Source organism: Variovorax sp. GW821-FHT09D07 (genome assembly GCF_059416345.1).
On record NZ_JBWKOY010000011.1, the window covers coordinates 55,975 to 110,937 of the forward strand.

55 protein-coding genes and 1 tRNA gene (2 of these 56 cut by a window edge) are annotated in these 54,963 nt (G+C 67.9%); 29 read left to right on the forward strand and 27 right to left on the reverse strand.

The genetic code is table 11. The features are described from left to right. A protein-coding gene (gene rsmI / locus AC07OX_RS28105; RefSeq protein ID WP_495262900.1) for a 16S rRNA (cytidine(1402)-2'-O)-methyltransferase crosses the window boundary here: on the forward strand, nt 1–459 show its 3' end. It extends 498 nt beyond the left edge of the window; the window shows 459 of its 957 coding nt (coding positions 499–957); its start codon lies beyond the left edge, outside the window; the stop codon is at nt 457–459. A gap of 2 nt (nt 460–461) precedes the next feature. On the opposite strand, the gene AC07OX_RS28110 is transcribed toward rsmI, so the two are convergent. From AC07OX_RS28110 to AC07OX_RS28125, 4 genes are all read right to left on the reverse strand, one after another. Next, the gene (locus tag AC07OX_RS28110) at nt 462–1,190 is read right to left on the reverse strand and encodes a glutathione S-transferase (RefSeq protein WP_495262899.1); all 729 of its coding nucleotides are present in this window, start codon (nt 1,188–1,190) and stop codon (nt 462–464) included. 89 nt (nt 1,191–1,279) lie between these two features. Beyond that, nucleotides 1,280–1,507, reverse strand: coding sequence for a hypothetical protein (locus tag AC07OX_RS28115; protein WP_062481748.1), 228 nt, complete (start codon nt 1,505–1,507; stop codon nt 1,280–1,282). A gap of 161 nt (nt 1,508–1,668) precedes the next feature. Then, a tRNA-Arg gene (locus AC07OX_RS28120) sits at nt 1,669–1,743 on the reverse strand. Between the two features lie 42 nt (nt 1,744–1,785). Continuing rightward, complete coding sequence (locus AC07OX_RS28125) at nt 1,786–2,454, reverse strand: TetR family transcriptional regulator (RefSeq protein WP_062481751.1); 669 nt, start codon at nt 2,452–2,454, stop codon at nt 1,786–1,788. A 179-nt stretch (nt 2,455–2,633) separates the two neighbouring features. On the opposite strand from AC07OX_RS28125, the gene AC07OX_RS28130 reads away from it, so the two are divergent. The 4 genes from AC07OX_RS28130 to AC07OX_RS28145 all read left to right on the forward strand — a co-directional run bounded on the left by AC07OX_RS28130 (nt 2,634) and on the right by AC07OX_RS28145 (nt 9,277). Further along, nucleotides 2,634–3,929 carry an efflux RND transporter periplasmic adaptor subunit gene (locus AC07OX_RS28130; protein WP_062481754.1) on the forward strand — a complete coding sequence of 432 codons (1,296 nt, stop codon included), beginning with the start codon at nt 2,634–2,636 and terminating at the stop codon, nt 3,927–3,929. 15 nt (nt 3,930–3,944) lie between these two features. Continuing rightward, nucleotides 3,945–7,112, forward strand: a complete 3,168-nt coding sequence (locus AC07OX_RS28135) for an efflux RND transporter permease subunit (RefSeq protein ID WP_062481757.1) — start codon at nt 3,945–3,947, stop codon at nt 7,110–7,112. Continuing rightward, a complete protein-coding gene (locus AC07OX_RS28140) occupies nt 7,105–8,529 on the forward strand; it encodes an efflux transporter outer membrane subunit (RefSeq protein WP_495262898.1) in 1,425 nt (474 codons plus the stop codon). The genes AC07OX_RS28135 and AC07OX_RS28140 overlap by 8 nt, the downstream gene beginning before the upstream one ends. Nucleotides 8,530–8,644: 115 nt before the next feature. Further along, entirely contained in the window at nt 8,645–9,277 is a 633-nt protein-coding gene (locus AC07OX_RS28145) for a c-type cytochrome (protein WP_489062070.1), read from the forward strand. Nucleotides 9,278–9,378: 101 nt separating this feature from the next. Here the strand turns inward: AC07OX_RS28145 and AC07OX_RS28150 are convergent, their stop codons facing one another. From AC07OX_RS28150 to AC07OX_RS28165, 4 genes are all read right to left on the reverse strand, one after another. Next, the gene (locus tag AC07OX_RS28150; protein ID WP_495262897.1) at nt 9,379–9,927 is read right to left on the reverse strand and encodes a DUF2946 family protein; all 549 of its coding nucleotides are present in this window, start codon (nt 9,925–9,927) and stop codon (nt 9,379–9,381) included. Then, complete coding sequence (locus AC07OX_RS28155; RefSeq protein WP_495262896.1) at nt 9,920–10,936, reverse strand: YheT family hydrolase; 1,017 nt, start codon at nt 10,934–10,936, stop codon at nt 9,920–9,922. Before AC07OX_RS28155 ends, AC07OX_RS28150 begins: the two co-directional genes overlap by 8 nt. Nucleotides 10,937–11,018: 82 nt before the next feature. Then, the gene (locus tag AC07OX_RS28160; protein ID WP_099793396.1) at nt 11,019–11,471 is read right to left on the reverse strand and encodes a YybH family protein; all 453 of its coding nucleotides are present in this window, start codon (nt 11,469–11,471) and stop codon (nt 11,019–11,021) included. A gap of 52 nt (nt 11,472–11,523) precedes the next feature. After that, nucleotides 11,524–12,327 (reverse strand): Rossmann-fold NAD(P)-binding domain-containing protein, encoded by an 804-nt coding sequence (locus AC07OX_RS28165; protein ID WP_495262895.1) that lies wholly within the window; start codon nt 12,325–12,327, stop codon nt 11,524–11,526. Between the two features lie 47 nt (nt 12,328–12,374). Here AC07OX_RS28165 and AC07OX_RS28170 point away from each other — a divergent pair, with 47 nt between their 5' ends. From AC07OX_RS28170 to trxC, 4 genes are all read left to right on the forward strand, one after another. Further along, the gene (locus tag AC07OX_RS28170) at nt 12,375–12,974 is read left to right on the forward strand and encodes a LemA family protein (RefSeq protein WP_172438430.1); all 600 of its coding nucleotides are present in this window, start codon (nt 12,375–12,377) and stop codon (nt 12,972–12,974) included. A gap of 12 nt (nt 12,975–12,986) precedes the next feature. Then, a complete protein-coding gene (locus AC07OX_RS28175; RefSeq protein ID WP_495262894.1) occupies nt 12,987–13,916 on the forward strand; it encodes a TPM domain-containing protein in 930 nt (309 codons plus the stop codon). A 5-nt stretch (nt 13,917–13,921) separates the two neighbouring features. Continuing rightward, nucleotides 13,922–14,452 carry a TPM domain-containing protein gene (locus AC07OX_RS28180; RefSeq protein ID WP_070063861.1) on the forward strand — a complete coding sequence of 177 codons (531 nt, stop codon included), beginning with the start codon at nt 13,922–13,924 and terminating at the stop codon, nt 14,450–14,452. A gap of 61 nt (nt 14,453–14,513) precedes the next feature. Beyond that, on the forward strand, nt 14,514–14,963 hold the full coding sequence (gene trxC, locus AC07OX_RS28185; protein WP_070063801.1) for a thioredoxin TrxC: 450 nt from the start codon (nt 14,514–14,516) through the stop codon (nt 14,961–14,963). Between the two features lie 18 nt (nt 14,964–14,981). On the opposite strand, the gene AC07OX_RS28190 is transcribed toward trxC, so the two are convergent. The 16 genes from AC07OX_RS28190 to AC07OX_RS28265 form a co-directional block, all read right to left on the reverse strand. Beyond that, nucleotides 14,982–15,506 (reverse strand): DUF3617 domain-containing protein, encoded by a 525-nt coding sequence (locus AC07OX_RS28190; RefSeq protein ID WP_495262893.1) that lies wholly within the window; start codon nt 15,504–15,506, stop codon nt 14,982–14,984. A gap of 69 nt (nt 15,507–15,575) precedes the next feature. Then, nucleotides 15,576–16,280, reverse strand: a complete 705-nt coding sequence (locus AC07OX_RS28195) for a phosphatase PAP2 family protein (RefSeq protein ID WP_495262892.1) — start codon at nt 16,278–16,280, stop codon at nt 15,576–15,578. A gap of 52 nt (nt 16,281–16,332) precedes the next feature. Beyond that, entirely contained in the window at nt 16,333–17,463 is a 1,131-nt protein-coding gene (locus tag AC07OX_RS28200; RefSeq protein WP_495262925.1) for a Gfo/Idh/MocA family protein, read from the reverse strand. Between the two features lie 37 nt (nt 17,464–17,500). Continuing rightward, complete coding sequence (locus tag AC07OX_RS28205; protein WP_062480193.1) at nt 17,501–18,466, reverse strand: substrate-binding domain-containing protein; 966 nt, start codon at nt 18,464–18,466, stop codon at nt 17,501–17,503. A 51-nt stretch (nt 18,467–18,517) separates the two neighbouring features. After that, entirely contained in the window at nt 18,518–19,522 is a 1,005-nt protein-coding gene (locus tag AC07OX_RS28210) for an ABC transporter permease (RefSeq protein WP_369630433.1), read from the reverse strand. Further along, the gene (locus tag AC07OX_RS28215; protein ID WP_495262891.1) at nt 19,512–21,047 is read right to left on the reverse strand and encodes a sugar ABC transporter ATP-binding protein; all 1,536 of its coding nucleotides are present in this window, start codon (nt 21,045–21,047) and stop codon (nt 19,512–19,514) included. Before AC07OX_RS28215 ends, AC07OX_RS28210 begins: the two co-directional genes overlap by 11 nt. Continuing rightward, on the reverse strand, nt 21,044–22,213 hold the full coding sequence (locus AC07OX_RS28220) for an ROK family protein (protein WP_139705568.1): 1,170 nt from the start codon (nt 22,211–22,213) through the stop codon (nt 21,044–21,046). The genes AC07OX_RS28215 and AC07OX_RS28220 overlap by 4 nt, the downstream gene beginning before the upstream one ends. A gap of 249 nt (nt 22,214–22,462) precedes the next feature. After that, on the reverse strand, nt 22,463–22,882 hold the full coding sequence (locus AC07OX_RS28225; protein WP_062480186.1) for a F0F1 ATP synthase subunit epsilon: 420 nt from the start codon (nt 22,880–22,882) through the stop codon (nt 22,463–22,465). 18 nt (nt 22,883–22,900) lie between these two features. Further along, on the reverse strand, nt 22,901–24,316 hold the full coding sequence (gene atpD / locus AC07OX_RS28230) for a F0F1 ATP synthase subunit beta (protein WP_492699628.1): 1,416 nt from the start codon (nt 24,314–24,316) through the stop codon (nt 22,901–22,903). A gap of 43 nt (nt 24,317–24,359) precedes the next feature. Further along, nucleotides 24,360–25,235, reverse strand: a complete 876-nt coding sequence (atpG, locus tag AC07OX_RS28235; RefSeq protein ID WP_062480182.1) for a F0F1 ATP synthase subunit gamma — start codon at nt 25,233–25,235, stop codon at nt 24,360–24,362. 33 nt (nt 25,236–25,268) lie between these two features. After that, nucleotides 25,269–26,882, reverse strand: coding sequence for a F0F1 ATP synthase subunit alpha (gene atpA / locus AC07OX_RS28240; protein ID WP_062480180.1), 1,614 nt, complete (start codon nt 26,880–26,882; stop codon nt 25,269–25,271). Nucleotides 26,883–26,929: 47 nt separating this feature from the next. Next, nucleotides 26,930–27,460 (reverse strand): F0F1 ATP synthase subunit delta, encoded by a 531-nt coding sequence (locus tag AC07OX_RS28245; RefSeq protein WP_062480178.1) that lies wholly within the window; start codon nt 27,458–27,460, stop codon nt 26,930–26,932. Between the two features lie 7 nt (nt 27,461–27,467). Further along, nucleotides 27,468–27,938, reverse strand: a complete 471-nt coding sequence (locus AC07OX_RS28250; protein ID WP_062480176.1) for a F0F1 ATP synthase subunit B — start codon at nt 27,936–27,938, stop codon at nt 27,468–27,470. Nucleotides 27,939–27,971: 33 nt separating this feature from the next. After that, nucleotides 27,972–28,241, reverse strand: coding sequence for a F0F1 ATP synthase subunit C (gene atpE / locus AC07OX_RS28255; protein ID WP_056576471.1), 270 nt, complete (start codon nt 28,239–28,241; stop codon nt 27,972–27,974). 49 nt (nt 28,242–28,290) lie between these two features. Continuing rightward, nucleotides 28,291–29,169: a F0F1 ATP synthase subunit A gene (gene atpB, locus AC07OX_RS28260; RefSeq protein ID WP_095747009.1), complete on the reverse strand. Its 879-nt coding sequence runs from the start codon at nt 29,167–29,169 to the stop codon at nt 28,291–28,293. 26 nt (nt 29,170–29,195) lie between these two features. Then, the gene (locus AC07OX_RS28265; RefSeq protein WP_056576477.1) at nt 29,196–29,666 is read right to left on the reverse strand and encodes an ATP synthase subunit I; all 471 of its coding nucleotides are present in this window, start codon (nt 29,664–29,666) and stop codon (nt 29,196–29,198) included. Nucleotides 29,667–29,803: 137 nt separating this feature from the next. Between AC07OX_RS28265 and AC07OX_RS28270 the strand changes: the two genes are divergently transcribed. The 20 genes from AC07OX_RS28270 to ispC all read left to right on the forward strand — a co-directional run bounded on the left by AC07OX_RS28270 (nt 29,804) and on the right by ispC (nt 50,899). Then, on the forward strand, nt 29,804–30,697 hold the full coding sequence (locus AC07OX_RS28270; RefSeq protein ID WP_495262890.1) for a D-amino acid aminotransferase: 894 nt from the start codon (nt 29,804–29,806) through the stop codon (nt 30,695–30,697). Continuing rightward, nucleotides 30,694–31,002, forward strand: coding sequence for a YbeD family protein (locus AC07OX_RS28275; protein WP_159279646.1), 309 nt, complete (start codon nt 30,694–30,696; stop codon nt 31,000–31,002). Before AC07OX_RS28270 ends, AC07OX_RS28275 begins: the two co-directional genes overlap by 4 nt. Continuing rightward, entirely contained in the window at nt 30,999–31,676 is a 678-nt protein-coding gene (gene lipB, locus AC07OX_RS28280; RefSeq protein ID WP_062480168.1) for a lipoyl(octanoyl) transferase LipB, read from the forward strand. The genes AC07OX_RS28275 and lipB overlap by 4 nt, the downstream gene beginning before the upstream one ends. 7 nt (nt 31,677–31,683) lie before the next feature. Beyond that, nucleotides 31,684–32,667 (forward strand): lipoyl synthase, encoded by a 984-nt coding sequence (gene lipA, locus AC07OX_RS28285; RefSeq protein ID WP_062480166.1) that lies wholly within the window; start codon nt 31,684–31,686, stop codon nt 32,665–32,667. Nucleotides 32,668–33,079: 412 nt separating this feature from the next. Then, nucleotides 33,080–34,975 (forward strand): 1-deoxy-D-xylulose-5-phosphate synthase, encoded by a 1,896-nt coding sequence (dxs, locus tag AC07OX_RS28290; RefSeq protein ID WP_495262889.1) that lies wholly within the window; start codon nt 33,080–33,082, stop codon nt 34,973–34,975. Nucleotides 34,976–35,009: 34 nt separating this feature from the next. Then, complete coding sequence (locus AC07OX_RS28295; protein WP_369630436.1) at nt 35,010–35,951, forward strand: SAM-dependent methyltransferase; 942 nt, start codon at nt 35,010–35,012, stop codon at nt 35,949–35,951. A gap of 27 nt (nt 35,952–35,978) precedes the next feature. Continuing rightward, nucleotides 35,979–36,902: an SAM-dependent methyltransferase gene (locus AC07OX_RS28300; protein ID WP_495262888.1), complete on the forward strand. Its 924-nt coding sequence runs from the start codon at nt 35,979–35,981 to the stop codon at nt 36,900–36,902. 2 nt (nt 36,903–36,904) lie between these two features. Then, entirely contained in the window at nt 36,905–37,987 is a 1,083-nt protein-coding gene (locus AC07OX_RS28305; RefSeq protein WP_495262887.1) for a terpene synthase family protein, read from the forward strand. Nucleotides 37,988–38,043: 56 nt separating this feature from the next. Continuing rightward, nucleotides 38,044–39,111, forward strand: coding sequence for a terpene synthase family protein (locus tag AC07OX_RS28310; protein ID WP_495262886.1), 1,068 nt, complete (start codon nt 38,044–38,046; stop codon nt 39,109–39,111). Between the two features lie 10 nt (nt 39,112–39,121). Continuing rightward, nucleotides 39,122–40,243, forward strand: coding sequence for a terpene synthase family protein (locus AC07OX_RS28315; protein ID WP_495262885.1), 1,122 nt, complete (start codon nt 39,122–39,124; stop codon nt 40,241–40,243). After that, a complete protein-coding gene (locus tag AC07OX_RS28320; protein WP_495262884.1) occupies nt 40,240–41,364 on the forward strand; it encodes a Rieske 2Fe-2S domain-containing protein in 1,125 nt (374 codons plus the stop codon). Before AC07OX_RS28315 ends, AC07OX_RS28320 begins: the two co-directional genes overlap by 4 nt. A gap of 73 nt (nt 41,365–41,437) precedes the next feature. Further along, nucleotides 41,438–42,310: a polyprenyl synthetase family protein gene (locus AC07OX_RS28325; protein ID WP_495262924.1), complete on the forward strand. Its 873-nt coding sequence runs from the start codon at nt 41,438–41,440 to the stop codon at nt 42,308–42,310. 38 nt (nt 42,311–42,348) lie between these two features. Further along, nucleotides 42,349–43,473, forward strand: a complete 1,125-nt coding sequence (locus AC07OX_RS28330) for a Rieske 2Fe-2S domain-containing protein (RefSeq protein WP_495263365.1) — start codon at nt 42,349–42,351, stop codon at nt 43,471–43,473. Nucleotides 43,474–43,705: 232 nt separating this feature from the next. Then, a complete protein-coding gene (locus AC07OX_RS28335; protein ID WP_447747597.1) occupies nt 43,706–44,812 on the forward strand; it encodes a terpene synthase family protein in 1,107 nt (368 codons plus the stop codon). A gap of 60 nt (nt 44,813–44,872) precedes the next feature. Beyond that, nucleotides 44,873–45,991: a Rieske 2Fe-2S domain-containing protein gene (locus AC07OX_RS28340; protein WP_390348231.1), complete on the forward strand. Its 1,119-nt coding sequence runs from the start codon at nt 44,873–44,875 to the stop codon at nt 45,989–45,991. After that, a complete protein-coding gene (locus tag AC07OX_RS28345) occupies nt 45,991–46,128 on the forward strand; it encodes a hypothetical protein (RefSeq protein WP_447747601.1) in 138 nt (45 codons plus the stop codon). Before AC07OX_RS28340 ends, AC07OX_RS28345 begins: the two co-directional genes overlap by 1 nt. A gap of 120 nt (nt 46,129–46,248) precedes the next feature. After that, complete coding sequence (locus AC07OX_RS28350) at nt 46,249–47,373, forward strand: Rieske 2Fe-2S domain-containing protein (RefSeq protein ID WP_495262882.1); 1,125 nt, start codon at nt 46,249–46,251, stop codon at nt 47,371–47,373. A gap of 25 nt (nt 47,374–47,398) precedes the next feature. Continuing rightward, nucleotides 47,399–48,346, forward strand: a complete 948-nt coding sequence (ispH, locus tag AC07OX_RS28355; protein WP_495262881.1) for a 4-hydroxy-3-methylbut-2-enyl diphosphate reductase — start codon at nt 47,399–47,401, stop codon at nt 48,344–48,346. Continuing rightward, on the forward strand, nt 48,343–49,641 hold the full coding sequence (gene ispG, locus AC07OX_RS28360) for a flavodoxin-dependent (E)-4-hydroxy-3-methylbut-2-enyl-diphosphate synthase (RefSeq protein ID WP_495262880.1): 1,299 nt from the start codon (nt 48,343–48,345) through the stop codon (nt 49,639–49,641). Before ispH ends, ispG begins: the two co-directional genes overlap by 4 nt. Nucleotides 49,642–49,651: 10 nt before the next feature. Beyond that, on the forward strand, nt 49,652–50,899 hold the full coding sequence (gene ispC / locus AC07OX_RS28365) for a 1-deoxy-D-xylulose-5-phosphate reductoisomerase (protein WP_495262879.1): 1,248 nt from the start codon (nt 49,652–49,654) through the stop codon (nt 50,897–50,899). Nucleotides 50,900–50,993: 94 nt separating this feature from the next. On the opposite strand, the gene phnY is transcribed toward ispC, so the two are convergent. The 3 genes in view from phnY to AC07OX_RS28380 are tightly spaced (at most 44 nt apart) and all read right to left on the reverse strand, a layout consistent with a single transcriptional unit that may run on beyond the window. Beyond that, nucleotides 50,994–52,451 carry a phosphonoacetaldehyde dehydrogenase gene (gene phnY / locus AC07OX_RS28370; RefSeq protein ID WP_495262878.1) on the reverse strand — a complete coding sequence of 486 codons (1,458 nt, stop codon included), beginning with the start codon at nt 52,449–52,451 and terminating at the stop codon, nt 50,994–50,996. Between the two features lie 21 nt (nt 52,452–52,472). After that, nucleotides 52,473–53,720: a phosphonoacetate hydrolase gene (phnA, locus tag AC07OX_RS28375; protein WP_095950119.1), complete on the reverse strand. Its 1,248-nt coding sequence runs from the start codon at nt 53,718–53,720 to the stop codon at nt 52,473–52,475. Between the two features lie 44 nt (nt 53,721–53,764). Next, a protein-coding gene (locus tag AC07OX_RS28380; RefSeq protein ID WP_062480079.1) for an MFS transporter crosses the window boundary here: on the reverse strand, nt 53,765–54,963 show its 3' portion. 118 nt of this gene lie beyond the right edge of the window; 1,199 of the gene's 1,317 nt are visible here — the last part of the coding sequence; its start codon lies beyond the right edge, outside the window; the stop codon is at nt 53,765–53,767.

Below are 54,963 nucleotides of genomic sequence, written 5' to 3' on the forward strand. Positions count from 1 at the left end.
AGCGCCTTCGTGTTCGCGGGCTTCCTGCCGAGCAAGGCCGGCGAGCGCGACACCGCCGTGCAGGCCCTCGCGCAGGAGCCGCGCGCCGTGGTGCTGCTGGAAGCGCCGCACCGCATCGACAGCCTGGCCCGCGCGCTGGCCGTGCTGGGCGAGCGCCGCATCACCGTCGGCCGCGAGCTCACCAAGCAGTTCGAAGAAATCGCCACCGTGGCCGCCAGCGCGCTGCCCGACTGGTTCGGCGCCGACCGCGACCGCACGCGCGGCGAGTTCGCATTGGTGCTGCACCCCGTGGCGGTGAGCGGCGACGGCGGCGCGGAAGGCGAGCGCGTGCTGCGCCTGCTGCTGGCGGAACTGCCGGTGAAGACGGCCGTGAAGCTGGCCGCCGAGATCAGCGGTGCGCCGCGCAACACGCTGTACGAGCTGGCGCTGCGCATCCGCAACGAAGCTGGCGACGACTAGCCTCAGCCGTCCAGTTCGGCATAGCGCCGAAAGATCCCGTCCTCGTTGAACGCAATGCGGCGCGGACTGCGCAGGTAGTCGTGCACGCGCTGGCGTCGCCGGATGTTGGCGTGCAGCTTCACGACCGCAGGCGTGGCGGCGAGCGCCCGCGCGGCAGCCTTGGGAAAGGCGTACTGCAGCCCCTCCACCAGCTGGAACAGCGACAGGTCGGCATAGGTCAGCACGTCGCCGACCAGGTGCAGGTCGCCCGAAGGGTTGCGCTGCAGCACCTGCTCGAACCAGTTCAGGAACTTCGGAATGCGCGCCTCGCGGAAGGCCCGCGCACGCTGCAGGGCCGCGTCGCGCTGGTCTTCGTAGTAGTCGCCGGTCGAGATCGGGTGGTGGGTGTCGTGCGCCTCGGCCACCGCGTCGGCGATGGTGAGCTGCAGCTGATGCGTCCACAGCCCGTCGGATTCGCCGATGCCGGCCAGCCCGAGCTTGGGGCCGAGGTACAGCAGGATCGCTGCGGTCTGGCCGACCACGATGTCGCCGTCGACGAGGAACGGCGGTGCGAACGCGGCGCGCGGGTTGCCGGGATCGCCGAGCCGTCGGCCCAGCGCGGACTCGCCGCCGCCTTGCGAGGCGGGCAGCCGCGCGACATCGACGTAGTCCGCGCCCGCTGCTTCGAGTGCGAGCCGCACGAATTCGCCGCGGCCCTGGATCGTGGGCCAGTAATGAAGTTGGTATGCCATGCGGCCATGGTGTCAGGGCCGGCGGGGCGCTGCAACCGATGACCGGCTGCGAGGGATGTCAGATCAGGCGACGAAGGCGCGCGGCCGGCTCACCAGAACTTCCACCACGGGCGCGGCGGCTGGCGCAGGGCCAGGGGGCGGGTGTCCAGGTCGGCGCTCTGGCTCGGCGGAATCGAATCGCCGAAGCGGCGGCGCATCTCGGCCTCCAAGGCATGTGCGATGCCGCGGGCCTGTTTCTCGCCGCGCAGCGCGCGCCGACGCCATTCGGCGGCGTGTGCTGCGAGGCTGGTTTCGTCCAGTTCGGAGAGCTCCATCATGCGGGGAATTTTTACATGCGTGCGTCCGGGTGACAGGGTGCAACGGCGTGTCACGGCCCGGTCGCGCGGATCTCCGGATCGGCCTTGTCGCGCAAGGCCGGGCCGGTTCGGGGAAGAAGTGAAAAAACCGGAAGCCCTTGCGGAATTTCCGGTCTTGAAGGTGGTCCCGCCGCCAGGAATCGAACCTGGATCTCAGCCTTCGGAGGGCCGAATTCTATCCGTTGAAATACAGCGAGAGGGGTGCTCCGGAATGCACCGGAGCCACACATTATGGCCTATCAGGCCGCGGCAGTTTCCGCGTCGTGCGCCGTCGGGACGCCACCGGCCGGCGTGCGCGGAAAACCGAGCCCGGCCAGGTAGACGCGGAAGGTGCGCCGGCCGGTCGACACGAGGTCGAAGGCCGTGGGGTCGAGCAGCCAGTTCTGGATCAGCCCGCCCATCAGGGCGTGCATGCCCTGCGCCGCGACCGCACCCGGCAACGGCAGCCGGATGCGGGCGCGCCGCGCGGCCAGCCGCAGGGCCTTTTCGAAATCGACCACGCAGGCGTTGCGCGCGTCCAAGTGGCGCTGCTGCACCGAGGCCATGTCGTGCGTGTACTCGACCTTGTGGGTCGCGATGTCGAACACGCGCCGCACCTGCGGGTCGGCGACCATGAGCGTCAGCGCATGGATCAGGCCTTCCTCGATCTCGACCAGCGGGTCATCGCCGGGGATGTCGCTCTTTGGCGGCGTCTCCAGCGGCAGGATCACGCGCTCCATCATGGCGTTGAACAGATCGGCCTTGTCCTTGAAGTGCCAGTAGATGGCGCCCCGGGTCGCGCCGGCCTGCTGCGCGATCTGCTGCAGCGTGGTCTGCGAAACACCTTGCGCCTGAAACAGCAGTTCCGCGGCATCGAGCAATCGATTCCGCGTCGCCAGTGCTTCTTCCTTCGTACGACGTGCCACCAAGTCTCCTGATTTGTAAAGCGAACGCCCTTTGCGTATCGTGGGGCCATTGCATGGCTGTCACTATACATCCATGAATGTATGTAAACTAGCGCGCTTCTCGGATGGCCCACCTGCCCGTGCTGGTTTACGGATCTCTCCCGCAAACGCGCCATCTCCCGTCTTCGCATCAAAGGAATCACATGCCTCTTCTGCATGTCTCGCGTCAACCGTCCTTGTCGTTTTCGCCGCGTCTCGCGACCGTGGCCCTCGTCTCCCTCCTGTTCCTGGCCGCCTGCGGCAAGGGCGAGGCCCCGGCCGGACCGGGCGGCGGTGGCGGTGGCGCCCGTCCGGCGCCTGAAGTCGGCGTGGTGACGGTCAAGCCCACCGACGTGGGCCTCGTGACCGAGCTGCCCGGCCGCCTCGAAGCCTCGCGCATCGCCCAGGTGCGCGCCCGCACGCCGGGCATCCTGCTCAAGCGCGAGTTCCGCGAAGGCAGCGACGTGAAGGCCGGCCAGTTGCTGTTCCGCATCGACCCCGCACCGCTGGTGGCCGCCACGCAGAACGCCCAGGCCGCCCTGGCCCGCGCCGAAGCCAACGCCGTGCAGGCCAAGGCTCTGGCCGACCGCTACAAGCCGCTGGTCGAAGCCAACGCCGTGAGCAAGCAGGAATACGCGACGGCCGTGGCCTCCGCCAAGACGGCCGACGCCGACGTGGCCGCCAACCGCGCGCTGCTGCAGACCGCCAAGATCAACCAGGGCTACGCCGATGTCACCTCGCCCATCGCAGGCCGCATCGGCCGCGCGCTGGTCACCGAAGGCGCACTGGTCGGCCAGGGCGACGCCACCGAGCTGGCCGTGGTGCAGCAGATCAACCCGCTGTACGTGAACTTCACGCAGTCGGCCTCCGACGTGCTCAAGCTGCGCCGCGCCGTGGCCGCCGGCCAGTACAAGCGTGCCAGCGGCGAAGAAGCCGCGAGCATCCGCGTGGTGCTCGAAGACGGCACCGACTACGGGCAGGACGGCAAGCTGCTGTTCTCCGACCTCACGGTCGACCCGACCACGGGCCAGGTCACGCTGCGCGCCGAGATCCCGAACCCCAAGGGCGAGCTGCTGCCCGGCCTGTACGTGCGCGTGAAGCTCGAGCAGGCCCAGGTGACGAACGCGATCACGGTGCCGCAACAGGCCGTCACGCGCACCCAGCAGGGCGACCACGTGACGGTGGTCAGCGCCGACGGCAAGCTGAGCCAGCGCACCGTGAAGATCAGCGCCGCCAAGGACAACCAGTGGGTGGTGCTCGACGGCCTGAAGGCCGGCGAACAGGTGATGGTCGACGGCTTCCAGCGCCTGCAGATGATGCCGCCCGGCACGCCCGTGAAGGCGGTGCCGTGGCAGAAGCCGACGCCCAACGGCGCGGCTGCACCCGCGGCACCGGCAGCGTCTGCTGCCGCAGCGGCACCCGCCGCCAGCCCGGCTTCGGCCCCGGCTGACAAGAAGTAATCAGGAGCGCCTCGCATGGCCAAATTCTTTATCGACCGACCTATCTTCGCGTGGGTGATCGCACTGTTCATCATCGTGGTGGGCGGCGTCGCCATCACGCAGTTGCCGATCTCGCAGTACCCGCCGGTGGCCCCGCCGGCCATCGTGATCAACGTCGCGTACCCCGGTGCCTCCGCGCAGACCCTCGAGGACAGCGTGCTGTCCGTGATCGAGCGCGAGATGAACGGCTCGCCCGGCCTGATCTACATGGAATCGGTGGCCCAGGCCGACGGCACCGGCGCCATCACCATCAGCTTCGAGGCCGGCACCAACGAAGACCTCGCGCAGGTGGACGTGCAGAACCGGCTCTCGCGCGCCACGCCGCGGCTGCCCTCGGCCGTGACGCAGCAGGGCGTGCGCGTGGACAAGTCGCGCAACAACTTCCTGCTGTTCGCGATGCTGTCCTCGGACAACCCCGACTTCGACCCGGTGGCGCTCGGTGACTACGCCGCGCGCAACATCGTGCCGGAACTGCAGCGGATCGACGGCGTGGGCCAGGCCCAGCTGTTCGGCTCCGAGAACGCGATGCGCATCTGGATTGACCCGGCGAAGCTGCAAGGCTTCAACCTGTCGGCCAACGACGTCAATGCCGCAATCCGCGCGCAGAACGCCCAGGTGGCCTCGGGCACGCTCGGCGACCTGCCGAACATCCCCGGCCAGGCGATCTCCGCCACCGTCACGGTGAACGGCCAGCTCAACAGCGTCGAGCAGTTCCAGAACATCGTGCTGCGCGCCAACACCGACGGCTCGACCGTGCGCCTGAAGGACGTGGCGCGCGTCGAACTCGGCGGCCAGAACTACGCCACCTCCGCACGCCTGAACGGCGTGCCCGCGGTCGGTATCGGCGTGCAGCCCACGCCCACCGGCAACGCGCTGAAGTCGGCCAAGGCCGTGCGCGCCAAGATGGCCGAGCTGGAGCGCTACTTCCCCAAGGGCGTGAAGTGGGACATTCCTTATGACAGCTCGCGCTTCGTGCAGATCTCGATCTCCGAAGTGGTGAAGACGCTGTTCGAAGCCATCGCGCTGGTGTTCCTGGTGATGTTCCTGTTCCTGCAGAACTGGCGCTACACGATCATCCCGACGATCGTGGTGCCCATTGCACTGCTGGGCACCTTCGCCACGCTGCTCGCATTGGGCTTCTCGATCAACGTGCTCACCATGTTCGGCATGGTGCTGGTGATCGGTATCGTGGTGGACGACGCCATCGTGGTGGTGGAGAACGTCGAGCGCATCATGAGCGAAGAGGGGCTGTCGCCGCTCGACGCCACGCGCAAGGCAATGCAGCAGATCTCGGGCGCCATCATCGGCGTGACCGTGGTGCTGATCTCGGTGTTCGTGCCGCTGGCTTTCTTCGCGGGTTCGACCGGCAACATCTACCGCCAGTTCTCGGCGGTGATGGTGGCCTCGATCGGCTTCTCGGCCTTCATGGCGCTGTCGCTCACGCCGGCGCTGTGCGCCACGCTGCTCAAGCCGGTGGAAGCCGGCCACCACCATGAGAAGCGCGGCTTCTTCGGCTGGTTCAACCGCGGCTTCTCGCGCACGGCCAAGGGCTACGAAGGCGTGGTCGCGCGCATCCTGCGCCGCGCCGCACGCTACCTCGTGATCTACGCCGCGATCATCGGCGCCGTCGCGTACTTCTACACGCACCTGCCGAGCTCGTTCCTGCCCGAGGAAGACCAGGGCAACATCATCGTGAACGTGCAGCTGCCCCCGGGCGCGACGCAGGAGCGCTCGCTGTCGGTGATGCAACAGGTCGAAGGCTTCATCCTGAAGCAGCCTGAAGTGCAGAGCATCGTGAGCGTGATGGGCTTCAGCTTCTCCGGCCAGGGCCAGAACGCAGGCCTCGCCTTCGTGACGCTGAAGGACTGGGAAGAACGCAAGGACCCGGCCAACTCGGCCAGTGCGCTGGCCGGCCGTGCCTTCGGTGCGCTGTCGGGCATCCGCGACGCCTTCATCTACCCGCTGAGCCCGCCGCCGATTCCCGAGCTGGGCAACGCCAGCGGCTTCAGCTTCCGCTTGCAAGACCGCGCGGGCGCGGGCCACGAGGCGCTGATCAACGCGCGCAACCAGCTGCTGGGCATGGCCTCGCAGAGCAAGATCCTCGCGCAGGTGCGCCCTGACGGCCTGGAAGACGCGCCGCAGCTGGAGATCGACATCGACCGCGACAAGGCCAACGCCCTGGGCGTGAGCTTCGACGCGATCAACAGTGCGCTGTCGACCTCGCTGGGTTCGAGCTACATCAACGACTTCCCGAACCGCGGCCGCCTGCAGCGCGTGGTGGTGCAGGCCGATGCGCCGGCACGGATGCAGCCGGACGACCTGCTGCGCCTGAACGCCGTCAACACCAAGGGCCAGCCGGTGCCGCTGTCGGCTTTCGCGACCACCAAGTGGGTCTCGGGCGCCACGCAGACCGTGCGCTACAACGGCTACCCCGCCATCCGCATCAGCGGTGACGCGGCGCCGGGCCAGAGCACGGGCGCGGCCATGGCCGAGATGGAAAAGCTCGCCGGCCAGCTGCCGCAAGGCTTCGGCTTCGAGTGGACCGGCCAGTCGCGTGAAGAAAAGCTCGCCGGCTCGCAGGCCATGATCCTGTACGGCTTCGCGATCCTGGCGGTGTTCCTCTGCCTGGCCGCGCTGTACGAGAGCTGGTCGATCCCGCTGTCGGTGATCCTGGTGGTGCCGCTGGGCGTGCTGGGTGTGCTGGTGGCGACGATGCTGCGCGCCTATTCCAACGACGTGTACTTCCAGGTGGGCCTGATCACCATCATCGGCTTGTCCGCGAAGAACGCGATTCTGATCATCGAGTTCGCGAAAGACCTGCAGGCGCAGGGCCGCGGCGTGGTCGAGGCCGCGCTCGAGGCCGCGCACCTGCGGTTCCGTCCCATCATCATGACCTCGCTGGCCTTCGGCCTGGGCGTGCTGCCGCTGGTCCTGGCTTCGGGCGCAGGCTCGGCGAGCCAGCGTGCCATCGGCACCGGCGTGCTCGGCGGCATGGTGACCGGCACGGTCCTGGCCGTGATCTTCGTGCCGGTGTTCTTCGTGGTGGTGCGCACGCTGTTCAAGGGCAGCGCGCGCCAGCACGAGGCCGACAAGCGGCATGCGGCAGCTGCCGGCATCACGGGAGACACCACACACCATGACTAAGAAACCTCTGATCCCCACCGTGCTGGCCGCCGCGATGCTGCTGGCAGGCTGCTCGCTGATCCCGACCTACGAGCGCCCCGCGGCGCCGGTGCCGACGACCTACCCGGGCGACCCGGCGCAGCCGTCGGGCCCCGCCGCAGCCGCCCTGCCGTGGCAGGACTTCTTCACCGACCCGCGGCTGGCGGGCCTGATCCAGACGGCGCTGGCAAACAACCGCGACCTGCGCGTGTCGGTGCTCAACATCGAGCAGGCGCGCGCGCAGTTCCAGATCGAACGCTCGGCGCTGTTCCCGGCACTCGGTCTCACGGGCACGGGCTCGCGCTCGAGCCCCAACGCCTACCAGGCGATCGATCCCAGCCAGGGCAGCGTGGCCTCGCAGTACGCGGTCAACTTCGGCTTCACCGCGTGGGAGCTCGACTTCTTCGGCCGCATCCGCGCGCTGAAGGACCAGGCGCTGTCGCAGTACCTCGCCACCGAAGAGTCGCGCAAGGCCGCGCAGATCAGCCTGATCGCGGCCGTGGCCAGCGGCTGGCTCACGCTGCTGGCCGACGACGAGCTGCTCGAGATCACGCGCCAGACGATGGTCACGCGCGACGAGTCGGTGCGCCTGACCAAGCTGCGCTTCGACAACGGCGTGTCGTCCGAGATCGACTTCCAGGCCGCGAACTCGCAGGCCGAGACCGCACGCGCCGCCTATGCGCAGCAGCAGCGCGCCCGCCTGCAGGATGAGAACGCACTCGCCCTGCTGCTCGGCGCGCCGGTGCCGGCCGAAGCCACCGCCGGTGGCGCCAAGGGACTCGCGGGCATCCGCCCGATGCCCGACGTGCCGGCCGGCCTGCCCTCCGACCTGCTGACCGAGCGGCCCGACATCCGTGCGGCCGAGCAGCAGCTGATCGCAGCCAACGCCAACATCGGCGCTGCGCGCGCGAACTTCTTCCCGCGCGTGTCGCTCACGAGCTCGATCGGCACCGCGAGCAGCGAGTTCTCGGGCCTGTTCGACCGCGGCACCAAGGCCTGGAGCTTCGCGCCCACGGTCACGCTGCCGATCTTCGATGCGGGCCGCAACATCGCGGGGCTCAACTCGGCCAAGGCCGGGCGCGAGATCGCGGTGGCGCAGTACGAGAAGTCGGTGCAGACCGCCTTCCGCGAAGTGGCCGATGCGCTCGCGGGCCGCGCCACGCTGGGCGAGCAGGCACGCGCGCAGACCGCTCAGGCCGACGCCGAGGCGGTGCGCTACAAGCTCTCCGACCTGCGCTATCGCAACGGCATCGCCAGTGCGCTCGACCTGCTCGACGCACAGCGTTCGCTGTTCACGGCGCAGCAATCGGCCGTGGCCACGCGCCTGCTGCAATTGCAGAACCAGGTCACGCTGTACAAGACGCTGGGTGGCGGCTGGACCACACGCAACAACGGTTGAGACACCTGCGCGTCCGATATGGAGAGGTCAATTGCCCGCGCGGGCAAAGGGCCTCTCTATAATCGCCGGTTGGTTAGAAAAAGCCCCCGACGAGCCCCCCGTTATTGAGGACGCCATGAGCGCAGACCCGCACAACCAGGCCACAGAAGAAGCCCATACCGGCCCGATCAAGAACCCGAAGCAACTGCTGCTCGCGGTATTTTTCTCTTTCATCATTCCGATCCTGATCATCGTGGGCCTCGTGTCCTATGTGGTCTCGGGCACCAAGCCCGCCGGTACCGCGGAGGGCGACAACATGGCGCTCTACGGCGTGACCAAGGAATCGCGCGACCGTGAAGTGGCCGAGCGCCTGAAGAAGGTCGGCTCCATCGAGATCCGTGACGCGAACCGGCCGCTGGCCCTCGGCGAAGCCGTGTTCAAGGCCCAGTGCGTGGCCTGCCACGGCGCACCCGGCATCCCCGGCGCCCCGCACCTGAACGACGCCGCAGCCTGGGGCCCGCGCATCGGCCAAGGCTACGCAACGCTGCTCGAGCACGCGCTCAAGGGCAAGGGCGCGATGCCCGCCCAGGGCGGCGGCGACTTCGAAGACATCGAAATCGGCCGTGCCGTGGTGTACCTGGCCAACGCCGGCGGCGCCAAGTTCCCGGTGCCGGACCGTCCGGCAGCGGCTGCCGCGCCGGCCGAAGGTGCTTCGGCTGCGGCCAGTGCACCTGCTGCTGCTGAAGCAGCCAGCGCGCCGGCCAAGTAAGCAATTTATTGATCGACGGCGCCTCGCGCGCCCACAAAAAAACCGGCCTCGAGGCCGGTTTTTTTATGCCCGGATGGCCCGGATTGCTATCTTTTCAATAGCTATACAGCCGCAGTGGCATGGCGTTCTGCCGGACTCAGCACATGCCCGAAGCGCCCCGGCAGGTCGGCCGCCTGCACCGCCTCCGGCGTCCAGATGCCTTGCTCGATCGCTTCGGCGGCGATGCCCACGTCCTGCGTGTGCACCAGCCCGAGCCCTGCCGGCGCAACCAGATAGAGCCGGCCCTGCTCATCGAGCAGGCAGCCCGTCACCTCGGCCGGCGCGCCCGTGTGGGCCGTGACCGTGAACGTCTTCGCGCCCTGCTGCGCCACGCGCCACACCAGCGGCGCCGCCTCCAGCTCGACATACACGCGCTGCGGCCCGTTCTGGAAGAACCACTGGCCGTCGGCGTCGTGCTCGTAGTTGCGGTGGATGAAGTCGATCAGCTTGTCGTGCCGCAGCATCGAGCCCTTGGCGCTGCGGAACGGCCCCTGCGCCTGCGTGCGGTCGTCGCGCATGTACCAGTTGCCGCGCGCGTCCAGGCCCAGCCAGCCGTAGCAGTGCGGCACGTTCGGCCACTTGGCCAATGCCTGTTTGACGATGTCATCCATGGACCGTATTTTGCGCCCGCGTCGACGAGAGATGGTGGGCCAGCCACCCGCCCACGCGCTCGGGCATTCCGCCCACATGCCCCGGCGGCAGGCCGAGCGGAAAGCCCACGTGGCCACCACCCGCGGGCTGCCACAGCGTGACGTGCGACCCGACCTCGCTGGGCCCGGGCAGGCTGCGGGCCGGAATGAAGGGATCGTTGCGCGCGTTCACCACGAGCGCGGGCACGCGGATCGCGCCCAGCAGCGGCTTGGACGAGCCGCGCGCCCAGTAGTCGTCGGTGTTGCGAAAGCCGTGCAGCGGTGCCGTGAAGACGTCGTCGAAGTCGTAGAGATCGCGCGCCGCCATCAGCCGGTCGCGGTCGAACAGGCCCGGGAACTGCGCCAGCTTGGCCAGCGCCTTGGGCTTCATGGTCGCGAGGAACATGCGCGTGTAGACCAGCCGGTTGAAGCCGCGCCCGATCGCCTCGCCGCCCGCCGCCAGGTCGAGCGGCGCGCACACCGATGCCACCGCGTCGACCGAGGCGCGCGCGGTCTCGCCGGCCTCGCAGGCCCAGCGCAGCAGCGCATTGCCCCCCAGCGACACGCCGGCCGCCAGCACCGGCCCGCCGCCGCCCTGCACCACGTGCTGCGCGTGCATGCGCCGCAGGATCCAGTCGATCTCCTCGTGGTCGCCCGAGTGGTAGGCGCGCGGTGCGAGGTTCAGCTCGCCGCTGCAGCCGCGAAAGTGCGGCACCGCGAAGGCCATGCCACGCGACGCGGCAAAGGCCGCGAAGGCCTCGGCGTAGTGGCTGCGCGAGGAGCCTTCGAGCCCGTGGAACAGCACCAGCAGCGGCCGGGGGCCGGGCTGCGGCGCGTCGGCGAAGTCGACGTCGATGAAGTCGCCGTCCGGCGCGGTCCAGCGCTCGCGGCGGTACACCGGCGCCGCCCCGTCGAAGCGGCGCGCGCACAGCGCGGCCCAGATGGTCTGCAGGTTGCCGCCGGGCAGCCAGCGCGGGGCGTCGTAGCCCATCGCGTCGTATGCAACGGGCGACGCGGAATCCGGAGAGAAAGAGGAAGAAGGAAAGGGAGAGGCCATCGCTCGGGGGCAGGACTCAGTGAAGAACCTGCGGCGTATCGTTCGCATCGTCCGGCTCGCGCGCGCTGCCCGGGCTCGCGTGGTGCGCCACCAGGCGCCAACCCTGCGCGGTCTTGTGATACACGTTGGTGGCCAGCACGAAGGCATGGCGCGGCCCCTCGGCCGTGAGCACCTCGATGCGCTCCAGCACGTTGTGCACGGCGCTCGCCAGCGACTCGATCTTGCGCACGCGCGCCGGCGTCGCATGGATCGCACCGTTGCCGAACATCTGCTCGAAGGCCGCGCGGATCGCCACCGCGCCCACCAGCCGTGGGCCGCCCGGGTGGACGCAGAACACCTCGTCCTCGTCGGCCCAGCAGGCCATCAGCGCATCGACATCGCCGCGTTGCAGCGCTTCATAGAAGGCGGCCTCGACATCGTCGGCAGTGCCGCCGATGGCCGCGGCGGCGCGGAAAGGGGTCTTGGGCATGGCGGTGAAGGGCGAGAGCGAAGGGGGTGTGGCGGATTTTGCCCTGCCCGTGTCACGGCCATGTGGCAGCAGGTGACTGGGCCGCGGGGGCTTCGGGGACGGACGCGGGAATCAGCCACGCGCGCGCCGCCGCCTCGGTGGCGCCCTGCGCGGCCTGCCACACCATCTCGGGCGCCGCCACGTGCACGCCCGGCGGCGCCACGCGCAGCGCGAGGTCGACCAGCTCGGCCATCTTGGGCGCGCGCACCGGCTGTTCGTTGGCCGGCACCATGAACCGCATGATCGACAGCATCCAGGCCGCCAGCCGCTCGCCCATGTTGGCCAGGCGCACGGCGGTGGGCTTGCGCGCCGAGCGCAGCAGGATCACGCGCTCGAAGCCGCAGGCGACCACGGCCTGCTCGTCGAGGCTGGCCAGCCCGCGCTTGAGCGCCTCGGGCAGCCGGCCGCGGTCGTGCGGCTGCACGATGGCCAGCGTGCGCACGCCGCTGGCACGCAGCCAGCGCGCCAGCTCGGGCAGGTCGGCAGGTTCGGGGTGCCACAGCGCTCGCTCGCGGCCGTGGTACAGGCGCGGCGGGTCGAAGGCGATCACCGCCACATCGGCCGCGACGGGCGGCCATTGCGCGATCGGCAGCGCCGGGCACTGAACCGTCTCGACGCCGGGCAGCCCGTCGTGCATGGGCTCGCGCGCCAGCACGCGCGTGCGCTGGAAGCGGTGGCGGCCCGCGAGCCGGTGCAGCAGTTCCTGGCCGAGCGCGCCGGTCGCACCCGCGATCAGCAGCGTGCCGGCGGGCGGCGCGGCCACCGGCGGGACCGCGCGGTTCGCGGCCTGCAGGGCGTGGAGGGGATCGAGGGCCATGACCCCATCTATGCTAACTTCGGCCTCCTTCTGCGGAGGTAATGCAAATGATGATGAAGCGCTGGTTCCTGATTCTCGCGGCCGTCCTGTCCCTCAGCGGATGCGGCTACAACCAGTTCCAGTCCCTCGACGAGGCCAGCAAGTCGGCCTGGAGCGAGGTCCTCAACCAGTACCAGCGGCGTGCCGACCTCGTGCCGAACATCGTCGCCACCGTGAAGGGCGAAGCCAGCTTCGAGCAGGACACGCTCACCAAGGTGATCGAGGCACGCGCCAAGGCCACCTCGATCCAGGTGACGCCCGAGACGCTCAACAACCCCGAGGCCTTCAACAAGTTCCAGCAGGCGCAGGGCGAGCTGTCGTCGGCGCTGTCGCGGCTCATGGTGGTGGCCGAGCGCTACCCCGACCTCAAGGCCAACCAGGCCTTCCGCGACCTGCGCGTGACGCTCGAGGGCACCGAGAACCGCATCACCGTGGCGCGCAACCGCTACATCGAGAGCGTGCAGGAGTACAACGTGCTCGCGCGCAGCTTCCCGACCAACCTCACGGCCATGGTCTTCAGCTACAAGCCGAAGGCGAATTTCTCGGTGCAGAACGAAGCCCAGATCTCGACGCCGCCCACGGTCGATTTCAGCACCCCCAAGAAGTAAGAAGCGGCGCCGATGGCCGCAGCCCTGATCCGCCGCGCACTGGCAGCGATCTTCATCGCGGCCCTCGCATGGGCCGGCCTGCCCGCGCTCGCGCAGGGCCTGCTGCCGATCCCCACGCTCACGGCGCGCGTGATCGACCAGACCGGCACGCTCGACGCCGCACAGCGCTCGGGCCTCGAAACCAAGCTCGCGGCCTTCGAACAGCGCAAGGGCTCGCAGATCGTGGTGCTGATGGTGCCGACCACGGCGCCCGAAGACATCGCGAGCTACGCGCAGCGCGTGGGCGACACCTGGAAGATCGGCCGCAAGGGCGTGGGCGACGGCCTCCTGGTCATCGTTGCCAAGGACGATCGCAAGATGCGCATCGCCACCGCCAAGACGCTCGAAGGCGCGGTGCCCGACCTCGCGGCGGTGCGCATCATCGACGAAGAGATGAAGCCGCGCTTTCGCAACAACGACTTCGCGGGCGGCCTGAACGCGGCGGTGGACCGGCTCATCGGCCTGGTCGACGGCGAGCCGCTGCCCGAGCCTTCGCGCAACAGCAGTAGCGGCAGCAGCAACGATGGCTTCGACTGGGAGAACCTCGCGATCTTCCTGTTCGTCGGCGTCTTCGTCGGCGCACCGATCGCGCGCGCCATCCTGGGCAAGACGATGGGCTCGGTCGCCATGGGCGGCGGCATCGGCGTGGTCGCGTTCTTCCTCACGACCAGCACGGTCATCGCGGTGATCGCCGGGCTGATCGCGCTCATGGTCTCGCTGTTCTCGGGCCTTGCCGGCTTCGGCCCCGGTCGTGGCGGCCGAGGCGGTGGCGGCGGGGGTGGCTGGAGCAGCGGTGGAGGTGGCGGCGGCTGGAGCAGCGGCGGCGGCGGAGGTGGTGGCGGCGGATTCAGCTCCGGCGGCGGTGGCAATTTTGGCGGCGGCGGCGCGTCGGGAGACTGGTGAACCTCATGGCAACTGCAGACCCCACGCTCTTCTCGAAGCTCGGCCGCATCTGGCGGCATCGCTGGACCGACGAAGCCGCGGTGCGCCGCGTGCTGCCGGCCGATGCGATGCAGCGCCTGGCCGGCCGCGTGGCCGCGAGCGAGCGGCGCCACAGCGGCGAGATCCGCATCTGCGTCGAGGCCGGCCTGCCGATGTCCTACCTGTGGCGCCACGCACCACCCCGGGAACGCGCCGTCACGCTGTTCGGCAAGCTGCGCGTGTGGGACACCGCGCACAACAACGGCGTGCTGATCTACCTGCTGCTGGCCGAGCACGCGATCGAGATCGTGGCCGACCGCGGCATCGACGCCCATGTGGGCAGTGCCGAATGGGCCGCCATGACGCAGCGCATGGCCGTGGCCTTCCGCGAAGGCCGCTTCGAGGACGGCATCACGCTGGCGCTGGAAGAGGTGTCGGCGCTGCTGATGGCCCACTTCCCGCTGGCCGACGACCAGCCCGACACCAACGAGCTGCCCGACGCGCCCGTGGTGCTCTGAGGCCCGGCGCCCTCGGTGCCCGCGCCTTGCAATCCGCGCACACGGCCCCTATTTTTCGGACATGACCGAATCCGAATCGCTGCACATCGTCTGCCCGCACTGCCACACGACCAACCGCGTGCGCACGGCGCAACTGGGCAGCGCGCCCGACTGCGGCAGCTGCCACCGCCCGCTGTTCACCGGCCACTCCACGGCACTGCCCGACGTGGCCACCTTCGATCGCCACATCGCGCGCAACGAGATCCCGGTGCTGGTCGATTTCTGGGCGCCCTGGTGCGGCCCGTGCCGCCAGATGGCGCCGGCCTACGAGCAGGCGGCGGCCCAGCTCGAACCGCAGGTGCGGCTGGCCAAGGTCGACACCGAGGCGGTGCAGGCGCTGGGCGCGCGCTTCAACATCCGCAGCATCCCGACGCTGGCGCTGTTCAAGGGCGGGCGCGAGGTCGCGCGGCAGGCCGGCGCGATGGGCGCGGCCGACATCGTGCGCTGGGTCAAGGCGAACGGCGCGGGCTGATCCAGCAACCGGCCGCGCTCACTTGCGCGGCGGCATCTTCGCCATCGCGTCGAGCATGTTCATCTTCATGCCGTTGCCCATGACCATGTCGCCCGGCTTCTGGCCCGGCTTGCAGGGGCCGACCCACTTGGCGTCGACAACGCTCGTGCCTTCGGTGCGGCCCATCAGCGGCGGGCTGTAGGTCGACTTGCTTTCGACGCGGTAGGCGCTGCTGAAGTCGCCGGTCATCACGGCGCGCGAGGTCGCGGTGGTGGGACCGATCTTGCAGACCGAGTCGATGACCAGCTTCACGCCTTCGAGGCGCAGGTCCTGCTTGGAACACATGTCCTTGCCCATGCCCTGGCCCATCTCGCGCATCGCCTTGTCGGTGGCCGCGTCGATGCATTGCTGGATCGTCTGGCCCGGCGCCTTGGCAGCTGCCGCACCGCCCTCGCCGGTCTGGATTTCCCACAGGCCCGGCTTGCGCGCCGGGTAGTCGATGGCCAGCGCGGGGCCGGCGAGAAGACAGGCGGCGGCAGCGAGGGAGAACGGGCGAAAGGTCATGGCGGGCTCGGTGGACGGCGATGCCGCTTTGTACCGTCGGCGCCCGCGCGGCGGAATACCGCGATCGGTCTACGCCGCCCGCGCCGCGACCGGTGCCAGGGCGGCCGAGGGCCGCTCACGCAATGCGAAGCCCATCGCCAGGCCGAGCCCGAGGCCGCCCAGCACATCGATCAGCACATGCTGGCGCACGGCCATCGTCGAGTACACGATGGCCACCGCCCACGCGAGGTTGAGCAGCCGCAGCCAGCCCGGCGCGCCGGCCTCGCGCAGCTGCCGCGCCAGCACCATGCAGGCGAACACCGAGAACGACACATGCAGCGATGGAAAGGCGTTGCCCGCCGCATCGAAGGTCTTGAGGAAGTGCAGCGACGAACCCGGCGCGGCATCGATCGCGAAGTTCGGGATCGCCGTGGGCATCCACCAGAACACGGCCAGCGCGATCGACGTCATCACCGCGCAGCCGATGGCGATGGTGTTCAGCTCGCGCCGGTCCCTGGCCAGCAGCACCGGCAATGCGATGTAGGCCCACAGCGTGAGGTACACGGGCAGCATCGCCGGCCAGAACGCGATCAGCCGGTCGACGGCCGTGAGCGGCAGCACCCACGCCGGCCCGGCGTGGTGCATGACCCAGAAGTACAGCGGAAAGAAGCCCAGCGTGGCGACGGTGTTGCCGGCGAGCTTGAGCAGCCACAGCGTCCGGCAGCGCTGCCAGAGGGCGCGCGGCCATGAAGGTAGCGGCGAAGGGGCGTCGAAAGATGAGGAGGAGTGCGTCATGGCGGCCGCTGGTGCCGCAGCCTCGCCTCGTTTCAACGAGGCCCGTGCGCGGCTACCAGGGCGTCCACTTTAATTCGCTTCCAGCCGACGCCACCGTGCGCTCGATGAAGCGCACGCCGCGCGCCCCGTCTTCCACGCGCGGATAGTCGGCCGCCAGCGGATCGGCCACCTGCCCCGCGAGCCGCGCGCGGATGTCCGCCGCCACGCCCGCATAGACGTTCGCGAACGCCTCGATGAAGCCTTCGGGATGGCCGGCCGGCAGGCGGCTCGCGCGCCGCGCCGACTCGCACAGCCAGGGCGCGCCGCGCGTGAGCACGCGCCGGGGCCCGTCGTGCGGCAGGTGCACGAGCTGGCTCGGCTGCTCCTGGCGCCATTCGAGCGTGCCCAGCGTGCCGGAGACGCGCAGGCGCAGGTCGTTCTCCAGCCCGGTGTTGATCTGCGAGGCCACCAGCACGCCGCGCGCGCCGCCCTGGAAGCGCAGCAGCAGGCTGCCGTCGTCGTCGAGCAGGCGGCCCGGCACCAGCGCGCCGAGGTCGGCGCACAGGCTCTCGATCTCCAGGCCGGTGACGGTGGCCACGAGGTTCTCGGCGTGCGAGCCGATGTCGCCGATGGCGCCCGCCGCGCCGCTGCGCGCGGGGTCGGTGCGCCAGTCGGCCTGCTTGTTGCCGCCCGCGGCTTCCACGTGGCTGGCGAGCCAGCCCTGGTTGTATTCGACGACGACCTTGCGGACTTCACCGATCTGGCCCATGCGCACCATCTCGCGCGCCTGCCGCACCATCGGGTAGCCGGTGTAGTTGTAGGTCACGCCGAACACCGTGCCCTGCTTGGCCACGGTGGCGACCAGCGCGTCGGCCTGCGCGCGCGTGTGCACCAGCGGCTTGTCGCACACCACATGGAAGCCCGCCTCCGCGAAGGCCTGCGCCACCGGGTAGTGCACGTGGTTGGGCGTGACGATCGAGACGAAATCGATGCGCTCATCGGCCGGGCGCTTCAACTCGTCGGCCAGCAGCGCCTGCCAGTCGCCGTGGTTGCGGTCGTCGGCCAGGCCGAGGTCGCAGCCCGAGGCGCGCGCCTTGTCCGGGCTCGACGACAGCGCGCCGGCGACCAGCGCGATCTGGCCGTCGAGCGCCATGGCCTTGCGGTGCACGGCGCCGATGAAGGCGTCGCGACCGCCGCCGACCATGGCGCAGCGCAGGGGACGTGAAGCGATCTCGGTCACCTTAGAACGGCGAATTGGGATGGTAGAAGTCCTTGGCGTTTTCCTTGGTGATCAGCACCGACGGAATGATCGTGGTCGCCGGCAGCTTCTCGCCCTTCAGGCGTGCCTCGGCCGTGAGCTTGATCGCGTCGTAGATGAACTTGGGCGAGTAGCTCACGTCGGCCGTGATGCGCTTGTCCTTGCCGTCCATGATGGTCTTGACCATGTCCTTGGCGCCGGCGCCGCCGAACACGATCTTGATGTCGTCGCGCTTGGCCTGCGAGATGGCCTTGAGCACGCCCACGGCCATGTCGTCGTCGGCGGCCCAGATGGCGTCGATCTGCTTGAAGCGCGTCAGGTAGTCCTGCGTGACCTTGAAGGCGTCGTCGCGGTTCCAGTTGGCGTACTTGGCGTCGAGCAGCTTGATGTCGGGGCTGCCCTTGAGCACCGCGTTGAAGGCGTCCATGCGCTCGTTGTCGAGCGTGGTCGCGATGCCGCGCAGCGCCACCACATTGCCCTTGCCGCCGAGCTGCTTGACGATGTACTCGGCCGGGATCTTGCCGAAGGCCGTGTTGTCGCCGGCCACGTACGCGTCCTGCGCGCTGGTGTCGGTCAGGCCGCGGTCGACCACGGTGACGTACGCGCCCTTGGCCTTGACCTGCGCGACCGGCTTGGTGAGCGCGGCCGATTCGAACGGGAACACGACGAGCGCGTTGATCTTGGTGACCGTCGACAGGTCCTGCAGCTGGTTGGCCTGCTCGGGCGCATTGGCGGCGGTCTTGATCGTGATCTTCAGGTCCTTGTGCTGCTTCTCGAGGTCCTTCTTCGCCTGGTTGGCCCAGTAGTTGATGCCGCCCATGAAGCTGTGCGTGGCCGCGGGAATCGACACGCCGAGGTTGACCTTGTCCGCGGCAAGCGCGGGCAGGCTGGCGGCGAACGCTGCGGTGGCAACCGCCGTGAGCGCGAGGCGTCGGGTGAAAGTCGTCATGCTGGATGTCTCCTTTTTGGTGGTGGAACGGAACGAACGAACAACGAAAAACTAGCGGCGTCCGCGCTGCAGGAACGCGACGACGATGATCACGAAGCCCTGGACGGCTGCGTTGAGGTACACGCTGATGATGCTGGTGAGGTTCAGGATGTTGCTGATGACCGAGAGCAGGATCGCGCCCACCACCGTGCCGGTGATGCTGCCCGCGCCGCCCTTCAATGCGGTGCCGCCGACGATCACCGCGGCAATGGCTTCGAGCTCCCACAGCAGGCCCGTGGTCGGCGAGGCCGAGCCCAGGCGCGGCACGTACAGCAGCGTGGCAATGCCCACGCACACGCCGAGCAGCACGTAGGTGAGGATCTTCACGCGGTCGACGTCCACGGCCGCGTAGCGCGCCACCTGCTCGTTGGAACCGATGGCCTGCACGTAGCGTCCGTAGGCCGTGCGGTTCAGGATGACGCCGCCGATGACCGCGACGATCACGAACACCCACACCGGCACCGGGATGCCCGCGAGGCTCGCGTAGTACACGGGCGCGTAGAGATCGGACAACTCATTGTCGAGCGTGAGCGCGCCGCCGTCGGCAAAGTACGTGAGGTACGCGCGGAAGATGCCCAGCGTGCCCAGCGTCACGATGAAGGGCTCGATGCGGCCCTTGGTGATGAGCAGGCCGTGCGCCAGGCCGAACAGCGCGCCGAGCACCACGGCGAGCACCGCGCCCATCATCACCGCCATCAGCGGCGAGCCCGAGGCGGGACCGGCCCAGTTGATGAACATGATCACGCTGCCCGCGATGAGCGCGGCCATCGAGCCCACCGACAGGTCGATGCCGCCCGAGATGATCACGAAGCACATGCCGACCGCGATGATGCCGATGAAGGCGGTGCGCGTGAGCACGTTCATCGCGTTGTCGACGGTGGCGAAGTCGCCGTTGAGCAGCGTGCCCGCGATGCACAGCAGCACGAGGCCGATGACCGGGCCGAGGCCGTGCAGGCGCTCGGTCCAGCGCGGCTTGCCTTCGCTGCGGTGTGGCTGCTGAGCGGCGTCAGGCTGCATGGGTGTCTGCGGTTCCGGTGGCATGAGCGATGAGCTCCTCTTCAGTCAGGTGGGTCGCGTCGAGCGTGGCAACGAGCCGGCCCGCGCGCATCACCGCGACGCGGTGGCACAGGCCGATCAGTTCCATCAGCTCGGACGAGACGACGATCACCGCGAGGCCTTCGCGGGCGAGTCGCTGGATCAGGAAATAGATGTCGCGCTTGGCGCCGATGTCCACGCCGCGCGTGGGCTCGTCGAGCACCACCACCTTGGGCTGCGGCTGCAGCACCTTGGCGAGCGCGAGCTTCTGCTGGTTGCCGCCCGACAGCGACGAGGCCCGCACGTCGAGCGAGCCGGTGCGAATGCCGTAGTCCTTCACCGCCTCGCCGAGTGCCGCGCGTTCCGCGTCGGGCTTGAGCCAGGGCTGCGCGTAGCGCTCGAGTGCCATCAGCGTGAGGTTCTGGCGCAGGCCGAAGTGCACGTGCAGGCCCTTGCCCTTGCGGTCTTCGCTGAGGTAGGTGAGGCCGTGCTTGGCGGCATCGCGCGGGTTGCGCCAGCCCTTGCCGTGCGGCACGGGCTCGCCGCGCATCTCGACGGTGCCGCTGGCGGGGCGCAGCCCGAGCAGGCCTTCGAACAGCTCGGTGCGGCCCGCACCGACGAGGCCCGCGAAGCCGAGGATTTCGCCGGGGCGCACCTCGAAGCTCGCGTCCTGCGCCCAGCCGGGCACGCTGAAATTGCGCACGCGCAGGGCGGGCTTGTCGGCGGCCACGACGAGGTCGCGCGGCGGGTACAGGTCGGCGAGCTCGCGGCCCACCATGAGGTTGGCCATCTGCTGGCGCGAAACCTCGGGCGTGGGTGCGCGCGCCACGAAGCGGCCGTCGCGCATCACGATCACCTCGTCGGTGACCTGCTCCACTTCGTCGAGCTTGTGCGAGATATAGACGATGGTCACGCCGTCGGCGCGCAGCTGCGCGATGAGCTTGAACAGGCGCTCGGTTTCGCCGGGCGTGAGCGTGGCGGTGGGCTCGTCCATGACGAGCAGGCGCGCGCGGCGGGCGATGGCTTTCGCGATCTCGACGAGTTGCTTCTCGGCGACGATGAGGCGACGCACCTTGGTGCGCGGGTCGATGGCCAGGCCCACGGCGGCGAGCGCGGCGGCGGCATCGCGCTCCATCGCGGCGTCGTCGAGCAGCCAGCCCTTCTTCTTTTCGTGGCCCAGGAAAATGTTCTGCGCCACGCTGAGGTCTTCGGCGAGGTTGAACTCCTGGTGGATCAGCACGATGCCCAGCGCTTCGGCATCGCGCGAGCTCGTGAAGCTTTGCGGCTGGCCGTTGATGCGCAAGGTGCCGCTGGTCAGCGACTCGTAGCCCGACAGGATCTTCATCAGCGTGGACTTGCCCGCGCCGTTCTCGCCCAGCAGCCCGTACACGCGGCCCGGCGCGAGCGCAAAGCTCACGCCGTGCAGCACCTGCACGGGGCCGAAGGCCTTCACCACGCCGTCGAACTCGACGGCCACGCTGCCCTTGGTTGCCACGGCGTTCGTCATGGCGCTACCCCGCGGGCCTTGAGCGTTTCCTGCATCGCCAGCACGCCCGCGCCGACGAGGCCGCCCTGCGTGCCCAGCGGCGTGTACTGGATCTCGAGGTGCCGCGTCGACAGCGCGAGCGAGCGCTGGTAGACGCTCTGGCGCACGGCCGCGAGAAACAGCGGCCCGATGCGCGTGATGCCGCCGCCGATGAACACGTGCGAGGGATTGAAGAAGTTGACGACCGACGCGAGCATCTGCCCGATCAGGCTGCCCGCGCGCTGGATGATGGCGTTGGCCGCCGGGTCGCCGCCGCGGCTGGCCTGCCCCACGTCGAAGGCATCGATGCGCCCACGCGTGCGCAGGCATTCGGCGAGCGTCGCGCTTTCGCCGGCTTCGGCGGCCTGCATCGCCATGCGCGTGATCGCGGGGCCGGCCGCCATCGCCTCGACACAACCCAGGTTGCCGCAATGGCAGCGCGGGCCTTCCTGGTCGACGCAGATGTGGCCCACGTCGCCGGCCGAGCCGGCCGCGCCGCGGTACACCTCGCCGTGGCAGACGATGCCGCAGCCGATGCCCGTGCCGATCTTGATGACGAGGAAATTGGAGAGCGAGCGCCGCAGCCGCCACAGCTCGCCGAGCGCCATCAGGTTCACGTCGTTGTCCACGAACACGGGCGCCGCATAGTCCTCGCGCAGGTAGTCGCGGATCGAGAAGCTGTCCCAGGCCGGCATGAGCGGCGGGTTCACGAGCTGGCCGATCTCGAAGTTGACGGGGCCGGGCACGCCGATGCCGATGCCCAGGACGTTCCGTGGGCCCTGCCCGCAGCGGGCCAGCAGTTCGCGCATGAGCACGCGCACGCGCGCCAGCACCACGGCCGGGCCTTCGCGCACATCGGCGGCTTCTTCGTGCTGGGCCAGCACCGTGAGGTCGGGACGCAGCACCGCGACGTCCAGGCTGGTGGCGCCGATGTCGATGCCGACGAGCACGCCGAGTTCGGCATTGAGCTGGAGGTTTTCGGCGCGGCGTCCGCCCGAGGAGCGCTGCAGGCCGGCCTCGGCCAGCAGGCCCTGGTCGACCAGGCCGGCGATGAGCGCGTTGGCCTTGCTCTTGGAGAAGCCCAGCTGCTCGGCCATGGCATGGCGAGAGCCGCCGGCCGACCAGAAGGTCGATTCCAGCAACCGCATTTCGTCGGTCGTGATGCCACTCCAGGGTGCCACGCGTGTTGTCTCCGCTCTTCTTGTGGGAAAGGCGCCGGTCAAGAAAGCACCGGTCGCCGGGCGAAGGCGAATACTAGGAGGGCATCTTCAGCCGGGCAAGGCTGAACTTCGACCTATTTCAGATCGAACACATCTTCATCCCGGCTGGGACGGACGAAAAAAAGCCGCCCGGAGGCGGCTTTTTCTTGGCTTCTGCCCGAGGGCAGCGGCTCTGGTTTACTTCTTCTGGCGGTACTTGCGCAGCGCAGCGATCTGCGCAGCCATCACGGCCAGTTCCGACTGCGCCATCGCGATGTCGATGTCGCTCTTCGCGTTCTTCAGCGCTTCCTCGGCGGCCGCCTTGGCCTTGTTGGCCTTCTCGTCGTCGAGGTCCTTGCCGCGGATCGCGGTGTCGGACAGCACGGTGACGGCGTCGGGCTGCACTTCGAGGATGCCACCGGCCACGAAGACGAACTCTTCGCCGCCGTCGGCCGTCTCGATGCGCACGGCGCCGGGACGGATGCGCGTGATCAGCGGCGTGTGACGCGGATAGATGCCGAGCTCACCGGCTTCACCGGGCAGCGCGACGAACTTGGCTTCGCCCGAGAAGATCGACTCTTCCGCGCTGACCACGTCGACGTGAATGGTGTTTGCCATCTGAGTTCCCATGCCGCCTTAGGCGACCTTCTTGGCTTTTTCGAACGCTTCGTCGATGGTGCCGACCATGTAGAACGCTTGTTCCGGCAGGTGGTCGGCTTCGCCGTTCACGATCATCTTGAAGCCGCGGATGGTTTCCGACAGCGGCACGTACTTGCCCGGCGAACCCGTGAACACTTCGGCCACGTGGAACGGCTGCGACAGGAAACGCTGAATCTTGCGGGCGCGGGCCACGGCGAGCTTGTCGTCGGGAGCCAGTTCGTCCATGCCCAGAATCGCGATGATGTCGCGCAGTTCCTTGTAGCGCTGCAGCGTGCCTTGCACGGCGCGGGCCACGTTGTAGTGCTCTTCGCCGACCACGTTCGGGTCGAGCTGGCGCGAGGTCGAGTCCAGCGGGTCCACGGCGGGGTAGATACCCAGCGAAGCGATGTCACGCGACAGCACCACGGTCGAGTCCAAGTGGGCGAAGGTGGTGGCGGGCGACGGGTCGGTCAAGTCGTCGGCAGGGACGTACACGGCCTGGATCGAGGTGATCGAGCCGACCTTGGTCGACGTGATGCGCTCTTGCAGGCGGCCCATTTCCTCGGCCAGCGTCGGCTGGTAGCCCACGGCGGAAGGCATGCGGCCCAGCAGTGCCGACACTTCGGTACCGGCCAGCGTGTAGCGGTAGATGTTGTCCACGAAGAACAGCACGTCACGGCCTTCGTCGCGGAACGACTCGGCGATGGTCAGGCCGGTCAGGGCCACGCGCAGACGGTTGCCCGGGGGCTCGTTCATCTGGCCGTAGACCATGGCGACCTTGGAGTCTTCGAGCTTCTCGAGGTTCACGACGCCGGAGTCGGCCATCTCGTGATAGAAGTCGTTGCCTTCACGGGTACGTTCACCCACACCGGCGAACACCGACAGACCCGAGTGAGCCTTGGCGATGTTGTTGATGAGTTCCATCATGTTCACGGTCTTGCCCACGCCGGCACCACCGAACAGGCCCACCTTGCCGCCCTTGGCGAACGGGCACACCAGGTCGATCACCTTGATGCCGGTTTCCAGCAGGTCTTGCGACGGCGACAGTTCGTCGTACGCGGGAGCCTTGCGGTGGATGGAGGCCGTGACTTCCTGGCCCACATCGCCGCGCTCGTCGATCGGGCGACCCAGCACGTCCATGATGCGGCCCAGCGTGGCCTTGCCGACCGGCACGGTGATCGGAGCGCCGGTGTTGGTGACGATCAGACCGCGGCGCAGGCCGTCGGACGAGCCCAGGGCAATCGTGCGGACCACGCCGTCGCCGAGCTGCTGCTGAACTTCCAGGGTCAGGCCACCGCCTTCGAACTTCAAGGCGTCGTACACCTTGGGCATCTTGTCGCGCGGAAATTCCACGTCGACCACAGCGCCAATACACTGAACGATCTTGCCTTGAACTGCTTCTGCTTGAGCCATGTCTGCTCCGATAAAAATTTAAATCTGTTGAGGTCCGAAGGGCTCAGACACCGGCGGCCGCCGCAGCGCCCGAAACGATTTCCGAGAGCTCCTTGGTGATGCCGGCCTGGCGGGTCTTGTTGTAGACCAGCTTCAGCTCGCTGATCACATTGCCTGCGTTGTCGGTGGCAGCCTTCATGGCCACCATCCGCGCCGAATGCTCGGACGCCATGTTTTCTGCCACGCCCTGGTAGACCAGCGACTCGACATAGCGGACCAGCAGCTCGTCGATCACGCTTTGCGCATCGGGCTCGTAGATGTAGTCCCACGAGTGCTGACCTTCCTCGACTTGCAGCGAGTCCGCGGCCAGCGGCAGCAGCTGCTCGACGAGCGGCTCCTGCTTGATCGTGTTGATGAACTTCGTGTAGCACAGGTACACGGCCGAGAGCTTGCCTTCCGCGTAAGCGTCCAGCAGCGTCTTGACCGGGCCGATGAGCTTGTCCAGATGCGGCGTGTCACCCAGGTGGGTGACGTGCGCCACCACGCGGGCACCGATGCGGTTCAGGAAGCCCAGGCCCTTGCTGCCGATGGCGACCGACTCGATCGCCACGCCGGCCGACTGCGCTTCGCGCAGCTTGGCCGTCACGGCACGCAGCAGGTTGGTGTTCAAGCCACCGCACAGGCCCTTGTCGCTCGTCACGATGATGAAGCCGATCGCCTTGGCGTCGTTCTTCTTCATGAAGGCGTGCGTGTACTCGGGATTCGCCTTGCCAAGGTTCGCCGCGATGTTGCGGATCTTCTCGCTGTAGGGGCGTGCGGCACGCATGCGCTCTTGCGCCTTGCGCATCTTGGAAACCGAGACCATTTCCATGGCCTTGGTGATCTTCTTGGTGTTCTCCACCGATTTGATCTTGCCGCGGATTTCCTTACCAGCTGCCATATGAGCTCCTTCTTGCGTCGGTCAAAAGGTCGCTCAGGCGAACGACTTCTTGAACGAGGTGGCTGCTGCCAGCAGTTCGGCTTCGGCGTCCTGGCACACCTTCTTGAAGGCCTGCTTTTCCGCGCTGTCGTCCGGCTTGGCCGGCTTGACGTCCCACTTGGCACCATGCTTTTCCATGGTTTCGAGCAGGGCGGCGTGGCTCGTCTTCAGCAGCTGGTGGAAGCCGTGTTCGAACGGGAGCACCTTCTTGACGTCGATGTCGTCCATGAAGCCCTTGTTCACTGCGAACAGCGTGGCATTCATCAGCGAGATCGGCAGCGGGCTGTACTGGGTCTGCTTGAGCAGTTCCGTCACGCGCGCACCGCGGTCGAGTTGCTTGCGGGTCGCTTCGTCGAGGTCGGAAGCGAACTGCGCGAACGCGGCCAGTTCACGGTACTGGGCCAGGTCGGTACGGATACCGCCCGACTGGTTCTTGATCAGGTTGGTCTGCGCCGACGAGCCCACACGCGACACCGAGATACCGGCGTTGATGGCGGGACGGATGCCGGCGTTGAACAGGCTGGTTTCCAGGAAGATCTGGCCGTCGGTGATCGAGATCACGTTGGTCGGAACGAAGGCGGACACGTCGCCGGCTTGCGTTTCGATGATCGGCAGGGCCGTCAGCGAACCGGTCTTGCCCTTGACTTCACCCTTGGTGAAGGCTTCGACGTAGTCGGCGTTCACGCGGGCTGCGCGCTCGAGCAGACGGCTGTGGAGATAGAACACGTCGCCGGGGTAGGCTTCGCGGCCTGGCGGGCGGCGCAGCAGCAGCGACACCTGGCGATAGGCCACGGCTTGCTTGGACAGGTCGTCATAGACGATCAGGGCGTCCTGGCCACGGTCGCGGAAGTACTCGCCCATCGTGCAGCCCGAGTAGGCCGACACGTACTGCATGGCAGCCGATTCGGAAGCCGATGCGGCCACCACGATGGTGTAGTCCATCGCGCCGGCTTGTTCCAGCGAGCGCACCACGTTCTTGATCGACGAAGCCTTCTGGCCGATCGCAACGTAGACGCAGGTCATGTTCTGACCCTTCTGGTTGATGATCGCGTCGATGGCCACGGCGGTCTTGCCGGTCTGGCGGTCACCGATGATCAGCTCGCGCTGGCCACGGCCGACGGGCACCATCGAGTCGATGGACTTCAGGCCGGTCTGCATCGGCTGGTCCACGGACTTCCGTGCGATCACGCCCGGAGCGACCTTTTCGATCACGTCGGTCATCTTGGCGTTGATCGGACCCTTGCCGTCGATCGGCTGGCCCAGTGCGTTCACCACGCGGCCGATGAGCTCGGGGCCCACGGGCACTTCCAGGATGCGGCCCGTGCACTTGACGGTGTCGCCTTCGGAGATGTGCTCGTACTCGCCCAGAATCACGGCGCCGACCGAGTCGCGCTCGAGGTTCAGCGCCAGGCCGAACGACGGCGTGCCGTCAGCCGTGGGCGGGAATTCCAGCATTTCGCCTTGCATCGCGTCCGACAGGCCGTGCACGCGCACGATGCCGTCGGTCACCGAGACCACGGTGCCCTGGTTGCGGATGTCGGCGCTGACGCCAAGGCCTTCGATACGGCTCTTGATCAGTTCGGAAATTTCTGCGGGATTGAGTTGCATGACTCTTTCCTTCTTTCAATAAATAGGGCCAACCGCGGCTCGCCGCCTCAGGCGGTGAGCGCTGCTTTCATTTGTTCGAGACGCGCCTTGACGGAGGTGTCGAGGACTTCGTCCCCCACCACCACACGGATGCCGCCGATCAGCGAAGGATCGGATTCCACACGCGTGTTCAGCGGGCGACCGAAACGGCGCTGCAGTGCCACGGCGACCTCGGCGAGACTCGCCGCGTCGATCGGGAAGGCGCTGTAGATCACCGCGTCGGCCGTGCCGCCCTTGGCGTTCTTGAGCTCGCGGTACTGGGCCGCGACTTCAGGCAATGCAGCAAGCCGGCCGTTGTCGATCACCGTGCGCAGGAAGTTCTTGCCGGTGTCCGGCAAGGCTTGCGGCAGCAGACCGGAGATCAGATCGAAGATCTGTTCCGGCGACACCTTCGGGTCGGCAGCGAACTGCAGGAGCTGCGGATCGGCAGTGATGGCGGCCAGCTGGCCGATCCATCCGGCCGTGCCTTCGAGGTCGCTCGAAGTAGCCCCGAAGAGCGCGTCCGCGTAGGGGCGGGCAATGGTCGCAAGTTCGGCCATATCGTCCTCAGAGCTCGGTCTTCAGGCGCTGGAGCAGGTCGGCGTGGACACCGGCATTGACTTCCTTGCGGAGAATCTGCTCGGCACCCTTGACGGCCAGCGCAGCAACCTGCTCACGCAGGGCTTCACGGGCACGCACGGACTGCTGTTCGGCTTCGGCGTGCGCGTCGGCCACGATCTTGTTGGCCTCCACCGTTGCACGGCCCTTGGCCTCTTCGATGATCTGCTGGGCGCGGCGCTCGGCATCGGCCAGGCGGCTGGTGGTCTCGTTGCGAGACTGAACCAGTTCCTGCTCGACGCGCTGGTTGGCGGAAGCGAGTTCAGCCTTGGCCTTCTCGGCGGCCGCCAGGCCCGCAGCGATCTTTTGTGCGCGTTCATCCAAAGCCTTCGCGATGGGCGGCCACACGAATTTCATCGTGAACAGCACCAGCAGCAAGAAGACGATGGCCTGAACGAACAGGGTCGCGTTGATACTCACGGCAACACCTTTCTGGAGTGGCGTTGAACCGGCTTACTTGGGCAGGTTGGCCAGCAGGGTCGCGGCGAACGGGTTGGCGAAGGCGAACAGCAGGGCGATGGCCACGCCGATCAGGAAGGCCGCGTCGATCAGACCAGCCAAGATGAACATCTTGGTCTGCAGGTCGTTCATGAGCTCAGGTTGACGGGCCGACGATTCCAGGAACTTGCCACCCATCAGCGCGATGCCGATGGAAGCACCGATGGCGCCGAGACCGACGATCAGACCACAAGCGAGAGCGACGAGACCGAGAATGTTTTCCATGATGACTCCTTAGAACAGATTTAAAGCAAACGAAAAGAAAAAGGGAAACTCAATGCGCCTCATGCGCCTGGCCCAGATAGATCAGGGTCAGCATCATGAAGATGAAAGCCTGCAGCGTGATCACCAGGATGTGGAAGATCGCCCAGACAGTGCCGGCAATGATGTGCCCGATGGGCAGCAACACACCGGAGAACGAGGCCGCCATGGCACCACCCATGAGGGCGATGAGCATGAAGACGAGCTCGCCCGCATACATGTTGCCGAACAACCGCATGCCGTGCGAGACCGTCTTGGCCAGGTACTCGATGACCTGCATCAGCAGGTTGACGGGCCACAGCAGAGGGTGGGCACCGAAGGGCGCGGTGATCAGCTCGTGGCCCCAGCCGCCCAGGCCCTTGACCTTGACGCTGTAGAAGAGGCACAGGAGCAGCACGGAAGTGGAAAGACCGAGCGTGGTCGAGAGGTCGGCGGTCGGCACGGCACGCATGTAGGCGTGGTGCGGATCGTGGCCCAGCGCCGAGTAGACCTGGGTCCAGATGGCCGGCAGCAGGTCGACCGGCAGCATGTCCATCGCGTTCAGCAGGAAGATCCAGACGAACACGGTGAGCGCCAGCGGGGCAATGAACTTGCGGCTGGCGGCGTTGTGCACGTTGGCCTTGGCCTGGTTGTCGACCATCTCGACCAGGATCTCGACCGCCGCCTGGAAACGGCCGGGCACGCCGGGCGTTGCCTTGCGGGCAGCCAGCCACAGCACGAAGCAGCCCAATGCGCCGATGATCAGCGCGTAGAGCACCGAGTCGAGGTTGATGACGTTGAAGTCAACAATGGCGGATTGAACGACGGGCTTGAGGCTCCAGTCGACTTGCCAGTGCTGGAGGTGGTGAACGATGTATTCACTCGCGGTCGGGGCGTGTCCTTCGGCGGCCATCTTTCAGCGTCTCTCTTCCAAAACAGTCAAATCCGGTTCAAAAATTTGGGCCGCACCAACAGTGCCACCCAGTACATCTTCATGGCGACCACCACGCCAGCCACCATGGCCAGCCAGACGAGCCCCCCGATCAGCCACGGCGCCGCGGCCAGCAAGGCAACGGTCAGCGCGATCTTGATCATCTCCCACACAAAAAACCTCAACATGACAGCCTGCGACGGCATGCCCGGTTTGCGCCGGACACCGCGGACAAACAAGGCCGCGGGGATCGCTACTGTCATGGCTCCGTAAAACGCCGAGATCGCAGCCTCGGATCGCGCCGTCCAGATCCACGCCAGGCAAGCTACCACCACGCCTGCAGCCACTTGGGCTGCGATCACCCACCAGGGTGACAGCTCGGGGTTTTGCTCGCGCAACTTCTGGGCCTCTTCGGCCGTGAGTGGCTTGAAATCGGATTCTTCGGCGTCAACCTCAGGGACAGGGGCGTTGGTTGTCATTCGAATGCACCCCGTGTTTGTCCCCGGAGAATTTTACAAAGCCATTGATTATAAGTAAAACCTAGCGGGGTCCCGCCATAACGTGACACTTCGTCGACAGTTCTGCACCGAGTGTGGCGTCCGCCCATAATTTGCGGATGCAAGACATCACCTCGGCACTGCCCGACACGCCGTGCTTTCTCAACGGCGAATTCACCCCCCTGCGCGACGCGAAGATCAGCGTCCTCGACCGCGGCTTCATCTTCGGCGACGGCATCTACGAAGTGATCCCCGTCTACTTCGGCGTGCCCTTCTGCTTCGATGAACACATCGCGCGCCTCGAACGTTCGCTGGCCGAGCTGCAGATCGACAACCCCTACTCGCGCGACGAATGGCGCGCCATCGCGACGCAGCTTGCCGCACCGCAGGGCAAGGCACCGCAGGCGATCTACTTCCAGGTCTCGCGCGGCGTGGCACCACGCGACCACGTCATGGTGCGCGGCCTGCGCCCCACCGTGTTCGCGATGGTGAACCCCCTGCCGCCCGTGGCCGATGCGGTGCGCGCCAAGGGCGTGACCTGCGTCACCGCCGACGATTTCCGCTGGCAGAAGGCCCACATCAAGAGCACCAGCCTGCTGGGCGCGGTGCTCGCACGGCAGATCAGCGTCGAGGCCGGCGCCACCGAAACCGTGATGTTCCGCGGCGACTGGCTCAGCGAGGCCTCGTCGAGCAACGTGTGGATCGTGAAGGACGGCACGCTCATCGGCCCACCGAAAGACAACCTCGTGCTGACCGGCATCCGCTACGGCCTCCTCGAGCGCCTGTGCCAGGACAGCGGCATTCCCTTCGCGCTGCGGCGCGTGTCGCGCGACGAGGTGTTCGGCGCCGACGAGCTGCTGCTGTCCTCGGCCACCAAGGAAGTGTTGCCCGTTGTCACACTCGATGGCCAGACCATTGGCAATGGCCATCCCGGCCCCATCTACCAGAGCTTGTATGCCGCCTACCAACAGGCCAAGCAACGCAACGCCGACGCGCCAGGAGCCACCGCATGACCGACACCCCGACCCCCACCGACACCGCATCGATCCCCGATCCGCGCAAGGAATCGCTGATCGAGTACCCCTCGCAGTTCCCCATCAAGGTGATGGGCGCGAAGGTCGACGGCTTCGTGCACGCCATCACGCAGATCGCCGAGCGCTTCGACCCGGCCTTCGACGCCACCACGGTCGAGCTGCGCGACAGCAAGGCCGGCAACTACCTGGGCGTGACCATCACCGTCACCGCCACCAGCCGCGAGCAGCTCGACGACCTCTACCGCGCCCTGTCCGCGCACCCGATGGTGAAAGTCGTTCTTTGACGCCCCTCGAAGCGCAGTGGCTCGGCCGGGCCGACTACCTCGCCACCTATGCGGCGATGCAGCGCTTCACGCAGGAGCGCACGCCCGAGACGCCCGACGCGCTATGGATCTGCGAGCACGACCCGGTGTTCACCCAGGGGCTGGCGGGCAAGACCGACCACATCCTGGCCCCCGGCCCGATCCCGGTCGTGCAGACCGACCGGGGCGGGCAGGTCACCTTCCACGGCCCCGGCCAGGTGGTGGCCTACCCGCTCATTGACCTGCGGCGCGCGGGCTACTACGTCAAGGAATACGTCTACCGCATCGAGGAATCGGTGCTGCGCACGCTCGCCCACTTCGGCGTGACGGGCCACCGCGTGGCGGGCGCGCCGGGCATCTACGTGCGCCTGGACGACCCGTTCTCGCACGCCGCTCTCACCGGCCCGATGCCCGGCGCCGACCCGTTCCGCGGCCTGGGCAAGATCGCCGCGCTGGGCATCAAGGTGAGCCGCCACGCCACTTACCACGGTGTGTCGCTCAATGTCGCGATGGACCTCGAACCCTTCTCGCGCATCAACCCTTGCGGCTACGCGGGGCTGCAAACGGTCGACCTTTCTACAATCGGCGTCCAAACCACATGGGAAGAAGCCGCCAAAGTGCTGAGCCAAAAGCTCGGGGCTTTCCTGGCTCCTTGACACACCAATGAGCACCACCGAAGTCGTCCGCGACGCCCAGAGCGCCGAAACCTACAACCCGCTGGCCAAGCAGAAGGCCGCGGCCAAGCTCTCGCGCATCCCCGTCAAGGTGGTGCAGACCGGCGAAGTGCTCAAGAAGCCCGAGTGGATCCGCGTCAAGGCCGGCAGCCCGACCACGCGCTTCTACGAGATCAAGCAGATCCTGCGCGAAAGCAACCTGCACACGGTCTGCGAAGAAGCCTCGTGCCCGAACATCGGCGAATGCTTCGGCAACGGCACGGCCACCTTCATGATCATGGGCGACAAGTGCACGCGCCGCTGCCCGTTCTGCGACGTGGGCCACGGCCGCCCCGACCCGCTGGACAAGGACGAGCCGCTCAACCTGGCCAAGACCATCGCCAAGCTGCGCCTGAAGTACGTGGTGATCACCAGCGTCGACCGCGACGACCTGCGCGACGGCGGCAGCCAGCACTTCGTCGACTGCATCAGCAACATCCGCGAGCTCTCGCCGATGACGCAGATCGAAATCCTGGTGCCCGACTTCCGCGGCCGCGACGACCGCGCGCTGGAAATCCTCAAGGCCGCGCCGCCCGACGTGATGAACCACAACCTGGAAACCGCGCCGCGCCTGTACAAGGAAGCACGCCCGGGCAGCGACTACCAGTTCAGCCTGAACCTGCTGAAGAAGTTCAAGGCGCTGCACCCGAACGTGCCGACCAAGAGCGGCATCATGGTCGGCCTGGGCGAAACCGACGAAGAGATCCTGCAGGTGATGCGCGACATGCGCGCCCACGACATCGACATGCTGACCATCGGCCAGTACCTGTCGCCGTCGGGCTCGCACCTGCCGGTGCGCCGCTACGTGCACCCCGACACCTTCAAGATGTTCGAGGAAGAGGCCTACAAGATGGGCTTCAGCCACGCGGCCGTGGGCGCGATGGTGCGCTCCAGCTACCACGCCGACCAGCAGGCGCACGCCGCCGGCGTCTGACGGCACCGCCCGATCGCCCGCCATGCGCGGGCGTCGGCGCCCCCTCCCTCCTCTCCCCCCTGACCTCGCACCACGGCCGTTTTCGAACGGCCGTGGCGGTCGTGCGCGCGCGCCGCGCCATCCAAAAAACTGATTAAAACCTCGGGGGTAAATAACCCGGGGTATCAAAAAATTTGCAGCCGCATTCGCTTGCGTGCGTCAAATCCATCCCCTACGCTGACCTCCTGATTTCGCCCGACCCGGAATTAAAAACCCGGAGCCGACGCGCTTTCAGGTTCCCTCGGAGGCTTTGACAAGGAAATTGAACCGTCAATTTCCAAGGCATTGTTTCGTCCGAAATTAGCCAGTACCGCATCGCATAAAGAATTCAGTCGCCACGGCCCGCGCGTTTCCATCTCACGGAGAAACCGGAATGCATGCCCTGCTCGAAGCCATCGATTCGCCCCATTCGCTGCGCCAGCTCGGCATTGCGCAATTGCCGGGCCTTGCGGATGAATTGCGATCCTTCATCGTCGACAGCGTGTCGCGCACGGGCGGCCACTTCGCCTCCAACCTGGGCACGGTCGAGCTGACGGTCGCCCTGCACTACGTGTTCAACACCCCGCGCGACCGCATCGTCTGGGATGTCGGCCACCAGAGCTACGCCCACAAGATCCTGACCGGCCGGCGCCAGGCCATGCCCACCTTGCGCCAATTCGGCGGTATTTCCGGATTTCCACGGCGCACCGAATCCGAGCACGATCATTTCGGCACCGCGCATTCCAGCACCTCCATTTCCGCCGCCCTGGGATTTGCACAGGCCGCCCGCATTTCCAATTCGAGCGACCACGCCATTGCGGTGATCGGCGATGGGGCCTTGAGCGCCGGCATGGCCTTCGAGGCCATGAACAATACACAGGCCTGCGGCCGCTTATTGGTGATATTGAACGACAACGACATGTCGATTTCACCGCCCGTCGGCATGCTGCGCCTTTATCTGGGCGGATTGATTTCAGAACGCGCCTATGCCAGCGCCAATGAAGCCAGTTGGCAAAGATTGCGCGCCATGCGCCCGACGCTGGCCCCCTGCGAGCCCTCGGAGCTCGGCCTGTCGCCCGCCACCCTGTTCGAGCAATTCGGCTTCCACTACACCGGCCCGATCGACGGCCACGACCTGGGCGCGCTGATCCCGGCCCTGCAGAAGCTGCAGGCGCAGCCGGGCCCGCAGTTGCTGCACATCGTCACGCAGAAGGGCCACGGCTACCGCCCGGCCGAGCAGGACCCGGTCCTGTACCACGGCCCCGGCAAGTTCGACCCCGCCGTCGGCATCAAGACCGCCCCCGCGTCAGCCCCCGCCAAGCCGACCTACGCCCAGGTCTTCAGCGACTGGCTCTGCGACGAAGCCGAGGCCGATGCGCGCGTGGTCGCCATCACGCCGGCCATGCGCGAGGGCTCGGCCCTGATGGACTTCGAGCGCCGCTTTCCCGAGCGCTACTTCGACGTCGGCATCGCCGAGCAGCACGCCGTGACCTTCGCCGCGGGCCTCGCGGCGGCGGGAATGCGGCCCGTGGTCGCCATCTACTCGACCTTCCTGCAGCGCGCCTACGACCAGCTGATCCACGACGTGGCGCTGCAGAACCTGCCGGTCGTGTTCGCAGTCGACCGCGCCGGCATCGTCGGCGCCGACGGCGCGACGCACATGGGCGCCTTCGACGTCGCCTACCTGCGCTGCATTCCGAACATGGTCGTGATGGCCGCCTCCGACGAGGACGAGTGCCGCCAGATGCTGCACACCGCCCTGCGCCACGACGGCCCGGCCGCCGTGCGCTACCCGCGCGGCGGCGGGCCCGGCGCGCTGCCCGTGCGTGCGCTGCTGCCGCTGCGCATCGGCCGTGGCCAGGTGCGGCGCGAATCGACGCAGCCGATGGGCGCGCGCATCGCCATCCTGGCCTTCGGCACCATGGTCGCGCCCAGCCTGGCCGCCGCCGAACGGCTCGACGCCACGGTCGCCAACATGCGCTTCGTCAAGCCGCTCGACGCCGACCTAGTGCTCTCGCTCGCCGAGACGCACGACGTGCTCGTGACCGTCGAGGAAGGCTGCGTGATGGGCGGCGCCGGCGCCGCCTGCCTCGAATCGCTGGCCGCGCAGGGCGTGCTGATTCCGTCGCTGCAACTGGGCCTGCCCGACCAGTTCGTCGAACACGGCGACTGCGCCAGATTGCTCGCCGCCCACGGCCTGGATGCCGACGGGCTGGTGCAGTCGATCCAGGCGTTCTTCGATGCCCACGCCCCCGCGTTCCGCACGGCTCGCATGAGCCTCGTTTCCTGAAACCCACCGTGACCGCCAGCCACAGGAGAACCCGATGAGCACAGCCACCGCACGCCGCATCGACGCGCCCGCCCCGCCTTCGCTTCAAGTGATCCGGGGTGCCGAGGCCAACCCGTACCACGCCAAGGTCGAGTACACCTACCAGGACGACCCCGAGGACTGGCGCAAGGCCATCGGCGAGGACCTGATGTTCCAGTTCGGCGTCTACGACGACCCGCGCTCGGTGCCGCCGATCTCGCTCAACGAATCGGGCCTGCGCTACTTCGACCAGCAGATGGAGATCGCGGGCCTGGACCAGCCCCCGCCGTTCCCCATCCGGCGCATCCTCGACGTGGGCTGCGGCTGGGGCTTCGGCCTGCGCTACCTCGCGGAGCACTTTCCGCAGTGCCGCCAGCTCGACGGCATCAACATCAGCGAGACGCAGCTCGCGCACTGCGCCCGCTACCACGCCCAGCAGCACCTGAGCGACCGCGTGAACCTGTACCTGTGCGATGCGCAGGACGTCGCCCTGCTGCCCAACCCCGACACGCCCTACGACCTGGTGACGATCCGCGGCGTCATCTCGCACTTTCCCAACGACCTGTACGAACGCTCGATGAAGCAGGTCGCCGCGCGCATGCGCCCGGGGGCCAAGGTCGTCATCTCCGACAACCTCTACAACATCCCGCTGGACAACTACCGCTCGGACATCGAGGACGAGGTCGACCGCCTCGCCTGCAAGCACCGCAAGACGCCGGCCTACTTCCGCCGCGTGCTCGAAGACAGCGGCTTCGTGGTCGAAGACATGCGCGTGCTCCCCCGCAACATCGACGTGGCGCGCTGGTTCACCGACGTGAAGGAAAACATCGAGAAGAACTTCACGCCGGACACCATCCCGCCGCCGCTGGAAGAGCTGCGCGTCATGGCGGTCAGCCTCTCGGTCGCGCTGATCAAGGACAAGTTCTCGACCTACAGCGTCATCGCGCGACGCCTCTGAATTTCCCCCACCAGGAGCGCCCACACCATGCAAGCATCCGCGCAAGCCGTCGGCATCGACGTCATCCACAGCCGCAGCCTCGACCACTACCAGGACAAGATCGAGCAGGTCTATGCCGACACGCCCGACCAGTGGCGCAAGGCGATCGGCAACGAGCTCTGGTACCAGTACGGCGTGTTCGACGAGAAGATGGACCCGCACGACCTCCCGCTCGACGCCTCCGGTCGGCGCCACATGGAGCACCAGTTCGAGCTGGCCGAACAGGCCGGCGCCGACCTCTCGCCGGCCACCGTGCGCCGCGCGATCGATATCGGCTGCGGCTGGGGCCCGGTGCTGAAGTTCATCGCGCAGCGCTACCCGCAGTGCACGCGCATCGACGGCGTGAACGTGAGCCGGCCGCAGCTGGAGTGCGCGCGCGAACTCATCGCGCACGAGGGCCTGGCCGACCGCGTGCGGCTGTACCAGTGCAACGCCAAGGACATCGGCGAGCTGCCCGATCCGCAGGTGCCCTACGACCTGGCCATCCTGCGCGGCAGCCTGATCCACTTCACGCCCGAGGTGCTGGAGCAGGCCATGGCCTCGCTGTCGGCGCGCATGCGCACCGGCGGCACGGTCATCATTTCGGAGAGCCTCTACAAGGTGGACCTGGCGACCTACAAGTCGCACATCCCGGACAAGGTCGACCGCGCCGCATCGGGCTACCGCAAGACGCCCGACGGCGTGAAGCAGGTGCTCGAGCGCCACGGCTTCGCGGTCCTCGACCAGCGCGTGCTGCCGTCGAACGCGGAGGTGATCCGCTGGTACGGCCTGGTCAAGGACAACCTGGACGCGCACCACCCGACCAGCAAGACGGCCACGTTCACCGAGCTGCGCGACATCGCGGTGAGCTTCTCGGACGCGCTGGCCAAGGACAAGGCCTCGTCGTTCAGCTTCATTGCGCGGCGGACCTGAGCATGCCCGAACCGACCCCGTTCGCCCAAACCCTGGCCCGCATGCCCGAACTGGGCAGCAAGGTCCATCTCCCCGACCCGGGCCTCACGCTCAAGCCCACCTGGCACCCGCAGAACAACGCCATCGAGGCGCGGCTGGCGGTGGACGACCGGCCCTATGTGCTGGCGCACTTTCGCAGCGAGAAGGCCACGGCCGCCTACCTCGGGCAGCGCGTGCCAGCTTATGGCGGCCTGTGCTACCCGCACGCGAAAGCGGACCGCATCTATTCCGTCATGCGCATGATGAATGCGGGGACCCTGATGGACGATGCCTTCACGCCCCTGGAGCTGAGCGCCGACCAGCGCCCGCGCGACGAACTCCTGCGCCACTACCTCGATGCCCTGGAAGGCATCCTGCCGCCTGCCAGTGCGCCGCTGCCCCGGCTCCTGTTCGACACGCTGCCGCCCATCCAGGCGCAGCTGGCGCAAAAGCCCCGCGTCTGGGAGCGCATGAAGGCCGGCATCCGCAGCCAGCTGGTGCGCATGGCCGATCCGCTGGCCTACCAGATGGACACGCTGACGCTGGATGGCTACATGGACCTGCGCCGCGACAACGCGTTCGGCGAGTACCTGACCATGCTGACCGAGTACGCCCTGGACGTGGACATGACCGATGCGCTGGCCGAAGACGCATCGCTGCGCGCGGTCCGCACCGCGGCCATGGACGCGGTCATCCTGGTGAACGACTTCTTCTCGTTCCGCAAGGAGGTGCCGGCGAGGGATTCGCTCAACGCCATGTGGGTGCTGATGCGCGAGGAGGGCCGGGACCTGCAGCAGGCGGTCTATCGCCTGGCCGCGCTGTGCGCGCGCAACGAGCAGGCGTTGATCCGGTCGCGCGACGCAGTGCTCGCCGGCCCCCTTGGGCAACGCCCCGACGTGCGCGCCTACGTGCGCGAGCTGGAATACATCAGCTCGGGCAACGCGGAGTGGTGCGTCATCACGCGGCGCTACCACCTCTCGGACCAGCGCTTCGTTTCCGGCGAAGTGACCATCGCGGCGGCTCCGACGCTGGACGACATCGCGGCGGCCGACGCGCGCGCCGCCTGAACCTGCGCCACACCGACATCCCCACGCACTTCGATCCATTTCACAGGAGCAGATGCATGAATGCCGTTCTCGAAAGCACCACGTCCGCGGCGCTGGAGCCTCCCCCGAAATTCGTGATCCCCGAGATGTTGAAAGCCATCCGGCCGCGCATCAACACGAGCTACCCCTACATCAAGCGGCTGCATGCGCAATGGCTGTACGAGAACTACGGCAAGCCGGAGCCGGGCAGCCTGCACGGCGCCATCGAGCGCATGGATTCGCTCTACGACGCCAGCGTGTTCCCGGACGGCATTCCGGAGCGGGTCGCGCACCACGCGAGCATCCTGACGCTGATCTTCCAGTGCGACGACCTGACGACCAGCGACCCCGAGCAGTGCGCGAAGATCATCGCCGAAGACCCCGACGCCCACGACGCGCGCGTCATGGAAGGGCTCTGGCAGACCATCCGCCAGCATGCGCCCAGCGACGCGGTGTACCAGCGCCTGCGCGGCCGGTGGACCCGCTGGATGCACCACCTCAAGGTCGAGAAGGAATTTCGCGACAACTGGGTCAACGAAGACATGGAGAGCTTCCTCAAGGTGCGCCTGATGTCCAGCGGCATGCAGCCGTACATCGCCGCCATGGAATACGTGCTGGACATCGACGTGTCCGACCTGATCGAAGACCCCGACATGAAGCGCGCGGTGGACCTCGTCAGCTGGCACTGTGCGTTCACGAACGACGTGTATTCGTATGCCGTCGAGTACTACTCCACCGAGGACACGCTGAGCTCGGTCCTCATCATGCGCAACACCCGCGGCCTCGACGCGCAGCAGGCCATCAGCGCCGTCTGCGAAATGATGGAAGAGATGTACGCGGAGCTGGCCGGCCTGATCGCCCGGCTGCACGAGCGCTATGCCAATCACCCGCTGGGCGCGCGCCTGCACCTGTACCTGGACACCTACCTCCTGATGGTGGTGGGCACGCTGCAGTGGCACATCGAATCGCCGCGCTACGGCGGACACGGACACATCTGGAACGGGCTGCCCATGCGGCATGTGGATGTGAGCCTGGCGGGCACCGACAAGATGGAGGGCGCGGGCGCCCCGCAACAGGCACCGGTCGGCTCTGTCTACGTGTCGTAGAGACCGCGCCATGAAGCTGCCGTATTTCGAGTGCCCCATTCCCAGCGCCATTCATCCCGGGGCGGCGCAAGCGGATGCGCAGTCGGTCGCCTGGATGCGGCGCTTCTCCCTGTGCCTGAACGACACCGAACGCGACCGCATGGCCCGCTCCGGCTGCGGCGAACTCGCGGCCCGCATCGTGCCCGACGCCACGCCGCAGACCCTGCAGATCCTCTCGGACTTCTTCATCTGGAACGTCTCGTTCGACGACGAGTACTGCGACGAAGGTCCGCTGAGCCGGCAACCCGGCCGGCTGGCCGGCGTGCTGGCGATGATCCATCGGGCGATCGAGACGCCGGAAGACAGCGCGCAGGTCGACGACCGCTATGCCGCCGCCATGTGCGACATCCGCCGCCGCCTGGACGCGCACGCCACCGCCGACCAGATGGCCCAGTGGCTGGCCGCCATGCGGGGATGGTTCTTTGCCGAGGTCTGGAAGGCGGGCAACGTGGCGTCGGGCCATGTCCCCTCGCTGAACCAGTACGGGCTGCTGCGCCTGTACAGCGGGGGCGGCCTGGCCTTTCCCACGCTGGCCGCGATCGCCGAAGGCTATGCGGTGCCCACCGACCTCCTGGAGGATCGACGCGTCAGGGCGCTCGCGGAAATGGCGCTCACGCTGGCCACCTGGAGCGCCGACATCGTGTCGTACGAGAAGGAGGTGGCGCGCGAGCAGGGCGGGCACAACCTGATCAGCGTGATCCAGCACGAATCCCGGTGCACGCCCACAGCGGCGGCTGCACGGGCCGTCGCCATGTACATGGAGATCATGCAGCTCTTCCTGGGCCTGCGCGGCGAGCTCATCGCCGCCGGCACCTCGCCCGCGCTGCAACGCCACGTGCAAAGCCTGGGCCGCATCGTCAGGGCCACGTTCGACTGGTGCCACGGCTCCGAGCGCTACGTGCAGGACGGCGTGCCCGACGAAGCCGGGCCGCAGGGCGCCCCTGTGCCGAAGGCGGAATCCACTGCGTCCGCCATCCCGTGCATCGCCTGGTGGTGGACGCACGACCCCGCGGCGCAGGAAGCCCGCCGGGGCACGCCGGCCCTGCACGTCGCAAGCCAGGGTGAACGCGCCCGTGCGGGAGCGCTCCCATGAACCCGCCCACGATGCCGCGCGTGATCGATGCGGCCTTCCAGGAAGCGGGCCATCTCGCGCCGCCCCTCACGGCAAGCTGCGGTCCGGCCGCGCACACCATCGGCCTGCAGCAATTTCGCAGCATCGTGGGCGAAACACGCCGCCCGCTGCCCTATGCCGAGGGCTGGTTCCTGGGGTGCTTCTCCAGCGAGCTCGCGCGAGGGCAGGTGCTGACGGTGCCGTTCATGGGGCAGGAACTCGTCCTGTACCGCACGCACGCCGGGCTCGCCCGCGTCGTCGAGCCGTACTGCCCGCACCTGGGCGCGCACCTGGGCCACGGCGGCAAGGTCGACGGCGAGAGCCTGGTGTGCCCGCTGCACGGGCTGGCCTATGGGCCGGACGGCGGCTGCGTGCGCACCGGGCATGGCGAGCGGCCGCCGCGCGCCGCGCTGACCGCGCGCCACGCCCGGGAAATCGACGGGGCCGTCCTGGTGTGGGTCGACCATGCGGGCCGCCCTCCCCAGTGGGACGTGTCGCACCACGACCTCGGCGACTTTTCTTCCGCCTGCTACATCCGCAAGACGCTGGACGGCTACGCGCACGATGCGGTGGAGAACGGCGCCGACATGGTTCATTTCGGCTGGCTCCACGGGCTCTCGGACATGACCATGTCTCACCGGGCGGAGGACTGCAGGTTCGAGATCTCGCTATCGGCCCGCTGGAAAGGGCTGCACATCCGTGGCGAATTCATGAACTACGGCGTCGGCTATGTGATGGGCTCGTTCGAGATGCCCGATCTGGGCGTGCGGCTGCAGACGCAGGTCTTCTTCACGCAGATCGCACCGCTGAAATGGAAGCTGGCGATCGCGGATCGGCTGCGCATCGTGCGGCTCGGCCGCGCGCCCCGCATGCTGAGGAGCGCGATCTACGCCGTGCTCACGCCGATCGCCAGCCGATGGATGCGGTGGTTCATCGAACCGGACTTTCCGATATGGAATGCCAAGAGTTTCATCAAGCATCCCAGGCTGACCGCGGGCGACAAGACCCTCATCGTCCACCGGCGCTGGGCGTCGCAGTTCTATCCGGGCGGCCTCGTGGACGATCCCGGCGCACTGCATGCGGGAGACCACCATGCCCCTTGAAGCCCTGCTGCCGTACGCCGTCCGCGAGGCCTCGGTGCCGCAGAGCGGACCCGCCACCCCCTTCGACACCTGGATGCACGACGCGGTCCGCTGCACCGAGCACGCACTCGCCGCCGGCCTGCCGCCGGCCGACACCCTGCCCACGCACCTGCACGAAGCGCTGCGCTACGCCGCGCTCGGTGGCGGCAAGCGCATCCGCCCGCTGCTGTGCCAGGCGGCGGGCGCCCTCGTGGACGCACCACCCGACGCGCTCGACGCCACGGGCGCCGCCATCGAGATGGTCCACGTCTACTCGTTGGTGCACGACGACCTGCCCGCGATGGACGACGACGACCTGCGCCGCGGCAAGCCGACCGTGCACGTGGCGTATGACGAAGCCACCGCCATCCTCGTGGGCGATGCGCTGCAGGCGCAGGCCTTCTTCACGCTGAGCGAACTTCCGCTGCCGGCCGAGCGCCGCATCGCACTGGTGCGCGAGCTGGCGCAGGCGGCCGGCTCGCGCCAGCTCGTGGGCGGCCAGGCCATCGACCTGCAAAGCGCGGGCCGGTCCTTGAGCCAACCCGCACTCGAGCAGATGCACCGCATGAAGACCGGTGCGCTGATCCGCGCGGCCGTGCGCATGGGTGCGTTGTGCGGCGCGGCCGACGTGCCGGCCAACGCCGCGCTGTACCGCGCGCTCGACGACTACAGCAGCGCCATCGGCCTGGCCTTCCAGGTGGTCGACGACATCCTCGACGCGACCGCTGACACGGCCACGCTGGGCAAGACCGCAGGCAAGGACGCGTACGACGACAAGGCGACCTGCGTGTCGATGCTCGGCCTCGACGCCTCGCGCACGCTGGCCCGCACGCTGAACGCGCGCGCACATGCGGCGCTCGCACCCTTCGGTGAGCGCGCCGCGCGGCTCGGCCAGCTGGCCGACCTGGTGGTCCAGCGCGCGCACTGAGCCCCACCTGCGAATGCCCCCGCCCCAGGAGCCCCGACATGCCTGAACCGACGACCCATTTCATGAGGGAACCGCTGGGCGTGAACAGCGCCCCGTCGGTTGCCGACGAACGCCACGCGCGCGTCGTGGAGGTTCGCACGCCGCCGCGGCCCATGCGCAGCACCACGGGAGAGACGCGCCCCCCCCATCCTTATGCCAACGGCTGGTTCGCCGTGTGCTTCAGCCACGAGGTCAAGCCGGGCGCGGTGCGCATCGTGCCGTTCGCGGGACAGGAGCTGGTGATCTACCGCACGCAGTCGGGCCTGGCCCGTGCCATCGATCCGTACTGCCCGCACCTGGGTGCGCACCTGGGCCACGGCGGGAAAGTCGACGGCGAGAACCTGGTCTGCCCGTTCCACGGCCTGAGCTTCGGCCCCGATGGCGGCTGCGTGCGCGCCTGCGCAGGCCAGACGCCGCCGAACGCGGCGCTGACGGGCCGCTACATGAAGGAGATGAACGGCGCGATCATGGTGTGGCGACACAGCGAGGACCGGCCGCCCGACTGGGACATTCCGGAAATGGACCTCAGCGACCGCCTCAACCCCCGGTACGGCAGCCACGAACTCGAAGGCTACTTCGACTCGATGGTCGAGAACAGCATGGACCTGACCCACTTCGGATGGGTGCACGGGTTCACCGAGACCGCGCTGTCGCACGAGGTGGACGGGCACAAGCTCATCGTCACGATCACCGCCCGCTGGAAGGGGCAGCGTTTCCACTCGCGTCTGACCAACTTCGGCCTCGGCTTCACCCGCGGGGAGAACGCGTTGCCGGACCTCGGCGTGCAAGTCGTGACCCTGGCCTTCGCGACACCCGTCGCGCCCATGAAATGGACCTTCCGCTGGAGCGACAACCCCAGCGTCGCGCGCTTCGACCGCTGGCCGGCCCCGCTGCGCAAGCTCGCCTACCAGGTGCTCAATCCGCTGGCGCACCGCTGGCTGATCTCGGTGGTGGGCGGCGACTTCCCGATCTGGGACGCCCGCACCCGCCTCCCGCATCCCAAGCTCATGGCGGGGGAGCGCTCCTTCACCGCCTTCCGGCGCTGGTCGGCGCAGTTCTACCCGCCCACCTCCGGCGGCGACGCAGACGCTGGCCATGTCCTGCGCATGTCGGCGGGACGCTGAGCCGCCCCAACAGGAGTTCCCACCATGCGCGTCATCCTTGCCCAGCCCCGAGGCTTGCGAGCTGCGCGACATCGCCGTGAGCTTCTCGGACGCGCTGCGCAAGGACAAGGCGGCGTCGTTCAGCTTCATTGCGCGGCGGACCTGAGTTCCTGCGCGAACGGCGCCAGGAACGCCACTCGCGCGCCTGCCCCACCCACCTCACCCGCGACGACGCGACCCAGGAGAAAACCGCATGACCAGCCGTCTCAAGTTCCCATTGCTACCGATCCCGCGCCGCTGGGAGATGCATCCGCACTTCGATCCCGCGCATTCGCTGACGAACCGCTTCGAGATGGCGACGCTCGCCTACTGCGACCGCTTCAGGATGTACGACAGCGAGACGCAACGGGCTCGCCTGGCCAAGATAGAAATCTCGCGCCTCGCCGCCCTGATGTACACCAAGGGCTCCGACGAGTTGCTGCAGGTCGGTTCCGACTTCACGTTGTGGGCGTTCGCCTTCGATGACGAGTACTGCGACGAGGGCCCGCTCAGCAAGGATCCGGCGGGTTTCAACCGCAAGGCCTGCGAGATCCTGCGCGGCATCGACAGCCCGGAGGATCCGCCTTGCAACGGCGACAAGTACGCCATGGGGATACGGGACATCCGCCAGCGCCTGGACCGGTTCGCCAAGCCCCAGCAAGCCGCGCGGTTCACCGAGATGATCCGCTGGTACGTCACCTCCGAGATGATGAAACTCACGGACCCCAGTCCGACGCTCAGCGATTACTTCGTCACGCGCCTGTACGCGGGGGGCGGCATGGCGTTTCCGGCGCTGGTCCATATCGTGGCCGACGTCGACCTCCACCAGAACGAGTGGGAGGACCGGCGCGGGCGCGCCCTGATGGAGATCACGGCCCTGCTGGCCATCCTCGACGCAGAGATGTACGCCTACCCCAAGGAAGTTGCGCGCAGTTCCAACGACCACAACATCCTCATGCTCTTCCTGCGCGACTACCGCTGCTCTTTCGAAGAGGCGGTCGAGCGCTACATGCAGATGCGCTGGCGAATGATCAGCCTCTTCGAGCGCGTGCTCCAGGACGTGCTCAAGGACGCATCGCCGGCCATGACCGAATTCGTCAACGGTCTGGCTCTCTATCACGTGGGGACGATCCCATGGTCGATCGGCAACAACCGCTATGGATCGATCAGTGGGCTGGTGACCAACGAAGCGGTGGAGGACGGCGGCGTCACGTACGAGTGTCCGCCGGAGAGCTTCGAATCGATCGGCATCCAGTCGTGCGATTGGTGGTGGACGCTCGATCCGGCACGGCGGGAAGTCGCGCACAAGCGCCGGGCCTGAGTCCGCAGGCGCGAGGCGCCAGGCACCGAGGGCGGCGATCCACCGAAACCGAGAGCTCACATGACCGTTCTACTGAAACAGACAGAGACCGAGGCGCCTCCCGCCCCACCGATGCATGTGTCGGACGCCGCGACGCCCTTGCGCGCGCGCCAGCCGATGGCCGCGCACATGAAATGCCTGCCCGGCGACGCACGGCCGGTGCTGCCCTATCCGAACGGATGGTTCGCCGCCTGCTTCAGCCACGAGCTCAAGCGCGGTGCGGTGCTGATCAGGCCCTTGATGGAACGGGAAATCGTTCTGTACCGGACGCAATCCGGCCTCGTCCGCGTGATCGAGCCCTATTGCCCTCACATGGGTGCGCACCTGGGACACGGAGGCCGGGTCGAAGGAGAGAACCTGGTGTGCCCCTTCCATCGCCTGAAGTTCGGACCGGAAGGCGGCTGCGTGCACACGGGCCGCGCCGGGCCGACACCGCGCATGGCACTGACCGCACGGCATGCACGGGAGCACAACGGGCTCGTCTTCACGTGGGTGCATCACGAGGGGCACTCTCCCTCGTGGGAGCTGCCGGTGCATGACATGAGCGGCTGGAGCCGTCCGGCCTTCGTGCATCACGAGCAGGAAGGCTATTTCCAGAACTCCGGGGAGAACAGCGTCGACGTGATCCATTTCGACACGATCCACCGCTTTGGACAACCGGAAATGTCCGCCCGCGTCGTCGACAACCAGCTGGAGGTCCGGATGTCGGCCACGTTGATGGGCAAGCCCATGTTCCTGCATCTCACGAACTACGACGCAGCCACCATGTACGGGCACTTCACGGTGCCTTCGCTCGGCCTGCAAGCGGTTGTCCGGGCGTATTCCACACCCAACACGCGCCTGCGCTGGTCCTTGCGCATCGTCACGACCCTGAAAGTCGAACGCTTCGCCCGCTGGCCTGCGGGGGTCCGCTCGGCGCTCTATGCGCTGATGAAGCCGCTCGCGGGCGTGTGGTCGGATCGCACGTCGCACCAGGACACGCGGATCTGGGACCACAGGGGGCTCCCGGGGAGTTTCAAGCTGATGGCCGAAGAGCGACCTGCCGCGCTGTACCAGCGCTGGGTGTCGCAGTTCTATTCGTGCGACTTCCCGGGTGTGAAGCCTTCGGCAACGGACAGGCCTTCGCACAAGGAGACTTGATGACCGCCTCCCTCGAGCATGCGCCCCACCGCATGGCCCCTCGCCCGGACGAGACCCGCTTCGACGCCTGGATGCACGACGCGATCGGCCGGTATCTCGGGCAACTGGCCGACCTGATCGTCCACCGCTCGCACTGAAACGATCGCCCCGCCACCCGACGCGTTTGCCATGCCTTCTTCATCGCCAGCCAGGCGTCGTGGGTCCAGGACGAGGCTCTCGACGCTGCATCCGAACATCCTCACCCAGGAGTCCCAGAGATGACCGAACCGACCGCGCGCACCATGATCGGCCTGCCCTCCGTGCAAGCGATCCATCCACCCGCAGGCGAACACCATGCCTTCCCCCAGGAGGTTCGCAAGCCGTACCTCCTGGCGCGCAGCGCCTCGGGCGACACCCGTCCTGCGCTGCCCTATTCCAACGGCTGGTTCGCCGTGTGCTTCAGCCACGAGGTCAAGCCGGGCGGGGTGCACGTCGTCCCCTTCATGGGGCAGGACCTGGTCGTCTATCGCACGCAGTCGGGGCTGGCGCGTGTCGTCGATCCGTATTGCCCGCACGCGGGCGCGCACCTGGGACACGGCGGGAAGGTCGACGGCGAGAACCTGGTCTGCCCGTTCCATGGCCTGGCGTTCGGTACCGACGGCGGGTGCGTGCGCGCCTGCCCGGGCCAGACCCCGCCCCGCGCGGCGCTGACGAGCCGCTACATGCGGGAGCAGAACGGGACCATCCTGGTGTGGCGGCACAGCGAGGACCGGCCTCCCGAATGGGAGATTCCCGCCATGGACCTGTCGGACCGCCTCAGCCCGCAATACGGCGCCCACGAACTCGACGGCTACGGCGACTCGATGGGAGAGAACGGCATGGACCCGACCCACTTCGACTGGCTGCACGGATTCACCGACACCGAGATCACGCACGAGATCGAGGGGCACACGCTCGTCGCCACGATCAACGCACGCTGGAAAGGACAGCGATTCCGCTCGCGCCTGACCAACTACGGCCTTGGCCATGCCTGCGGGGAGAACGAAATGCCGGACCTCGGCGTGCACGTCGTGACCCAGGCGTACGCCACCCCCATCGCCCCCCTGAGATGGACGTTCCGCTGGATCGACAACCCCAGCGTCGCGCGGATCGATCGCCTGCCCGCGCCGCTGCGGCGACTCGCCTACCGGGTGCTCAATCCGCTGGCACACCGCTGGCTGATCTCGGTCGTCAACGACGACTTCACGATCTGGAACGCCCGCACGCATCTGAAGCATCCCAAGCTCATGCCAGGCGAGCGCACCCTGGCCGCGTTCCGCCGCTGGTCCGAGCAGTTCTACCCACCCACCCAGACCGCCGACGCGGAAGCCGGCCCGGCGCCGAGAACGTCGACGGGAAGATGAACCGCCACCCCGAGGAGTCCCCACCATGCGCGTCATCCTTGCCCAGCCCCGAGGCTTCTGCGCCGGCGTCGTGCGCGCCATCGACACGGTCGAACACGCGCTGCGGCGCCACGGCACGCCCATCTACGTGCGCCACGAGATCGTGCACAACAAGCACGTCGTCGACGACCTGAAGGCGCAGGGCGCGGTCTTCGTCGAGGAGTTGGCCGAAGTGCCCGCGGACGCGGTGGCGATCTTCAGCGCGCATGGCGTGAGCCACGCGGTCGAGGTCGAAGCCCGCGCGCGCGGCCTGCGCGCGATCGACGCCACCTGCCCGCTGGTCACCAAGGTGCACGAGCAGGGGCGCCGCTATGCCGCCAAGGGCTATGCGCTGATCCTCATCGGCCACGCCGGGCACCCCGAGGTGACCGGCACGCTGGGGCAGATTCCGGCGCCGGTCACGCTGGTGCAGACCGAGGCCGACGTGGACGCGCTGGTGCTCGATGCCGACACGCCGCTGGCCTACATCACGCAGACCACGCTGTCGGTGGACGACACGCGCGGCATCATCGACGCGCTGCAGCGGCGCTTTCCGCAGATCGTCGGGCCCGACACGCGCGACATCTGCTACGCCACGCAGAACCGGCAGACGGCCGTGCGCGAACTGAGCCAGCAGGTCGACGTGGTGCTGGTGGTCGGCGCGCAGAACAGCTCCAACTCGCAGCGCCTGCGCGAGATCGCAGCGCAGGCCGGCGTGCGCAGCTACCTCATCGCGCAGGGCAGCGAGCTCAAGCCCGACTGGGTGCGCGACGCCGGCGCGGTGGGCGTCACCGCCGGCGCCTCGGCGCCCGAGACCATGGTGCAGGACGTGGTCGCCGCGCTGCGCCGCCTGGCCGAGGTGGAGCTGCTGACGCTGCCCGGGCGTGAAGAGCACGTGGTGTTCCGCCTGCCGGCGGAACTCGCGGCGGACACTGCCATAGAGGCCATGCCATGAAACCACCCGTCGCACGCCGTGGCTCGCGGCAGGTGCGCGTCGGCGCGGTGCGCATCGGCGGCGACGCGCCCGTGGCCGTGCAGGCCATGACCAACACCGACACCGCCGACGCGGCCGCCACCGTGGCGCAGGTGGCGGCGCTCGCGCGCGCGGGGGCCGAGCTGGTGCGCCTCACGGTCAACAACGAGGAGGCCGCCGCGCAGGTGGCGCCGATCCGCGATGCGCTCGCGCGCCAGCAGGTGAATGTGCCGCTGGTGGGCGACTTCCACTTCAACGGCCACCGCCTGCTCGCGCAGTACCCCGACTGCGCGCAGGCGCTGGCCAAGTACCGCATCAACCCCGGCAACGTGGGCCGGGGCGACAAGCGCGACGCGCAGTTCTGCCAGCTCATCGAGATCGCCTGCCGCCACGGCAAGCCGGTGCGCATCGGCGTGAACTGGGGCAGCCTCGACCCCGCGCTGCTGGCACGCCTGATGGACGCCAACGCGCAGGCGGCGCAGCCGCGGCCGGCCGACGAGGTGATGCGCCAGGCGCTCATTGTCTCGGCGCTGGAGAACGCCGCGCGCGCCGAAGACGTCGGCCTGCCGCCCGATCGCATCGTGCTGTCGGCCAAGGTGAGCCAGGGGCAGGACCTGATCGCCGTGTACCGCGAACTGGCCGCGCGCTGCGACTACCCGCTGCACCTGGGCCTGACCGAGGCCGGCATGGGCTCCAAGGGCATCGTGGCCTCGGCCACGGCGATGGGCGTGCTGCTGCAGCAGGGCATCGGCGACACCATCCGCGTGTCGCTCACGCCCGAGCCGAACGGCGACCGCACGCGCGAGGTGCTGGTGGCGCAGCAGATCCTGCAGTCGATGGGCCTGCGCGCCTTCACGCCCAGCGTGACGGCCTGCCCCGGCTGCGGGCGCACCACGAGCACCTTCTTCCAGTCGCTGGCCAGCCAGATCGAAGGCTGGCTGCACGCGCAGGCGCCGGCCTGGCGCGTGCGCTTCCCGGGCGTGGAAGACATGCACGTGGCCGTGATGGGCTGCGTGGTCAACGGCCCCGGCGAGAGCCGACTCGCGCACCTGGGCATCTCGCTGCCGGGCTCGGGCGAGCAGCCGGTGGCGCCGGTCTACATCGACGGCGAACGCGCGCTGACGCTCAAGGGCGAGCACATCGCCGACGACTTCACGCGGCTGGTCGAGACCTACGTGGCCGCGCGCTACGGCGCCGATGCCGAGGCGAGCGAGCGACTCGGTGCGTGGATGAAGCCGTCGTCGCGCGAGCGCGTCGTGCCGATCGCTGCCGTCTGAAGGCATCGCCATGGCCACGCAACGCCTCACCCTGCTCGGTGCCACCGGCTCGATCGGCGACAGCACGCTCGACCTCGTGGCGCGCCACCCCGGCCGCTTCACGGTGCATGCGCTGACGGCGCACCGCAACCTCGACAAGCTCTTCACGCACTGCGTCGCCTTCCGCCCCGAGGTCGCGGTGGTCGGCGATGCGCCAGGCGCCATGCGGTTGCAGGCGCGGCTGCGTACGGCCGGCCTGCGCACCGAGGTCACGCACGGCCCGCAGGCGCTGTGCGAGGTCGCGCAGTCGGCGGGCTGCGACACGGTGGTCGCGGCCATCGTCGGCGCGGCGGGGTTGCTGTCGTCGCTGGCGGCGGCGCGCGCGGGCAAGAAGATCCTGCTGGCGAACAAGGAGGCGCTCGTGATGTCCGGCGCGCTGTTCATGCGCGCGGTGGCCACGCACGGCGCCACGCTGCTGCCGCTGGACAGCGAGCACAACGCGATCTTCCAGTGCCTGGCGGGCGCACCGGCCGGCGGCGTGGGCGTGCAGCGGCTGGTGCTCACCGCCTCGGGCGGGCCGTTCCTGCACCGCCCGCTGGAGGCGCTGGACCGCGTCACGCCCGACGAGGCCTGCGCGCATCCCACCTGGCGCATGGGCCGCAAGATCTCGGTCGACTCCGCGACGATGATGAACAAGGGCCTCGAGACCATCGAGGCGCGCTGGCTGTTCGCGATGCCGCCCGAGCGCATCGAGGTGGTGATCCACCCGCAGAGCGTGATCCATTCGATGGTGGCCTATGCCGACCAGTCGGTGCTGGCGCAGCTGGGCCGCCCCGACATGCGCACGCCGATCGCGCACGCGCTGGCCTGGCCCGAGCGCATCGACTCGGGCGTGGCGCCGCTGGACTTCCTGCAGCTCGCCCACCTGAGCTTCGCGGCGCCCGAGCTGAAACGCTTTCCCTGCCTGCGCCTGGCGCTGGAGGTGCTGCGCGAGGGGTGCGCAGCCAGCGTCACGCTCAATGCGGCGAACGAAGTGGCGGTCGATGCCTTCCTGAACGGGCGCCTGCGCTACACCGACATCGCTTGCGTGGTGGAGGACTGCCTGCAGCACGCGCCTGCGTCCGCGCACGAGAACCTGGACGACATCCTCGCGGCCGATGCGCATGCGCGCGTGCTGGCGGGTCAGGCGATCCAGCGTGCGGCGTTGCGGTCCCCATCGCCGGCAGTCCCGCTTTCCGAGTCGGTCACCTTGGACGAAGGCATGGGCGCGCGGCTGTAGCGCGACAGCCATTTGGCCGCCACGGCCAGCGCCATCGGCGGCGGGGTCTCACGCACGGCGCGCGACGCGCCATGCGCCTCGTGCGCCGCGCCGCTCACCATGGCAGCGAGTAGGTCTTGGTGTTGGTGAAGCTCTTCATGGCCTCGAGCACGCCTTCCTTGTAGCCCAGGCCCGAGTCCTTGATGCCGCCGAAGGGCGTGAGCTCCAGGCGGTAGCCCGGCACCTCGCGCACATTGACGCTGCCCACGTTCAGCTCGCGGATGAAGCGCGTGATGTAGTCCAGGCGGTTGGTGCAGATCGACGACGACAAACCGTAGGCCGTGCCGTTGGAGATGCGGATCGCCTCGTCGATGTTCCTGAAGCGGATCACCGGCGACACGGGGCCGAAGGTCTCGTGCTTGGCGACGGTCATCTCGGGGTCGACGTGGTCGAGCACGGTGGGCGAGTACAGCGCGCCGCGGCGCTCGTTACCGTACAGGAGCTTGGCGCCGGCTGCGATGGCTTCGTTGACCACGGCTTCGAACTGCTTGGCAGCGGCCTCGTCGATCACGGTGCCCATGTCGGTGTCTGGGTCCATCGGGTCGCCGTACTTCAGCGCGCGGGTCTTCTCGACCAGCAGCTCGACGAAGCGATCCGCAACGGCCTCGTGCACCAGCATGCGCTTCACCGCCGTGCAGCGCTGCCCCGAGTTCTTGTAAGACCCGTTGGCAGCCAGCGTCGCCGCTTCTTCGATGTCCGCGTCTTCCATCACGATGATCGGGTCGTTGCCGCCCAGCTCCAGGATCTGGCGCTTGTAGGTGGCCTTGCCCGCGATGTACTTGCCGATGGGCACGCCACCCGTGAAGGTGACCAGGTCGACGTCGGCGTTGGTCAGCAGCTCGTCGGCAATTTCCTTCGGATCGCCCGTGAGCACCGACAGCATCTGCGGTGGCAGTCCTGCCTCGTACAGGATGTCGGCCAGCAGAAAGGCCGTGAGCGGCGTCTTCTCGCTGGGCTTCAACACGATGCGGTTGTTCGTCGCAATGGCCGGCGCCACCTTGTGGATCACCTGGTTCAGCGGATGGTTGAACGGCGTGATGGCGGTGATGGCGCCCAGGAGCGGCTCGCGCATCGTGTAGACCTTGCGGCTCTTGCCGTGGTGCGTGAGGTCGCAGGAAAAGACCTGGCCGTCGTCCACCAGCGCCTGGTTGGCGGCGAACAGCAGCACGTCGGAGGCGCGGCCCACTTCGTACAGCGAGTCCTTGCGCGACAGGCCCGATTCGAGCGTGATGGTGCGCGACATTTCATCCAGGCGCGAGGCGATGATCTCGCCGGCGCGCATGAGGATCTTGTAGCGCTCGTAGCGCGTGAGCGTGGGCTTGTAGTCGCGGGCGATGCGCAGGGCATTGCGCACGTCGTCCAGCGTGGCCTTGGGCACGGTGGCGATCACCTCGCCGGTGTACGGGTAGGTGACCTCGATGGTGCGGTCGCGGTGGACTTTCTCGCCCGCGATGCGCAGGGCTTCGCGGTACACGGTGCCGGGCTTCAGGGCGGCGTGGTCGGACTTGCTCATGGAATGCTCCGTCAAATAAGTTCAGGCGGCGGCCACCAGCGGGCCTTGGGCGTGGTTCAGTGCGAGGTCGAGCGCGTCGAAGTTGCGCAGCCGGCGCGTGCTCGCCACGCCCGCGACGGGGCGGTTGCAGATCAGGGGCACCTTCTGCTCCGACACGCCGCCGTGCGAACGCAGTGGCACTTCGAGCGCCGTGAGGTCGTGGCGCGTGGCCGAGGTGCCGATGACGGTGCTTTGCTCGCTCACCACCACGATGTCGCCGATGCGGTCGGGCGGCAACTCGAAGCGCTGCGCGGCCTCCTTGCGCGAGAGCACGAGCTGCATGCCGGGGATGCGCTGGATGCGGTCGATCCAGCCGGGCACCTCATCCTCGCTGGGCACATACACGGTGGCGAACGAGCCGAGTGCGCCGTGGTGCACCACATACGGATCGGTGATCGGCAGGATCACGCGCGCGCGGTCCGGGCCATACCAGCCGTCGAGCACGTCCTGCAGGTAGATGACGTTGGGCGAACCGTCGGCGCCGTGCTTGTCGTTCATGCCGTGGTCGGCCGTGAGCACGATGGTGGCGCCCAGCGCGTCGAGCTGCGCGAGGTAGCCGTCCATCATTTGATAGAAGGCGTTGGCGGCGGGGCTTCCCGGCGCGGCCTTGTGCTGCACGTAGTCGGTGGTCGACAGGTACATCAGGTCGGGGCGGCGCGATTCCATGAGCTTCACGCCGGCGGCGAACACGAACTCCGAGAGCTCCGCGCTGTACACCGAAGGCACCGGCATGCCGACCATGTCGAGCACGTTGTCGATGCCGTTTTCTTCCATCGTCACCTGGTCCGACTTCTCGGACGAGAAGCAGATGCCTTTCATCTTGTGGCCCAGCAGCTTGCGCAGCTTGTCTTTCGCCGTGACCACCGCGAGCTTGGCGCCCGCGTCGGCAAAGGCGGCGAGCACGGTGCCGGCGCGCAGGTACTTGGGGTCGTTCATCATCACTTCCTGGCCCAGCTCGCGGTCGAAGAAGTAGTTGCCGCAAATGCCGTGCACCGCAGGCGGTGCGCCGGTCACGATCGACAGGTTGTTCGGGTTGGTGAACGAAGGCACGACGCAGTCGGCCAGCAGGTCGGCGCCGCCCTTGCGCATGGCCTCGAGGTACGGCGCCACGCCGGCCGCAATGGCCGCGTCGAGGTACGCCGGCTCGCAGCCGTCGACGCAGACGACGACCACCGGGCGGACCATCCAGCGGTAGCTGCGGCCGTTCACTTCGAGTCGATCGGATTTCATGAAGAGATGCTCCTTGGCAAGTTGGGTGTGGCGGTGCGCGGGCTTCAGCGGCGGATGAACAGCGCGATGAAGGCACTGATGAGGCAGCTGGCCGCGACGATGGGGAACACCACCGAGGTGCTGCCCGAGTGGTCCAGCATCCGCCCGATCAGCGGTTCGCCCAGGCCGGCCAGCAGGTACGAGAAGAAATTCATGACACCGGTGGCGGTGCCGGCGCGCTTGGCACCCACGAGGTCGGGGCACAGGGCCCAGAACGACGAGGCCGGGCCGTAGACGAAGAAGCCCGCCAGGAACAGCAGCCCCAGGCCGAGGATGCTGGTGGGCAGCAGGTACATGCCCATCGAGGCGATGGCGCCCAGCAGCATGTACAGCACGATGGCCTTGTAGCGCTTGGAGCCGAACACCTTGTCGGAGATCCAGCCGTTGGTGAGCGCACCGAAGGCCATGCCCACGGGCAGCGCCACCGAGATCCAGGCCGGGTCGATCATCCCGTCGGCGGCCTTGGCCCAGTCCTTGCCCAGGAAGTGCACGGGCACCCAGACGATGAGGCCGTAGCGCGCCGCGTTCTGGAAGCCGATGGCCAGCGCGGCGATCATCAGCTTGGGGTTGCTGAGCACGGCCTTGTAGCGCGACCAGGAGCTTTCCTGCGGCTCGCCGTCGGCCACGCCGGCCTTGTCGGCTTCCTGCGGGTTGTTGTTGGCCACGCCGGTGTCGGGCGACTTGAAGCCCAGGTCTTCCGGCCGCTCACGGGCGATCAGATAGAAGGCAATGCCGCCCACCAGCATCAGCAGCACGGGGAGCCGGAAGATCCAGCGCCAGTCCAGGTGCAGCACGTTGACGACGATGATCGAGGTCACGAACGACAGCACCGAGGCGCAGCCGGCGGCGAACACGTAGAAGCCGTAGACCTTGCCGCGCTCGCCCGCGCCCCACCAGTTCGACAGCAGCCGGCTGCCCGGCGCCCAGCCCAGGGCCTGGAAGTAGCCGTTGATGCCCCACGGAATGGCCAGGCTCTTGAAGCCGACCGCGAAGCTCACGACCCAGTTGGCGGCGCACGAAAGGATGGCGCCGGCGGTCATCACGCGGCGTCCGCCGAACTTGTCGCCCAGGTTGCCGTTGATGGCCTGCCCGACGGCATAGCACCACAGCAGCGAGGTCGAGGCCCAGCCCAGCATTTCCTTGGAGAGGCCGAACTCCTTCTGGATGCCCGGGATGGCGAAGCCGAAGGTCTGGCGCCCCGTGT

Excerpts from the sequence above, each read along its gene's own strand:
- trxC (WP_070063801.1), top strand. The coding sequence starts at position 14,514 with ATGACCGAATCCGAATCGCTGCACATCGTCTGCCCGCACTGCCACACG.
- AC07OX_RS28210 (WP_369630433.1), bottom strand. The coding sequence starts at position 19,522 with ATGCAGCCTGACGCCGCTCAGCAGCCACACCGCAGCGAAGGCAAGCCG.
- AC07OX_RS28325 (WP_495262924.1), top strand. The coding sequence starts at position 41,438 with ATGCACGACGCGGTCCGCTGCACCGAGCACGCACTCGCCGCCGGCCTG.
- AC07OX_RS28330 (WP_495263365.1), top strand. The coding sequence starts at position 42,349 with ATGCCTGAACCGACGACCCATTTCATGAGGGAACCGCTGGGCGTGAAC.
- AC07OX_RS28275 (WP_159279646.1), top strand. The coding sequence starts at position 30,694 with ATGACCGACACCCCGACCCCCACCGACACCGCATCGATCCCCGATCCG.
- ispH (WP_495262881.1), top strand. The coding sequence starts at position 47,399 with ATGCGCGTCATCCTTGCCCAGCCCCGAGGCTTCTGCGCCGGCGTCGTG.
- atpA (WP_062480180.1), bottom strand. The coding sequence starts at position 26,882 with ATGCAACTCAATCCCGCAGAAATTTCCGAACTGATCAAGAGCCGTATC.
- AC07OX_RS28225 (WP_062480186.1), bottom strand. The coding sequence starts at position 22,882 with ATGGCAAACACCATTCACGTCGACGTGGTCAGCGCGGAAGAGTCGATC.
- AC07OX_RS28270 (WP_495262890.1), top strand. The coding sequence starts at position 29,804 with ATGCAAGACATCACCTCGGCACTGCCCGACACGCCGTGCTTTCTCAAC.
- AC07OX_RS28340 (WP_390348231.1), top strand. The coding sequence starts at position 44,873 with ATGACCGTTCTACTGAAACAGACAGAGACCGAGGCGCCTCCCGCCCCA.
- AC07OX_RS28195 (WP_495262892.1), bottom strand. The coding sequence starts at position 16,280 with ATGACGCACTCCTCCTCATCTTTCGACGCCCCTTCGCCGCTACCTTCA.
- AC07OX_RS28200 (WP_495262925.1), bottom strand. The coding sequence starts at position 17,463 with ATGGTCGGCGGCGGTCGCGACGCCTTCATCGGCGCCGTGCACCGCAAG.
- ispC (WP_495262879.1), top strand. The coding sequence starts at position 49,652 with ATGGCCACGCAACGCCTCACCCTGCTCGGTGCCACCGGCTCGATCGGC.
- AC07OX_RS28320 (WP_495262884.1), top strand. The coding sequence starts at position 40,240 with ATGAACCCGCCCACGATGCCGCGCGTGATCGATGCGGCCTTCCAGGAA.
- AC07OX_RS28175 (WP_495262894.1), top strand. The coding sequence starts at position 12,987 with ATGGCCGCAGCCCTGATCCGCCGCGCACTGGCAGCGATCTTCATCGCG.
- AC07OX_RS28215 (WP_495262891.1), bottom strand. The coding sequence starts at position 21,047 with ATGACGAACGCCGTGGCAACCAAGGGCAGCGTGGCCGTCGAGTTCGAC.
- ispG (WP_495262880.1), top strand. The coding sequence starts at position 48,343 with ATGAAACCACCCGTCGCACGCCGTGGCTCGCGGCAGGTGCGCGTCGGC.
- AC07OX_RS28115 (WP_062481748.1), bottom strand. The coding sequence starts at position 1,507 with ATGATGGAGCTCTCCGAACTGGACGAAACCAGCCTCGCAGCACACGCC.
- AC07OX_RS28335 (WP_447747597.1), top strand. The coding sequence starts at position 43,706 with ATGACCAGCCGTCTCAAGTTCCCATTGCTACCGATCCCGCGCCGCTGG.
- AC07OX_RS28170 (WP_172438430.1), top strand. The coding sequence starts at position 12,375 with ATGATGATGAAGCGCTGGTTCCTGATTCTCGCGGCCGTCCTGTCCCTC.
- atpD (WP_492699628.1), bottom strand. The coding sequence starts at position 24,316 with ATGGCTCAAGCAGAAGCAGTTCAAGGCAAGATCGTTCAGTGTATTGGC.
- AC07OX_RS28140 (WP_495262898.1), top strand. The coding sequence starts at position 7,105 with ATGACTAAGAAACCTCTGATCCCCACCGTGCTGGCCGCCGCGATGCTG.
- AC07OX_RS28245 (WP_062480178.1), bottom strand. The coding sequence starts at position 27,460 with ATGGCCGAACTTGCGACCATTGCCCGCCCCTACGCGGACGCGCTCTTC.
- AC07OX_RS28130 (WP_062481754.1), top strand. The coding sequence starts at position 2,634 with ATGCCTCTTCTGCATGTCTCGCGTCAACCGTCCTTGTCGTTTTCGCCG.
- AC07OX_RS28350 (WP_495262882.1), top strand. The coding sequence starts at position 46,249 with ATGACCGAACCGACCGCGCGCACCATGATCGGCCTGCCCTCCGTGCAA.
- AC07OX_RS28295 (WP_369630436.1), top strand. The coding sequence starts at position 35,010 with ATGAGCACAGCCACCGCACGCCGCATCGACGCGCCCGCCCCGCCTTCG.
- AC07OX_RS28110 (WP_495262899.1), bottom strand. The coding sequence starts at position 1,190 with ATGGCATACCAACTTCATTACTGGCCCACGATCCAGGGCCGCGGCGAA.
- phnY (WP_495262878.1), bottom strand. The coding sequence starts at position 52,451 with ATGAGCAAGTCCGACCACGCCGCCCTGAAGCCCGGCACCGTGTACCGC.
- dxs (WP_495262889.1), top strand. The coding sequence starts at position 33,080 with ATGCATGCCCTGCTCGAAGCCATCGATTCGCCCCATTCGCTGCGCCAG.
- AC07OX_RS28190 (WP_495262893.1), bottom strand. The coding sequence starts at position 15,506 with ATGACCTTTCGCCCGTTCTCCCTCGCTGCCGCCGCCTGTCTTCTCGCC.
- AC07OX_RS28135 (WP_062481757.1), top strand. The coding sequence starts at position 3,945 with ATGGCCAAATTCTTTATCGACCGACCTATCTTCGCGTGGGTGATCGCA.
- AC07OX_RS28165 (WP_495262895.1), bottom strand. The coding sequence starts at position 12,327 with ATGGCCCTCGATCCCCTCCACGCCCTGCAGGCCGCGAACCGCGCGGTC.
- atpE (WP_056576471.1), bottom strand. The coding sequence starts at position 28,241 with ATGGAAAACATTCTCGGTCTCGTCGCTCTCGCTTGTGGTCTGATCGTC.
- AC07OX_RS28180 (WP_070063861.1), top strand. The coding sequence starts at position 13,922 with ATGGCAACTGCAGACCCCACGCTCTTCTCGAAGCTCGGCCGCATCTGG.
- AC07OX_RS28150 (WP_495262897.1), bottom strand. The coding sequence starts at position 9,927 with ATGGATGACATCGTCAAACAGGCATTGGCCAAGTGGCCGAACGTGCCG.
- atpB (WP_095747009.1), bottom strand. The coding sequence starts at position 29,169 with ATGGCCGCCGAAGGACACGCCCCGACCGCGAGTGAATACATCGTTCAC.
- AC07OX_RS28315 (WP_495262885.1), top strand. The coding sequence starts at position 39,122 with ATGAAGCTGCCGTATTTCGAGTGCCCCATTCCCAGCGCCATTCATCCC.
- AC07OX_RS28305 (WP_495262887.1), top strand. The coding sequence starts at position 36,905 with ATGCCCGAACCGACCCCGTTCGCCCAAACCCTGGCCCGCATGCCCGAA.
- AC07OX_RS28345 (WP_447747601.1), top strand. The coding sequence starts at position 45,991 with ATGACCGCCTCCCTCGAGCATGCGCCCCACCGCATGGCCCCTCGCCCG.
- AC07OX_RS28155 (WP_495262896.1), bottom strand. The coding sequence starts at position 10,936 with ATGGGCTACGACGCCCCGCGCTGGCTGCCCGGCGGCAACCTGCAGACC.
- atpG (WP_062480182.1), bottom strand. The coding sequence starts at position 25,235 with ATGGCAGCTGGTAAGGAAATCCGCGGCAAGATCAAATCGGTGGAGAAC.
- phnA (WP_095950119.1), bottom strand. The coding sequence starts at position 53,720 with ATGAAATCCGATCGACTCGAAGTGAACGGCCGCAGCTACCGCTGGATG.
- AC07OX_RS28205 (WP_062480193.1), bottom strand. The coding sequence starts at position 18,466 with ATGACGACTTTCACCCGACGCCTCGCGCTCACGGCGGTTGCCACCGCA.
- AC07OX_RS28310 (WP_495262886.1), top strand. The coding sequence starts at position 38,044 with ATGAATGCCGTTCTCGAAAGCACCACGTCCGCGGCGCTGGAGCCTCCC.
- AC07OX_RS28265 (WP_056576477.1), bottom strand. The coding sequence starts at position 29,666 with ATGACAACCAACGCCCCTGTCCCTGAGGTTGACGCCGAAGAATCCGAT.
- AC07OX_RS28145 (WP_489062070.1), top strand. The coding sequence starts at position 8,645 with ATGAGCGCAGACCCGCACAACCAGGCCACAGAAGAAGCCCATACCGGC.
- lipA (WP_062480166.1), top strand. The coding sequence starts at position 31,684 with ATGAGCACCACCGAAGTCGTCCGCGACGCCCAGAGCGCCGAAACCTAC.
- AC07OX_RS28300 (WP_495262888.1), top strand. The coding sequence starts at position 35,979 with ATGCAAGCATCCGCGCAAGCCGTCGGCATCGACGTCATCCACAGCCGC.
- AC07OX_RS28160 (WP_099793396.1), bottom strand. The coding sequence starts at position 11,471 with ATGCCCAAGACCCCTTTCCGCGCCGCCGCGGCCATCGGCGGCACTGCC.
- AC07OX_RS28220 (WP_139705568.1), bottom strand. The coding sequence starts at position 22,213 with ATGCGGTTGCTGGAATCGACCTTCTGGTCGGCCGGCGGCTCTCGCCAT.